Raw genomic sequence first — 57,671 nt, 5'->3', positions numbered from 1 at the left:
ATTTTAGCCCTCAAATATTTTGATCAAAAGATCACAGTATTCGGACGACGTCAATCCGGCTACTTGAGCGAACCGCAAAATTGCATTCTGCGCTACGCTGAATCCATATTAAATCACTGACTTATTTACATCATTTTGAAAAAGACCATGAAGCTCGGAAGCCACATCAACGGCATTATTCCGCGATCAACGTGCGCAAAAGATCCTGCGTATCGCGTATATCCGACACCATGGCTTCGCGGGCACGGCCAGCGTCACGCGATTTCATCGCCGCTACGATACGCCGGTGATTCCGTGTATAAGCCTTGTCGCCTTGTGCCTTCATGCGCGGCTGCACATAGGCCGACAACATGCGCATATACGGTCCATATCGCAACCATAGCGTGTCTATAAGCTGCATGAGAACTTCGGAATGGGAGGCCTTATAGATCAGATAATGAAACTCACGATTGCGGTCGAGCATTGCGTAAACCTGCTCCTCGCCAGCGCAAGCTTCGTGAAGGACGATATTGGCCTCCAGCGCCTCGATTTCCTCCGTAGTGATCGCTTGCGCCGCCAATTCAGTGGCAAGACCCTCCACCGTGGCTCTCGCCTGACAGAGGTCGTCAAGCCTGGCGACGCTGACCGGCGGGACCCGCGCCGAACCATTGCGCGCCACTTCAAGAGCCTTCTCCGCTGCAAGCCGCCGCAATGCTTCGCGCACTGGCATATGGCTGGTATCGAATGTCTGCGACAGCGACGCGATGGTCAGCACCTGACCGGGATCAAAACGACCGATCAGTAGCGCCTCACGCAACTGCAGGTAGACAGCGTCCTGTACGGTCACTCGGCCGGAAACGGGACCAAATCCTTCGTCGAGTGACAACAAACGGACTCCTTGTTTGATTGGCGAACAATACTATGCCGAACTTTTACATGCCCCAGAGGCGAAAACAAGCCAATATATCATTTGATCAAACGCTCAAACCTCGATAAGAAGTCTGCGCCAACGACCCGGAACCTTAACCCGGATCAAGATAGACCAGCACAGGAATGATCAGATGGCACGTTTTGCGCGGCGGATTACGCAAACCTCTCCCAAGAGTTTCGGTATGTTCCAGAAGGCTGCCGCGCTGGCTTCCTCCGGCGTTGACCTCATTCATCTTGAACTCGGCCGCCCCTTCCATGACACGCCTGCGCACATCAAGGACGCCGCAATCAAGGCTTTGCGCGACGGTCACGTGCATTACAGCGACATGCGCGGCGAGACAGAGTTACGCAACGCTCTGCAGAAGAAGCTTGCCGATTACAACAAGATCGATGTGACACCCGATGAAATTCTCATGGTCAACGGTCTTACCCAGGCATCTTTCGTTGCCTTCATGGCTCTTCTCGACGAAGGCGACGAGGCGATTCTGTTGGAACCTTATTATCCGCAGCACATCAACAAGATCGAGATGACCGGAGCTCGCGTCGTGCTGGCCCCTCTTGATCCCAAGGCAAATTTCGGCATTAGCCGCGAGTTGATTGAACCTCTGATTACAGCGCGTACGCGTATGATCGTGCTGGTAAACCCCTCTAACCCGACCGGCCGTGTCTATAGTCGCGCCGAACTGGAAGTTCTGGCTGATCTGGCTATCAAGCATGATCTCGTCATCGTCTCGGACGAAGTCTACGAGCAGATCCTGTTCGATGGTTCTGAACATATCTCAATCGCAGCGCTGCCGGGCATGAAAGAACGCACCATCTCAATGTTCGCCTTCACCAAAGCCTATGCGATGGACGGATGGCGGCTGGGCTATCTTGTCGCCGATGCATCCCTGATGCCAGCCTTCCTCAAGCTAACGGCCAACGAGATCACTCACGTCAACACCTTTATTCAGTATGGCGCTCTGGCAGCTGTCACAGGCCCGGCTGTTATTCTTGACGATATGGTCGCCGACGATCGCCGCAAACGAGACCTCGTTGTGAGCCGCCTCAACCAGATGCCTGGCGTGACATGCGAGAGCCCGGAAGGCACAATCTATGCCTTTCCAGACATTAGCGGCACGGGCCTCACCTCCCAACAGGCTGCCGACATGATCCTTGAGGAAGCCGGCGTTGTTGTTGAGGCTGGTGGCTTTTACGGCAAATCGGGTGACAGCCACTTGCGGGTCTGCTTCGGCTCGGAAAGCTACGAACGGCTCGAACAGGCAATGGATCGGCTCAGCACATTCTTCAACGGCCTCTGACGGGGCCTTTTGCCGACTGGTGGCCTCACCCAGCTGCTCCCAAAGCACCTATCCTTATTAGGTGTGCCTTATTTTCGCACTTCGACTGGCACAGCTCACAATACGATATTTCGATTAATAGAGAGGTATTTTAGATTGCCAGTCAAGATTCCTCACGATCGAGACATAGCCCACCTCGCGGCTTGTCTGTTCCAAAAAAGTGACGGCTGAGGAGAATGGCACTCATCTCCAACAGGATGAGCCAAATGCACAACCAACCAGCTTGTTACTGCCGCATCGTTCAGAAGCAGTGGCAACAAGTGCCTAAGGCCGCAACATCGGCTAATAAATCGAGCTACCCACCACGCAGAGAGTGCGCTCCACCATTATCCCCTGGGATTTCACCGGGCTGACATTGATAGAATATCAGGATCTTTGCGCTACCTGGCCTTCGCGAAATCCGCGAAGGCCAGCAATTTAGCGCTTGAAGTCGATTGGAATTCCCGGCGGTTTGATTTAACTGGAGGGTTCACCGAATAAAACGGATCGCTTCTTGAAGGCACTGGAAATGCTACCAACTCATTCGAGAGGCCATTACGCTTTGGCTACTCGCCCGGAGCGAGTGCTACCTCATGTCGGTCCCAACAATCGCCGAGTTCCTTTGACAGTTTATGCTTCATAATGCGCTGGCTCGGCGTACGCTCGAACTCATCAATCACGGCAATGTAACGTGGATTCTGATAGGGTGCGAGACGGCTCGACAGCCACGCCGAAAGCGTAGCTGGGTCGACTTCGCAACCATATTTCGGCTTGACGAACAGCTTTATGTCCTGCTCGCCAAATTCGGCAGCAACGCCGACAATCGCGCAATCCTCTACCGATGGATGCGCGCCCGCAATATGTTCGACTTCCCATGCGGAAACATTTTCACCTTTACAGCGTACACTGTCGGTCAGGCGACCGTGGAACCAGAGATTGCCGTCTGCGTCGAATGAACCGGAATCGCCGGTATGAAGTGCGCCCTTGCGCAGGGTTTTTTCCGTCGCTTCGGGATTGTGCAAATAACCCTGAAACAAGGCGCCTTCGATAGAAGAACGCACGACGATCTCCCCCTTCTCGCCGTCAGCCACGGGCTGGCCGGTTTCATCAAGAAGCTCAATCGTGAACCATGGCATCGGCTTGCCAACTGCACCGACCGTTCCGTTATCATTACAGGTGGTGATACTGGAAGCCTCGGTCATGCCGTAGCATTCGCGCATCTCGACACCGAAGCGGTCACGGAAAAGCGGCCAGACTTCTTTCGGACAACCGCCGCCCCAAGCGATCCGTACCGGATGATCCCGATCGGAAGCGCTTTCCGGTTGCTTCAGCAATATTTGCAGGATACCGCCCAGATAATGGATATGCGTTGCACCATATTGGCGAACCTGTGCCCAGAAACGGCTGGCGCTGAAACGGTCGACCATCGCCAGTGTGACGTCCTCCAGCGCGGGAAGGACAATGAGTTGTGCGCCGCCGATATGATAAAGCGGCTCCCAGACAAAGAAGACGTCGCCCGGCCGCACCATGGTCAGTTGCCGTACGGCTTCTCCAGCAAGTCGCATCATCCCGTGGGTAACAAGCACGCCCTTTGGCCGTCCGGTTGTGCCGGATGTGTACATGATGGCGAAAAGATCGTTCGCTGTGGGCAGATCACCGGTAAAGCTTGCACTTTCCTGGGCAACGATATCTTGTAGCGATCCTTGACCCGAAGTCAGAATGAAAGCATCTGCCGGTATCTCAGCGCCACTTTCGCGGATGGTTTCCCGTGCATCGGGATCGCAAATGACCACGCCCGCTTCGCAATGCTCCAGAATATAGCGCAGCCCCTCGCCTCGTTGCTGCGCATTGACCGGCACCCAGACTATGCCTACGCGAGCAAGGCCGAACAAGATCGGCAACGAAAGTTCCGAGTTACGCATCATGACCGCAGCACGATCACCGTGCTTCAGCCCACGAGCGTTGAGATGCGCCGCAAGCGCGGCTGACTTCCGCTCTATGGCAGCGAAGCTGATCGGTTCGCCATTGAATAGGGCAAAGTTTTGGTCGGGCTTTTGCGCAGCCTTGGTCAGGAAGCTTCCGAGGAAGCCTTCAAATTTCACAGTCATGGGAGGCACACTCTTTTTGATCAGGAGGAGCGGCGGAGTTTTTCCGCCGCCAGAAGAAGCGTTGTGACGATGAGGAAAACGACGACCGATACAGCGGCAAGCGTCGGATTGAGCTGGAGGATCATGTCGTCCCACATCTGTTTAGGCAAAGTGGTCTTGATGCCGCCACTGACAAAGATCGCAACCGTGAGTTCGTCGAAGGAGGTAATAAAGGCGAAGAGAAACGCCGCCGTCAGACCGCTGCGGATGAGCGGAACGGTCACGAAACGCAGCGCTTGCACCTTGTTCGCACCGAGCGTTGCCGCGGCCTGATCGAGACGCCAGTCATAGCTTTTCAAGACTGCCGCAATCGCAACGAAGGCAAAGGGCAAAGCCAGCACCGTATGGCCGATTACGAGACCCGTATTGGTGGCCACAAGTCCGATCTGGGCGAACAGATAAAACAGGCCGACCGCAATAACTATGCGGGGAACGATCATGGGAGCGAGAAAGAAGGCAAAGATCAGCCCGGCCCAACGTGACCGCGACCGCGCCAATGCCAGCGCTGCAAAGCCACCAATGACCGTCGCGAAGATGGCCGTTGCAAAGGCCACACCGAAGGAGCGCAAGGTCGCAGACAACCAGAGATCGGAGGTGAAATAGGCGCGGAACCAGTCGAGGCTGAAGCCGGGAGGCGGGAATTCCAGAAACTGCGAGCTGGTGAACGCAATCGGAATCACGATCAGCGTCGGCAGCATCAGAAATGCGCAGGACAGAAAGCAATACAGTCCCATCAGACGCTTTGTGACGGCTTGTCCGAGCAACGTACGGACAGCGGTTGCAATGCTGCTTGACGCAAGCGCACAGACTTCCAGAATACGCAAACCGATATTTCGCAGAATACCGGTTTTGCCCTTACGACCGGTGCCCGTATCGCCTGAAAGACTTGAGAGACCGAAAACACGATCATAGACCCAGCACGTGACAAGGGCAGCAACCAGCATCATGGCAGCCAGTGCACCCGCGAAAGCCCAGTTCAGTATTTCCTGCACCTGCACGATGATCAGCTGCGCAAGCATGGTCTGCTGACGTCCGCCTAAAAGGGCTGGAACGATAAAAAAGCCGAGGGAAGAAATGAAGGTTAGAAGCCCGGCTGCTGCTGCCCCCGGCAGGGACAATGGGAAATAGACCAGCCAGAAACTCTTGGCCGAATCCGCCCCCAACGTGCCCGAAGCCTGTGTCAGCCTGCGATCAATCCCGCTCATAACTGGCAGCATGGTCAATACGGCCAGTGGCATCATGGCATGAACCATGCCGATCATGACACCGAACTCGTTATGCAGCATTTCGAGCGGTGAGCCGATGACACCGGAGCCGAGGCCGAGCTGATTGATCGCGCCGGTGCGACCGAGCAGAATAACCCAGGCAAAGCTTTTGACGAGATAGCTCGTCCAGAACGGCACCATGACCAGCAGGATCATGAGACCGCGTTTGCGTTCCGGCAGACGCGACAGCCAGTAGGCGAGTGGATAGCCGAACAGAAGCGAAAACAGCGTGGTCAGAGCAGCGATGCGAAACGTAATCAGCAAAACGAGAAAATAGACATCCGTGTCGAAGATTCGCGTGTAATGCGCCGCCGTCATCGCACCCGTATCGGCATTTTCGAAGCTCAGCCCCATCAGGCGCGCAACGGGCACAAGGAAGAAGATGATCAGGAAGGCGAGCCCCGGCAGAGCAAGCCAGAGCGGACCGAACCGGAAACGGGAACGCGTCGTCGCACCCGCTGGGAAAACTGCAGCTACACTCATGGCGTCACCAGAACGGCGGCTTCAGGCTGCCAGCTCAATGTAACGTTTTCGCCCAGCGCAGGGATAGGCTGTCCCGGCAACACACGCACCGTCAGAAGACGTGCTTCGGCGGCGTCAACCAACACACGCGTTTCGGACCCGGCATAGACCACTTCCGCAACCTGGCCGCTGATACGGTTCACTCCGGTATCTCCGAGCGCCAGATGTTCCGGCCGCACGACGAGAGCCATTTCGCCGCCATCGACCGTGCATGTCTTGTCGAGAAGAAGCTTCGCATTCTTGGTTGCAAGATGCTTGCAACCATCCGTGCCCGCTTCGATATTGCCACGGAAAATATTGGAGATGCCGATAAAGTCTGCTGCGAAAGCGGTTGTCGGGCGGGAGTAGATTTCCTGTGGCGGCGCGATCTGCTCGACCATGGCATGGTTCATCAGACAAATCCGGTCCGAAAGCGCCAGCGCCTCTTCCTGATCGTGCGTCACATAAACAACGGTCGCGCAGGTCTGACGATGCAGCCGCTTGATTTCAAACTGCATATGTTCGCGCAGCTTCTTGTCTAACGCGCCGAGCGGTTCGTCCATGAGAATGATGGAGGGCTGGTAGACAAAGCAGCGCGCCAGCGCCACACGCTGTTGCTGGCCGCCCGAAAGCTCACGTGGAAACCGCGAAGCCAGATGGCCGAGCTGCACCATTTCCAGCGTGCGCTGTACCTGCGCCTTTACATCGGCAGATTTCTGGCCGCGCATCTTCAGCGGAAACGCGATATTTTCTTCGACAGTGAGATGTGGAAACAGCGCATAGTGCTGGAAAACAAGGCCGATGTCGCGCTTATGCACCGGCGTATCGGTTTCGTCCCTGGCATCAATGAAAAGGCGGCCTTCCGTGGGCAAAACAAGGCCGCTGATCATCTGAAGCAGCGTCGTCTTGCCGGATCCTGAAGGTCCAAGAAGTGTAAGAAACTCGCCCTGCTGCACCGCAATAGTCGTCGGTTTAAGCGCGGTGGTTTCACCGTAGCGCTTGGAGAGTCCGTCAACGAGAAGTTTGGGCTGAAGAGCCTGTTCGGGTTTGGCAAGCATGTCGTTCCCTTTTAACCCGGAGTCAGCGGCCATTATGGTCGCTGCTCCACCTTTTGTTTTTGCGTATTGTGTCTTCTGGGAGACCGCGTCGGTCACCTTCAGTTCAGCTTATCCCAGTATCCAGGCATTGAAGCGCTCGGTCATTTCGGAACGATTGGCGCTCCACCAGTCTTCCCTGGCAATGCTCATCTGTTTCAGATTGGCTTCGAAGGTCGGCAGTGACGATGCCCGTTCTGCGGGAATATGCTCATAGGCCTTCAGGTTGGTCGGGCCGTAAGCGAGGAATTCCGTGAACAGCGCCTGTTGCTTCGGATCGGTGCAGAATTTGACAAACTGACGCGCACTGTCGGCACGCGGCGAGCCTTTCGGGATACCCCAGCCTTCAATGGAATAGAGGCCCTGGTTCCAGCCGATTCTCACGGGAGCGCCACCGTCGATGACGGCCTGCGCGCGGGCGTTCCACAAAGCAATCATGTCCACTTCGCCGCTCTGGATGAGCTGGCTCGACTGGGCACCGCCCGTCCACCACACATCCACATGCGGCTTGATTTTTTCAAGACTGGCATAAGCGCGCTCGATATCGAGCGGGTAGAGCTTGTCGAGCGGAACACCGTCAGCGAGCAATGCCTGCTCCAGCGTATCGATCGGGTTCTTGCGCAAAGACCGGCGCCCCGGAAATTTCTCGACGTTCCAGAAATCCGACCAGGATTTCGGCGCGGTGGTATCGTCGAACTTGTCGGTACGATAAGCCATGATCGTCGAATAGACATCGACACCGAGCCAGACATTCGTCAGCGAATCCGGCATCAGGCCGGGAACATCCCCGGCAGCAATATTGATCGGCTCCAACAGATCGCGCTTCTGGAGGATATCGCGCGCCGACAGTGTCAGCGTGCAGACATCCCAGCTATAGGAACCTGTCTCGACCATAGCGCGAAATTGCGCGGTCGGTTCGGCATCGCGCGCCACGTTGATGACCTTGATGCCCGTCGCCTTTTCAAAAGGATCATAAAAGGCTTTGCGATAACCAGGGCTGTAAGGGCCGCCCGGATCAGCAACGGTCAGAGGTTCGGCCGCGAATGCACGACGCGTCAGCATAGCTGGAGCAGCCAGAGCAATCCCGAGCCCGCCTCCGAGCTTCAACAGATTGCGGCGATGAAGTGTAATCGTTTTCCCGTTTTTCATTGTTTTCCCTCCGGCAGGTCATTTAGTTATGCATTAGGACATGCGACTGCCCGCCACAATTTGCGTGGCGGGCAGCGCTGCATCAGGATGCCTTTCGGGCAGCGCGAGCGGCGAGAAACTGCTCCATCATGCGAGCCGGTTCACCTGAGGCATATGCTTCCTTCTGAATGCGCGAGCCGGCGTCCAGACAATCGCGGAAGCCTGCTTCCGTCATTTCGCGGAAACGCTGCTTGTTGAGGCGCATGGCAACCGGCGGCTTGGCACCAAGCTCACGTCCGAGTGCAATTGCTTCATCCAGAACCTTCGACTGGTCCACAATGCGGTTGATGATGCCGATGGCACGGCATTCGTCGGAATCTATCAGGCGACCACTCAGCGTCAGATCTATGGTGCGGGCGAGACCGATAATCTCGCGCATGATCCAGGGGCCCGTCGTGCTGGCGATACCAGAATTGATTTCCGGCTGCCCCATACGAACAGCCGGATGGCCGATGCGGAAGTCACAAAGAAGAGCGACCTGAAAGGCCGAACCCGCAGCGACACCATTAAGTGCAGCAATCAGCGGCTTGGACAACGAACGCATGCGATCATAGAGACGCTCCCATTCGCCAACCCACTCTTTGCCGCGTTCGGCGTCAAAAGTGCGGGTTTCGTTGAGATCCTGACCGGCACTGAACGCGCGATCACCGGCACCCGTCAGGATGATAGCGCGGATATCGGCATCGCTTTCAAACGCATCGAAGGCATCGATGAGCTGACGACGCATGGCACTGTGCCAGGCATTGAGAATATGCGGACGATTAAGGGTGATGATGCCAACTTCGCCGCGACGCTCAGTCAGAATAAAGCGATCCATTATGTTCTCCCTTGGATTATGCGCTTATCGATATATTTTTATTGCATTGCAATAATTATTATGGTATCGTGATTTTGTTATATCACAATGTCAAGCATCTTTTCAGATGCCTTGATAATTCTGCTATTGATGCAAGATGATCTCAGGCGGGTTTTGGATGGTACGGAAAGCGAAAAAGACAGCAAAATCAATCAATGAAAGCGAAAACGGCGATCGCGATCCATTGCTTGTGCAGTCAGTGGAAAAAGCATTCCGTGTCATGCGCGCCTTTGATGGCAGCAGACCGACACTTAGTCTGTCACAGATCGCGGAAGAGACGGGGCTAGACATTTCCGCGGCACAACGTTTTACCTATACGCTGACCAAACTTGGCTACTTGACGAAGAGTAGCGAAACAAAGCGTTTCGAACTGGGCGTAAAGACACTGGACTTCGGCTACCACTACAGCCGCGCCAGCGTGTTGGTGGAGCGCGGCACGCCCTACCTACTACATTTGAGTAAAACTACAGAAGAGACTGTTAATTTGACTGTTCTCGACGGGACCGACATCGTGTTCGTGCAGCGTTTTATGAGCCGTCACGTATTGAATAATGATGTCGTCACCGGCATGCGCCTGCCCGCTTATTGTACGGCACCCGGTATTGCCATTCTCTCAGCACTATCAGAGACGGAAGCGAATGATGTGTTAGATCGTTCGCATTTACATCCCTACACACCACACACCACCTGGAATCGCGAGGAATTGAACGCAAAGCTCAAACAAGCCGCAACCAAAGGCTATGCAACAGCTTTTGAGGAGTATTTCCACGGAGATCTGTCCTTCGCCTCACCCATTCTGGACGCTCGCGGCCATCCCTATGGTGCAATCAATATTGCTGTTTCCCGCAGTCGCTACACGCCGGAGGAAGCGGAAGAAAAATACGCCCCCCTCGTGACAGCTGCGGCTCGATCCATCACTCTTATAACGCAGGTAAGACGTTAAACGGAAATAACGAAGTACAGCAGCAGTGTTTTTTGCGGCTGCGATAGCCAAAGAAGCCTGGACGGTTTGGGGTTAATTTTGTTGTGTGGCAACGCACCAGAAGGTGCTTCGCCTTTCGAAGGCCTGGTGCGATCTCTCACATCCGCATCGAATTGCGCATCAGGGGGACCAAAAATCTAGAACTCTGCTCCTGCTATCTGCTTCGTCGCGAACATGTCAGCAGCGCTCCTCATGAGGAGTAGGCCCTACCACGTCACAATGCCAAGAACATCGCAGTCCCAACATTAGTCTAGATGCGGGCCGCCAAAGCACCCTCAGTCCTCAGAATTTTTAGCTAAATCCGTTTGCCGGAGTTGCCGTCGAACAAATGCATCCGATTCTGATCACCAGCAACGTGCACAATCGCTCCCACTTCCAGTTCACTGTCCCGTGGAAACTCGACCGTTAACATCTTCGGCTGACCTATTTCTAAATAGCCAAATATTTGACTACCCAGTCGCTCCACGACCGCCAATTCGCCCGTAAACCAGGCTTCATCTGTAAGGCACAGCTTTAGATCTTCTGGACGAAGCCCCAGGGTGACATGATTAGGATAAGAAAACGTTTTTCCACCTACCCCAAGCATGATGGATTTTGCATCATATTCGAATATAATGCCTTCATTACTCTCCTTTCTCAACACACCATGAATGGCGTTCATTGTTGGACTGCCGATAAACTGCGCGACGAAGAGGCTGGCAGGATTGCGATAAATATCAAGCGGCTTTCCGATCTGCTCGACATTTCCGCGGTTCATAACCACGATACGGTCGGCCAAGGTCATCGCCTCCACCTGATCATGCGTCACATAGACAGTCGTAGCCTTGATGGTTCTGTGCAGCTTCGCAATTTCCAGCCGCATTTCGACACGCAATGCGGCATCAAGATTTGACAACGGCTCATCGAACAGAAAGGCATTTGGTTGCCTGACGATTGCTCGCCCCATTGCGACACGCTGACGCTGACCGCCTGACAATTGCGCTGGTCGTCGCGCAAGAAACTCCCCAATCTTAAGAGTCTCCGCCACCGCGTTGATACGCGACGACAGGTCATTATCATTCGCGCCCCGCATCTTGAGCCCGAAGGCCATATTCTCTTCGACGCTCATATGGGGATAGAGCGCATAATCCTGGAATACCATCGCGATATTGCGTTCCGATGGCGAAAGGTCGTTGACCACGGTGTCGCCGAATTTCAGTTCGCCGCCGGATATTTCCTCAAGGCCAGCGATCATTCTAAGCAAAGTTGATTTGCCGCAACCGGAGGGACCGACCAAGACAACGAATTCACCGCTCTCAATCTGAATATCCAGATCCTGGATCACCTTATGGGTGCCATAGGATTTCTGGATTCGCTCCAATGCGATGGCAATCATACCCTCTCCTCCCAGAGTTTCCGCTTGACGTCATTTATTAATATTATTATCAATAATGATAATTGAGTTAAAACGCAAGAAGGCGCGATTATCGGCGTGGCTTATTTTTCATCGAAACTCGTTCAAAGCAGACCTCCGAAAGCGGCAGTCGTGTTTGAAGCGCTTAAGCAAGATATAATGCTTGGGTCTCTGCCCGCAGGCTCCAATCTTACGGAATTGGAAATAGCGGCACATTTTCAGTGCAGCCAGGGCCCTGTTCGAGAAGCGCTGCTTCAGCTGCAGGAAGAGGGGCTCGTTCTGCGGCAAGGACACCGAGGCACGCAGGTTTCCCTGTGCACTCCCGACGAAGCCGTGGAGATGTTCCGGCTTCGCAACTCGATAGAATGCAATGGAATTTTGCGTGTCATGGCCCGCCAATCGAAGCATCTGATCGACGATCTTCGGATCATGCTGGATAATATGTTGCAGGCTGCTGAAGAAGAAGACGAATATCGCCTTGCGGCGATCGACCGCGATTTTCACCGGCGCATATTCGAGGAAGCAGATCTTCCAGCTCTCAATCCCATCCTCCACCGCTGCCTGGTGCACAATCACCGCTTCAAGATTTCGCAGAGCCGAAGCGAGCGCGATCTGCGCGGAACGGCACTACGACATTGTTCCATCATCGACGCCATCGAAGTAGGCGACGCTGCCGCGGCTCAATTGGCTATGGGGCACCATATTGCAACGATTGTCGATCTTGGCCCGGCAGTTTTCCCAGATGAGGCGCGCCCATGACAGCCCTTGCTCTCAATCGTGAACTCCAACCGGAAATGCAGGAACTGCTCGAAAAGCTGGCGGTTGAATTGTCGGCGGCTCCAGATCCGATGACGCTGCCTCCTGCGGAAGGCCGTGCGCAAACAGAACAGAACAATAAGCGCTGGAACGTCAATCTTCCCAGAATGCATGATATGCGGTCGATCCGCGTCGCCGCCGACTCGTCCGTTGGCTCGAACGAGACGCCTCTTCTGATCCTCGAACCGGAAACGCGGCGACCGGGGACCATTCTGTTTATTCATGGCGGTGGCTTTGCGTTCTGCAGCCCGAGCACCCACGAACGCTTTGCGCGGGTTCTTGCCGAAAAGACACGAATGACCGTGGCTCTGCCGGATTACAGACTCGCTCCTGAAAATCCCTTCCCTGCTGGCCTTCACGACGTCATCGGCACACTGCGAGCATTGCTGGACGGCGAAATCGACGGATTAGGTGGACCTGTCTACATCGCAGGTGATTCAGCCGGAGCGAACCTTTCACTTGCCGCGATGCTAAACGAGGTTGAAAGCGATAGGCCGCTTCCTCAAGGCGCTCTACTTTTTTATGGCAATTATGCCATGGATTTCGAAACACCGTCCTATCAGGTTTTCAGGAACGGCCCTGGACTGACAACAGATAAAATGAAGCGTTACTGGGGCTGGTACGCGGCTTCGAATGACATCGCGTCCAATCCACTTGCCTGCCCGCTTCAGGCCGACGATACGGTGCTTGGACGTCTTCCGCCGCTCTACCTCACAGCCGCCGGTATAGATCCCCTCTACTCCGATACGGTCTCGCTGCATGAACGTCTTCTGAAGATCGGTCGTAAAGACGAATTCGCTATTAACGAAGGCGTCGTGCACGGCTTCTTGCAATACACAAATGAACTCACGGCAGCCGAAGCAGCGTTGGAGGACGCAGCTCAGGCATTGAGCCGCATGGCCTGATCGGGAAAGGCCACAACATTAAATGGGAGGAATAACATGTTGAAATCTCTGATGCTCAGTGCGGCATTTGCTGCTGCACTGACTGTATCGGCGCAAGCCGCTGAAACCGTCCGTTTCTGGTATCATTTCGACAATCCGGAAAATCCGATGTCGCAACTGATCGCCAAGTTCGAAGAAGCTAATCCCGACATCAAGATCGAAGCTGAGAACATTCCCTGGAATAGCTATTACGACAATCTCTATACTTCGATTGTCGGCGGCAGTGCGCCCGACGCTGCTATGGTCAAGCTGTTCGCACAGCCTCGGCTGACCGAGATGGGCGCGCTGGAACCACTGGGCGAGCGCATCGATAGCTGGGCAGGAAAGAGCGATCTGCTCGACAACCTGCTTGAACTGAACAAAGCAGCGGATGGCACCCAATATTACTTGCCTATTCAGTATGTAGTCCTCTATCTCTATTATCGTGCCGATCTCTTCAAGGAAGCCGGGCTGGAACCGCCTAAAACCTGCGAAGATTTCCGTAATGCTGCGATCAAGTTGACCGATGCTCCCAACCGTTATGGCTTCGGTCTTCGCGGCGGCAAGGGTGGCTGGGATCAATGGGGCGCCTTCGTGTTCTCGCAGGGGGCTGAGTTGAAACCGGGAGGTCTGACGACACCTTCCGCAATCTCTGCCAATCAGTGGATGATTGATCTTCTCCAGAAGGATAAAGTCATTCCTCCGTCCGCGCCAAACGATGGTTTCCAGGAAATCATCGCTGCTTTCAAAAGCGGTAAAACTGCTATGACCATTCATCACATCGGCTCTTCCAAGGATCTTGTCGCCGCCCTTGGAGACAAGGTGTCCGCTGTACCGGTGCCTGAATGCGCTAATAATCGTTGGACTTCCTATGGAGATGAATCTCTCGCGATCTTCTCGTCCTCGACGGTGAAGGACGCCGCATGGAAATGGATCTCCTTCCTTGCAGAAGGCGAGAACAACGTTGCCTTCAATAGCGCCACGGGCCAGATGACCGTTACAAAAAGCGGCTCTAAAGACTGGAAGCTGCATGAACGCCGGTTCGTCGACGCCACGGTCGCTTCGCTGCCATTCGCGCATGTTCTGCCGCAGAATGAAGGTACCTCGGAGTTCGTCAATACGGCATGGCAGACCGCAATGCAGCGGTCGCTGACGGGGCAGATCACATCCGAGCAGATGATGCAGGAACTGGACAAGCTGTTCCAGAACTAGCCCCTATTCGTGGCGACGCTCTTTCGGAAGCGTCGTCACATCGTCTCGTCAAGAGTCTTTTTCGCAAGCCACTCACGATTACGAGCATGGATAGATAGCCTATGTCCGCCGTTCCCTCCTCTGTCAGCGCACCGAAAGCCCTTCGTCGAAGACAGAAAACGCTGCTGCCCTATTGGCTCTTGAGCCCTGCCGTGATCGTCACTTTGGTGATCGTTTTCCTGCCGATGCTTCAGGCCGTCTGGACGAGCTTCTATGACCTCGTGCTGTTCAAGCCGAAAGCCACAGCCTTTGTAGGGATCGGCAACTATATAAAACTGCTTCAAGATCCGGTGTTCTGGGCCGCGTTCTGGAACACATGCATCTGGATCGGCCTGACAGTCCCGCTTCAGATGGGACTGGGCTTGATGACCGCTTTGCTACTCAACAGGGAATTTCCCTGGCGCGGTCTGGCGCGCGCCTTGGTCATCATTCCGTGGGCCCTGCCCAGCGTCGTTATCGCATTGATGTGGCGTTGGATATATGATCCGAATACCGGTGTTCTCAATGAGATACTGCTCAATGTGTCGGTCATAAGCCATGCTGTTCCATGGCTCGCCGATCCAAACATTGCGCTCTTTGCCATCATCGCAACACTGACCTGGCAAGGCTTTCCATTCTTCGCAATCATGATCCTTGCCGGACTACAGGGAATTCCCAAAAGCCAGTATGAGGCGGCGTCTATCGACGGTGCGTCGCCGTGGCGTCAGTTTGTGAATGTAACGCTCCCGGGCATCGCTCCTGTTCTCGCAACGGCAGGTTTGCTGCGCGTCATATGGGTCGCCAATTCGATGGACGTTATCTTCGTCATGACGGGCGGTGGCCCTGGCTATTCGACCTACACGCTGCCTCTCTATGCGTTTGTAAAAGCGCGGCAAAATCTGGATTTTGGATATGGCACCGCAATTGCCGTTACCTTCACACTGCTGCTTGGTGTGATCGTAGTTCTTTATCTTGGCCGCACAATGCGTGAGGTTGAAAAATGAAACGTCAAAGCACCCTCAGGCGTATTTTGACAACCGACTTGCCGGTTGCCTGCATCGTCCTCTTTGCCCTCGCACCATTCGCCTGGATGGTTCTAACGTCGCTGACGCCGACTGACCAGCTGTCTTCTGGCAGCGTATCATTGTCTCCGTCAGGCTGGAGCCTTGATAATTACGAACGCCTTTTCAACAAGGCGCAGTTCTATAAGAATATGCTCGACAGTCTTGTTATCGCTGTCGGCACAGTGGTCCTTGGTCTCGCTGTTTCCGTAACCGCAGCCTATGCGCTATCCCGCTTCCGCTTTATCGGACGCAAACTGTTCATGATGCAGTTTCTGCTGATCAACATGTTTCCCATCGTGTTACTGATCCTTCCACTGTTCGTGCTGATGCGGAAATATGGCATTCTGGACACCTATTTCGGGCTCATTCTGGCAAACGCCACGGTCGCCATCCCGTTCTCGGTCTGGATGCTGACAAGCTATGTAGCAGCCATTCCGAAAAGCCTCGACGAAGCGGCCATGATCGACGGCTGCTCACGGCTTGCGGCTCTCCGGCGTGTGGTCCTGCCTCTCATGATGCCAGGCATCATTTCCACCGGAATATACATCTTCATCACGGCCTGGAACGAGTATCTCTATGCGCTCACGCTTGGGGGGCGCAATGTGCGTCCCGTTACCGTCGCCATTCAGACACTGATTGGCGAATACCAGATTGAATGGGGTTTGCTGGCCGCAGGCGCAGTTGTCGGCGCGATGCCTGCAACGGTTCTTTTTTTACTCGTTCAAAAACGGCTCATCGGCGGCCTCACACAAGGGGCGGTCAAAGGCTGATGCCTTCCATCTCTACGCGTTCTTCATCCAATCGAGGAAAGACCATGAACCCCATCGGGTTGATTTCAATGCAATATGCGCGGCCCTTTACGGCCGAGCACTTCCCCCTGTTCTCTAAGATGCGAGAGCATGGTTTCGATTTCGTCGAATTGCTGGTTCCAGAACCCGGCGAGCTTGATCTGAAAGAGACGCGCAAGGCGCTGGATGATGCCGGGCTTGGTGTCGTTCTCGCGGCACGTGTCAATCTGGAACGCAATATTTCGTCGTCCGAGGCCAAAGGCCGTCAGGGCGGTATCGACTATCTTAAATATACAGTCGATTGTGCTCATGCGCTGGGCGCGCAGGTGGTTGGTGGACCACTAACCGGCAACCCGCTTGTCTTTGCCGGCCGTCCGCCACAGCCTGTTTCGGAAGACGAGCGTTTGCGGCGCAAGGAAAGCTGTGTTGAAGCTCTTAAAACGGCCGGGCAACATGCGGAAGGCAGCAATGTCCTGCTAGCGGTCGAGCCGCTCAACCGCTTTGAAAGCGACGTTCTGTGCACTACACAGCAGGCTATAGAGCTGCTGGATGCAGTCGATCAGCCTGCTGTGAAGCTGATGCTGGATACTTTCCATATGCATATGGAAGAAAGCTCGATACCCGAAGCCATCAAGCTCGCGGGCGAACTGGTTGTTCACTTTCAAGCCAATGAAAATCATCGCGGCTTTCCCGGCACCGGCGCAACAGACTGGGTTGCGATTTGTCGCGCGCTGCATGAAATCGGCTACACCGGGCCCATTTCCTTGGAGCCGTTCCGACGACAGGATGATCGCTTTGGCGTTCCTTTCGCTCAATGGCGTGCTCCGCATGAGGACGAAAGTGATCGCCTCGCCGCCAGTACTGCATTTATGAAAAGCCATCTTCTTCTTACGGAATATCGTCGATGACCCTCAAAATCGGTTGGATAGGTTGCGGTGTGCACGCAACCCAGATGCTGCTGCCACAGCTTGTTCGTTATGATGTCGAGATCGCGGCCCTTTGTGATATAGACGCAGCGCGTCTCACCAATGCCGGAAGACAGTTTGGCGTCCGCACGCTTACCAGCGACGTAGAAACCTTGCTGAATACGCCCGGTCTGGACGCTATCGGCATGGCTGTCGGCCCCGACCAGCATCTGGCATTTGGAAAAGCAGCGCTGGAACGCGGGCTGCCGGTTTTTATGGAAAAACCGCCTTCTGGCTCGGCGGTAGGTGCGCGCGAACTTCTCAAGGCATCGGAAAAAGCCAAAAAGCCGCTCCTATTGGGCTTTATGAAGCGCTATTCCATCGGAAACAAGATTGCCGCGAACATCATCCGATCCGGCCAATTTGGTGACGTACTGGGGCTTACCGGCTATTATATGACAGCTCCCGGCTATTTTGCGGGGAACGTCGACTATACCGGCTTCTTTTTACATCACTGCGTCCACTATATGGACCTCGTTTCCCATCTCGTTTCGCCAGTTCGCAAACTCACTGCCAGGAAGGTAGAAAAGGAACCGGGTAGACTTCTCATTCACACATCGTTCGATTTCGAATGCGGGGCGATCGGCACAATCGCCATGGGGACCATTCAGTCGCGTGGCACACCGGTTGAGCGTATCGAACTTATGGGCGATCATCAACGTATCGAGGTGGACAACGTCATCGACGTGCGATGGAATCGAAACCCGACCTTCAAGATCGATGATCCCAAAGCCACTCTTTCGAGCGATTGTGATACGCTGGCATGGAAACCGAACTTCACGGCGGCCGCCAATGAAGATCCGAAAGGCTATCACGGGTTGCTAGCGGATGTGATTCCGGCGCTGAAAGGTGAGGACACGGCCGCGCCGAACATTGCGGACGGGGTTATAGCCATGGAGCGGTTGGAAGCCATGCGGTCGAGTATTGGCGTCTAGCATAAGTCTTAATTGCTGCGCTTACAGGATTTATAATTTTGATATAAGACACGTCAGCAGCTTTGCTTGCGACGTGTCTGAGGCCGCACATCAAATTGCTGCGGGCCTGTCCTGCCATCTGTTTATCAGACATTAGTTTCTCTGCAACATTAGTACGACCCTAACGCCTTGAACGGATAAGAACCGCCGACCCCTGCCATTGATAGATGTGCTGATTGCCAGTCAAGAATTTGAACATTGCGTGCGCCCTGTCTACCGGAAATCGACCGATCGGCGCACCGTCAGTGTCTGCACCTTGATAATCGCACCCAGCTCCTGCGTCGGGGTGCGTTCCCAACATTCCATCCGCTAGACAAAGATATATGCCGCAAGCATTTGGACCCGCGGCATATTAATTTCCGAGACAGGCGTTACTCAGCAAGTGTGTCGGGCTGGCGATTTTCCCAAGTTGTAAGGCACCCACAAGTGAGCGGATTGCTCGTGATTATTTTTTTTCTGGCGTGATGTCTTCGATTGTTTCCTTGCCTTCGAGCGGCACCATGACAATGTCTTTGCCGTCGACGTTCATCTTCATCAAGTCAACCGAGCGGATTTGGCTATTATCGTAGGTTCGGACATAGTAACGTTTAGCCTTGAGATCTGCCGCTCCCGTCCAGGTCGTATAATCAGACACGACATTGCCGTGCTCGTCTTTTGTACCGTCGCGCGCCGACCCCTTCGGAATATCGAAATTGTTCAAAATGTGGAACGCTTGGAAAATAGCGTCATCACCTGTCTTCGATGGAGGCGCGGCCTGCGTGAACGCAACTGCGCGGACGAAGCGAGAAGGCGGAGTGAAGTCACCTGGCAACCCAAGCATACCATTGCCTTGACCAGTCGGCTCAATGGTCACCGAGCCGAGTTGCATGGGTTTCATGGTAGTCATGGACAGGTTCACATACTGTCGCAGATTGTTCATATGGAAATCGTAACCCGGCGTGTTCGTAATGACACCGAGCGGGGCGTCATATACATTGAGCTTGCCGCCAACATATTCTAATACAATGCCGTTCCCGGAAGCATCTTGCACGATATAGTGTACTTCCGGAGCAAAACCCCAACTTGAGAACGTGACGGACGGCACCACGATCTTGCCGATATTGGCCTTCACCTCATCGACGCTCGCGAAGTTTTCCAGAATGTACGAAGAAACTTCCCATTGTGCGATAGTCTTGTCGGAAACGTCCGGAGTATAGGGCATATAGCCTGCGGAAGTCGGGAAATAGAATGTTCCCGATGACAGGCCTTTCTCATTCACACCGTCGAACAAATAGGGCAAGCCTGCTCCGTTCATTCCCACGGAAGCGTATTTCGCGGTCCATTTAAGGCCGGGTTTACCGTCCGGCGTTGTGCCGGTACGGGCATAACCACGCGGCACCATCATGATATCCGATTTCAGATCCAGGCCAAACTCTAACGTCCGCGCGTGGACGACCGTTCCGTCCTCCGCAACCAACTTGATCCCGGTGCACGCATGTGCGCTTGATGCCAGGCTGCCGATCAAAATTGCGCCAGCCGTGATACTGGACGCAATTTGTTTCAGAATTGATTTTGTCGCCATTCGTGTGAGTCCTCGTCTTATCTCTGGGATAGATTTGTCATCGGGGTGCAAAGGGAGATTAGAATTGCATCGACACACCCAGCACCGGACCGTGCTGGGTAACGTCCCATTTGAAGCCTCCGTCTTCATAGTTTTGATACAGCGCGCGGTAGCCCACGCGGATGATGGAGCTGTGCCCAAGCAATGTAGTGCGGTAACCCAGATAACCTTGTCCGTTTAGGCTCAGCTTCGATCCGGCACCAAAACCGCCGACATCGCCTTCCATGAACAGATTCCAGCGCTCAGTCAGATCGATACTTGCACGAGAGCCGATGAATGGGTCGATCCAGCTCTCTTTTCCGGAAAGCTTGTGACCACCGCCCTCGATTTTTGCTGTCAATTGCGTCCAGCGAAGACCCACGGTCGGTTCGACAGCAAACGTTCTCGGTGTGCCAGACACGGTTTCTCCGCCAAGCGTGGTCTGGAAGAGGCGATAATAGACGCCACTGCCCAATGTCGTCATTGTCACGCCAGTATTAATATCAATCGGATATACGCTCCGACCGGTCCCGATATTAGCGTATTGACCGTTGAGATAGACACCGAACGATCCGTTTGTTAGCTCAGCCTCGCCCATGAAGGCGAATTTGAGATTTTTAAATGTCTCGTTAAAAGGGACATTGACATCTGCGGGAATTCCCAACACTGCGGCGTTACCGGTAAGCGATGTGCCCCACACATAGGGGCTGAGAATGAGCTTCCAATCATTCTCCCCAACCGGGGCGATGGTACGAACCGTTTCTCTGTCGGCCGATATATCGGCAGCGTAGCCGCGACCGCACGCCAAACTAGTAAATGCCGAAACTAAAGCTGCGCTCAATAATAGACGTGGCACCGCGGCGCTGTCATTGATCTTCATTCCATCCCCTCGCTTCTGTCTCGTGCACCATTGGCCCGACCGGCGTGGTGCCGGAAACGCCCATCGCATTATTCAAAGTCTAATTCGGTGGGGAATCAGGCCGCCGGGACCTGTTACGAGACCATCGGTCACCGCATTAATGAACCGACCGATCACAGAACCCAATTACTTCAATATTAACCCCATGATACGGTCGACGCAGCTACGCTTTGTAAATGGAAGTCAACAGCTAAACGTAGATACCAACGATATCATAACGGAGTTACAGCCCCTCCCCAACGACCAGTCCAACCATTTGCCGGGAAATTTCAGCCACCAGCATGGACGAAATTGGCCCAGAATTATTGTTAGTATACGAACATTGCTTATTAATTATAGAATACACTTTCGGCGTGATGTCTCATATTGTTCTCCCTGCGGTCTCATAATTGTATGCAAACCCGCACCGCGTTACTGGGCTGTGCTCTTGTTAGGAGCATCGGTTTTGTTTAAATCGTCGTATATCGGGAGGGGATGTAATTGACGGATGAGGTTTTCATTTCGACAGAAATGGTCGACGCTGACACTCGGATTGATTTCTGGCGGCAGGCTACAAAGCCGATTTTTGATACTACGCCTGTTTCGGAAGGCGGGGTAAACACGCTGGAGGGGACGATACGGTCTCGTGTTCTCGGCCCACTCCAAATCGGGTTATCGTCGTTCAACGCGCAACGTTATAACCGCGACCGTCGCATCATCATTCAGAGTGGTCTCGATCATTATCTTGTTCAGGTTTTTCTCTCGGGTAGCATGAAGGGTGACTTCAACGGAGTTAGCGTCAACGCGAATGTTGGTGACATCTGTATTCTGGATCTCGCATACATATTCAGGAGCGAAGTCGATGCAGGTTCGAGACTGTCACTTGCCATTCCGCGTTGGGAACTCGAAAAGGAAGTGGGTGCACGAAACTTGCACGGAGCCGTTCTAAGGGCGGAGCACCCTCTGACCAGAATGATCACAACCTGTCTCCGCGAGACAGTCTCTTCTAAAACACTTTTCTCCGAAGCACAGGTCACTGCGGTCCAGGAAGCAGTCATTACATTGTTGTCGGCTGCATTGCGAGGTGAAATGCCCGAAGCGACGCGCACTCCGCGGCCGGGTGCCTTATCTCTCCGACAGCGAGTTTTGGCGTTCATAGAACAGAACATCCATTCGAAAGACCTGTCCCCTGAATTCATCCAGCGTCGCTTTAATGTCTCACGTGCCCATCTCTACCGTGCTTTCGCAACCGATGGCGGCGTAGCCAAGGTCTTGCAGGACAGGCGGCTGGACCTAGCATTGTTGAAACTGACCAGAAAAGGTGGTTCATCTGACTCAATTTCCACAATCGCGGCAAGTCTAGGCTTTTCAAGCGGCAATCAGCTTCTGCGGAGCTTCCGTGCGCGTTTCGGTATGACACCAAGTGAAGCCAGAGAGAAGAACGCGGCCCTTTCTCGAAACATGCAGGGGCCGCTTCATCTGCAAACCCACTTTGCCCAAATACTCAGTCATCGGCTTTCAGATCAACAAAGGACAGGATCGGCCCATGAATAAGCGCAAAGCTATTTCCAAGAAAAAGCGCGAGCGGTTTTGTCCCTGAACTATCCAAGCGCCGATCACGAAGTCCTTCAGCTACAGCATGCGCAACCCGATTGAGTTCCGGTGCTTTCTGACGGCTGCACGAAAAGCCGACTGCTTTGGTTCAAACTTCGCGGGCAATTTCCGGCCTTTCTCGGGTGCCGATTAATAACACTCGGGATTATTTCGTCCAAGCATATACCAATTAACATACGTTAGACCGTTTTTAGTTGCCAGAATGCCAGGCTCGCCGTTATTAAAAAGCAATCCCTTTCGAATTTTGGGTATTTTAGATGCAATCATATCCAGGGTTGGGGTAATGACGATGAGTGACGAAGATCTGGATCAGGCCAGTAAGATGCAATTGCCAGCGCATGCCTATTCAGGGGCATATGCATGGCAAACAAGTTTTTACGATACCGAACTCGATCCGCGCGACTGGTTGGCTGCCATCATCGATGGTTCAGATGATGCAATTATCAGCAAGGACCTGAACGGTAACATTAAAACATGGAACAGAGGTGCCCAGCGATTATTCGGTTACGAAGCGGATGAAATCCTGGGAAAGCCTATTACCGTTCTTATTCCTGACGATCGGTTGCACGAGGAACCAGCAATTCTGGCGCAGATACGTGCAGGAAATCGGGTCGATCATTTTGAAACCGTTCGAAAGAAAAAAGACGCGACGCTCCTTGATATATCTCTGACGATCTCTCCGATCCGGGACGCCGGAGGGACAATTATCGGAGCATCCAAAATAGCCCGCGATATCACGGAGCGACGCAAGGCACAGGAGCAACAGCGCCTCCTGATGGGCGAGATGAACCACCGCATCAAAAACCTATTTGCTTTGGCGAATGCGATTGTTTCATTGAGCGAACGGGAAGCAAAAACGGCTGAGCAATTGCGGTTACGGGTCCAGGCCAGGCTTGCATCACTTGCCAGAGCCCATGAACTCACAATGCCCGGATGGGAGGAGGATGTTACGGCCACCATTCCTTTTCATACGCTTCTTCACACAATACTGCAGCCTTATGATAGCGAGAACATTTCGGTGGCAGGAGCGAACCCAGGGGTGTCTGGACGCCAGCTAAGCAATCTTTCATTATTGCTGCATGAGTTCGCGACCAATGCAGCCAAGCACGGGGCGCTCGCTTCGCCGGTGGGGAAGCTTTTTGTTACTATTGAGGAAACGGATACAACCTTCAAAATTCTGTGGTCCGAGACTCTGGCGAATGCAAATGCGGAATCCGAACATGAGGGGTTTGGCACACGGTTGGAAGCCGCTTTATCAGGTGCACTTGAGGCGACTGTGCAACGGAACTGGCTGGAGACAGGACTTCAAATTGAAGTGGAGCTCCCAAAGGCAGCGTTGGATCTCCATTAGATAAGTAGATCAAGCGAACAAAAATGGCCCGCCAATAAGACGGCGGGACACCCAATTGATACTCGACGGATAATAACAGGTTGTCGTCAGCTAAGAGAAACCGAGTGCGATGTGGCCAACGGCGCAACTGATTGCCAGTCAAGAACATGATCGTCCAATTCGGACGACCAGAAGAGGACCGAAGCAGTCAGTCCGGTTTTCGGGGTTGTGGATGAATTTTGGTCATTGGAACGCTGGTTCAAGTCATTTGAGTTTGAGAATACGTGCCTGATGAAGTCGTCGAGTAGCTGGTGCTATAGTGGGTGCAATTTCCTCATCGCCGCCGACCGCAGACGTATGTGCGATCCAGCGATAAAGCTTATCGAATTAAAACCGCGCAGCAATTACGGAGACAGTGCGAGTTTACCGTAACGTACTTCATAATCACACGTTAATGCGCTGATCTCTTCTGCAGGATTTCCTGGAGATTGCGATGAAGTATTCTCGACGTACACTGCTGAAAATGGGTGCAGCAACGTTTGCGCTCACGGCAATGGAAATTTCGGCCTTTGGGAAGGCCGGTGCGCCGGAGCCAGACGAGGCAACGATTGCCAATGCTTATCTGTATCTGCTGGGGCGCGTCCTTGTTATCAGACAGGAGCATGCAGACCGGGCTGGCGAAGGGTTTGAATATAACAAGATCAAGTACAATCCGCTCGGATCCGCCGACTTCGTCAATCCGAATTTCGATGTCGCCTATCTCGAAGCATGGTTTGCGGTCGATGATCGAACCCCTGTCATATTGGAAATCCCTGAAATCAAGGACCGATACTATACCGCGCAGATATTGGATGAGTGGGGCGAGGTGATCGTCAATATCAATGAGCGTACTTTTCCGTCCAAGCCCTCCGGCAAATTCGCTCTGGTTAAGCCTGGATGGCAAGGCAGCCTACCCCAAGACACGAGCCGGATTGAACTGCACTCGAACAAAGCGAAGATGCTCGGACGGGTTGAACTTAAAGGTGATCCAGATGGCGCTTTAAAAAAGCAAAAAGCGTTCAAGATTACGACGCTGGGCAATCCTGTCATTGACGCTCCGCCGTTTATATCGAAATTTGACAATAAAGATCTGATTGGGGCGGAGATTTTTGACGATATTGACGCCAAGATCGGTAGTGCGTTCGATGTCTCGCCAATTGCTGCTCAGATGCAGCAGCAGGCGCGGTTTGTGTCGGACTATGCCGCATCTTCGCCGGAAGCGCGGGCGAAAGTTGACAAGCTTCTTCGCGAAAAAACCATCCCGCAGTTTATTGATTATGCATTCACCAAAAGCGCGCCCTATCGAAATCATTGGGTAGGCGGTGGCAAGACCGGCAATTACGGTGACAATTATCTTCTACGCACAGTGGCAAACTATGCAGGCATCTGGGCCAACACAACAGATGAAGTGATCTATTTCGTTGCAACACGCGACGCCGAGGAAAAGCCGCTCAATGGTTCCAACAGTTATGTCATACACTTTCCAGCAGACAAGTTACCGCAGGAGGTCGTTAATGCTTACTGGTCGGTCATACTCGTCGGCGTGCCTGATTATCGCGTAACACCTAATGATCTTAAGCGATACAATTTCAATAGTTATTCCGCATTGGACAAGGAAGCTGACGGTTCTTTGAAAATTGCCATCGGTCCAAAACCACCAAAGAATATTCCTGAGACCAACTGGCTACCGTCCCCAGATGGAAAGCCATTTTCTCTGACATTTCGGACCTATGTGCCAAAAGATGCCGTCAAAAATGGGGAATGGGCCCCGCCTGCTGTCACGCCTGCCAAATGATTTTACAGGAGTTGAGCAATGAATAGTTCCGCAGGCTTTATTTTGTTATGCTTTGTATCAGCGGCGATCCCGACAGCGGCCAACGCCGAACCTATTGCTTTGTCGCCCTCAATAGCTGCTTCGATGCCGAATGGTCCCGTTCCCGGCACGAAGATTACAGAGGCCTATGCTCGCCTTGTGGCTCGCGACGCTTATTTCTGGGCATGGCCCCTTGTGAACATGGCCAATCGCCGTGCCTCATACCGTGAAATCCCCGAAAAAATGTATGTCGGAGCGGCTCCGATGGCTCCGTTAAATGAACTGACCATGCTCACAGATTACTTCCCGCCGGATGTACGTCTGGTCGCGTGCCCCAATCAGGATGTCGTTTATGGCGGAGGGCTGGTCGCTCTGGACAAATCGCCTGTTGTTATCCAGGTGCCAGATTTTGGTGACCGGTTTTGGGTTTACCAAGTCGTGGATACCAGGACCGATGGGTTTGCTCAGCTCGGCAAGATGTATGGCACAACGCCGGGCTTTTACCTCCTTGTCGGACCCGACTGGCATGGCGAAATCCCTAAGGGAATTACGAAAGTGTTTCGCGCTTCGACCAATACAGGCAACGTCATCCCGCGCGTTTTCATGGACGACACGCAGGAAGACCGAAGCGAAATACAGAATGTTTTGAAGGGGGTCATGATGTATCCTCTGGATCAGTTCGACGGCACCATGAAGTCAACAGACTGGAAGACGCTGAAAAAAGTTAATGGTGCAGAGGGTGCTGACGCCGAAACGCCGTGGGTGGTTCCGGGCAAATTTTTCGATGCTCTTCCTGCTGCGCTCGCCGATGCGCCACCCTTACCCGGTGAGGAAGCCCGATATGCGCAGGTCAAGGCTGTTATCGAAGCAGTCAAGAAAGACCCAGCTTTGCGCGAAGCTGTTGACGATGAGGCATCGAAAGCTGACGCGGAATTGATAACACCGCTGTTTCAGTTCCGTAATTTTGGCATTCAGTTACCCCATCACTGGAGCACAACAAACAATAACGCTTCTTTCGGAACGGATTACTTCACACGCACAGCCATCGCCAAGTCCAATATTTTTGTCAACGCGCCCACAGAAACGAAATACTTTTATCAGGACCTCGACGCTGACGGCAAACGCCTGGATGGATCGCAAGCATATGAAGTTACATTCGCCAAGGACGAGACCCCACCGGTCAACGGGTTCTGGTCGCTGACGCTTTATAACAAGAATCATTTTTTCGCGCCAAATGATCTCAAGCGGTATTCAATTGGCACCAAGAACAAAACGATGAAATATAACCCAGATGGATCGTTGACCATCCACATCCAGCCAAACTCACCTGGGCCGGACAAGGAGGCCAACTGGCTGCCATCTCCTGATAAAGAAGCTTTCTCCCTCTATGTCCGATCTTATTGGCCAAAAGCTGCCATTGTGGAAGGAGCATGGACACCGCCTGCGGTTACAGCCGTCAAATAGATTGAGAAAATTTCTAGAATTGCAATTGAAGACAATGGTAACTGCTTCGCCGATTCAACTCATAAGCTGGCGTCATTCGCCCACGAAGCGGTTACCAGCTAGGCAAAATGTTTGCTGACCGACCGCTGTTGAGTTTCTCGAAGCTGGCAACCAATCTCGCATTTTGGGCGCAAATCGGACATGATATCTGCTGCGCGCGCCCTGGGGACATAATACACCGATCAGCTCCGTCCTCCCAATGCGAGCCGAGAAGCCAGTCCTGCAAAGACAGTCGCAAGAAAATAGTTGGGTAAACGAGCAAACTTCGGAGGGAGCTTTATACCCCGTTTTGCTCGGCCGACGATCAAAATGACGCTTCCGTTCACCGCAAATCCAATAACGTTCAAAATTGTCGCCAGACCCAACATCTGTAATACGATTGATCCGCTCGCCGGTGATGTGAATTGTGGAAACAGCGCAAGTACGAACAGCGCCATTTTTGGATTGAGGAGGTTGGTCGCCAAGCCTTCCGAGAAGATACGAAGCCTCGACATGCTCGCTACCGCCTTTGTTGAGAGACCGGCCAAAGGATCGCCACGCAACGTTTTGATTGCGAGATAAATCAGATAGGCACATCCCGCCCACCGAACTAATTCATAGGCCGCAGGAACGGTCTTTAGGAGTTGAGCCAAACCGAGCGCTGCAGCGATGGCGTGGCAGTAAGTGCCGCTCGCTATGCCGAAATAGGTGAGGAGCCCGGCCATTCGGCTTTGACTTACGCTACGCGAGGTGATGAGCAGCATGTCCGGTCCCGGCGAGGCGGTTAGAACCAGAGCAGCAGAAGCAAACAGCATAATAGTGGACAAATCCGGCATTGTGTTCTCCTAAAAGTGGATGCCGGAATTCCGCTCTGCCACTACAGGATAGGAAAAGCAAGCCTACTGATCGGCCCTTCTTCAGCTTTGTGCGCAATTGGCGCACTTTGATCGAAGCGGCATTGTGCTTAGCGGAAGTCTTTTCAGCGAGCCAATCATGCAGCGCTCTCGTGACCAAACGCCCGCATGATTGTTTCCAGTTCGGCACCGTGCCATGCGGCAAGGCAGCCGAGGAATGGATGCAGTAAATTATGTCACAAAGGGCATGATATCGATGCCGTCACCTGGAAACACCGTGATATGCGGATGGTCCAGAAACAGCTGTGCCGCAGCCTCGGCGGTTTCAGCTTCCACTACAAGATAACCGCAGAACGGGTTTTTGGCCGCTGCTAAGCCCTGCTTCGTCACCCGCGTCGTCTTCCCCACCATACCGCCGCGATCAAGGATGATTGCTGCATTGCGTTCTTCCCATGCCATCCATTGGGCTATGCCCTTGGCATCGACCGCATCCTGCTCGGCTTTTGACAGGCGTCGAAAGGCTGCGAGGTCTTCCGGATTGATCGTATAGACAGCCAGAAATCGGGGCATTGGCGTTCCTCCCTTGGCAATGCACGTTGTCACATTAGCTTTGCTGCGCGGATATTGACACCGCGTCGATCCTGGCCAGGCGATGAGCGTACAGGGTCGCTTTGCATTGAGCTGTCTCCCGATCAAATGACACACCAACGCTGACTGCAGGGTTTCCGGTTCCAGCAAGGGCCGTGAGGACTTCCGCCAATGAGCCAACTTACCTACACGCCGAAATTTCCCCTCCTCTCTTCCGTCCCGACATGGCAAAGCGATAATCTGTTCAAAAGCTAACGTCGTCATTTCGCGCGCCGCGCAGCGTTCTAATCTCTTGGCGGTAATTTTCGCGCCCGCACGAAAATTCAAACCGACCGGCACACGCCACCACATTTCTGGTTCAACAAGGCGTTTCGGGCGGGTCCGACCGGAATTTCAGTAAGCGGAGCAAATTGAGTGGCGAATTTCTGTTTCTGATTCAAAGTCAAGATTCTTGATCCCTGCCCCCACTGCCCAATTCTCAAATGCCGTGCAGGGACCTGCTATTGAGATGCGCTGATTGCCAGTCAAGAACCCGCGCTCATTCAAATCGGACGTCCGGAATAGGGTCCGAGGCGGCCATTCGGCTTTTTTGCTGTGAATTGGAATAGCTGCTGTCAGGGTATAACGCCGTCAGCCCCCGAGTGCAAAAAATCTCGCCTGCGTTTTCAGGCGGGCTTAGGATGTGCAACTGAAGGGTAATGGTCAGTCTCCGCCCTTCCAGCCTGTTTTCTGCGCCAGCCCTGGTACATGCCATCACCATACCTTGAGCCCCGTTTCCCGGGCTTTTATTTCCGGTCAATTCGTTATAAGGTCCTGGCATAAACTTATAACGCTGCTAACAGGTCGCCTTGCTCGTCAAGAAAGCTCAGATCCACTTAACGTTCACGAAACCAGCCTGCTTTTAGCCAGCCCATTTTTTTCCAACGGAGCTTTATAAAGGATAGGCCGTCAATGGCCTTTTGTTTCTTTAAGCACCGCCAACGTCAAAGACAATGTCGCTGGACGACAGGTCCGCGAGCGACACATTCTCTACGAGGATGCCGAAATCATCAGCACCATTGAAGGAGATGTAGACACCGTCTTCCACGTTGTGTGATGCCGCAAGGAAAGCGTCAAAGTCGTCTATACCTGTAACCCCTTGCGCGGTTTCGGAAAACTCGATCTTGTCGCCGCTTGCAGCATCAAAGTCGAGAATACGATCGACGCCTTCGCCAGATGGTGGAATCAGGAACCAGGAGAAGGTATCAGCACCGGGACCGCCAGTGAGCTCATCCGAACCGCCCCCACCATCATTCTGAAGCCTGTCGTTACCTTCGCCACCGAAAAGCCGATCGTCTCCGCTGCCCTCCAACATGCCTTGATCGACGAGCGTATCGTTTCCGCTCCCACCAACAAGCACGTCATTGCCAGAGGATGATGAAAAGAACGCCTCGTTCGCATCGGAACCAAGAAGCTGGTTGTCCTGATCGCCGGCCACATGAGCGGAGATACCTTCAATATTGACGAAGGTGAGCCCAGTCGCGGTCGTCCCGCTCGCCGCATCAAAAACGATCGGGGTCTCCGAATTACCAAACTCGATCGCCAGTATATCGTAGCCGGCGCCACCATCCACGAAACAGTCTCTGGAGGCGTCTATCCAATCGTCCCCGGCGCCGCCCCGGATGACGTCATTGCCTCCAAAACTGGCAAGCCGGTCGTTTCCGTTGCCGCCATCGAGATAGTCGTCACCATCATAACTGTAAAGGACATCAGCCCCATCGCCGCCAAGGAGTATATCGTCCCCGGCGCCATCGTTCAGCGAGTCGCGGCCAGCACCGCCATCCAGAAAGTCGTTGCCGGTTCCACCTACAAGGTAGTCAGCCCCATCGCCACCCACGAGCATATCATCACCACCGCCACCCATTAACCAATCCGCGCCAGGTCCGCCCTGGATCAGGTCATCTCCTTCGGTGGCGGTTACGTCAAACGAGACCATGGAAGCGTTAAAAGGGTTACTGGAGCCGACTTTTCCAGCAGAGGTATCCTCGAACGTGCTTGGGTAGTCGCCGACATTCACTGGCGCAAGTGTCTCAAAGATGCGTGCGGTTTCAACAGGTACGCCAAAGCCAGCCTGCAGGACTTCGATCGAACCAGGTTGATTGGATTCTTCAGTCTGAGGCATCTCCCAGATCCAATCAACAACCGGGCTAAACGGCAGAGCTGTAACGCGATCTGCTTCTGGACGTTCGACCACGTCTGCATCCTCCTAAAGCTAAATAATAATTGCGTAGATATTTCTGATTTTCTTAACAAAGAGGAAAAGTTTCCTTCCGTCAACAGCACATAAATACTATCAAATTATTTATATATTTGAAATATTTTGCGCCCAAGAAGAGTAATTTAATATTGTTCTTTAAACGCCTTTTAGCCACGCCATCGGATACATGATACCTCGGGAGTACATCCCCGAACCGGCCGTGCAAACCCGGCAGGATCGGTAATTTATTCCTCTTCCGGAGGAATGCTGCCGAGGCCGATCTCATTTCCATCGGGGTCATAATAAATGACCTTACGGACCCCTTCAGCTGGCCGCTCCTCGTCGCTAAAATCGATTCCTCGTTTTGAAATCTCCGCGATCATGGTTTCGAGATCGCTGCACATGATGGTCTGAATCGCGCCGCCCGCACGTTTAGGATCGACGATGATATAAATCCAGCGGTATTCCGCTATCAGCCACACCGCTTCCGTATCGTTCGGGTAAAAATTTGGCGAACTGCCAAGGAAGCGCTGATACCATTCGAGAGAGATCCCAAAATTCCTTACAGGAAGCCCGGCAAACATATGTGTTCCTCGCCCGTAAAGTGCGAATTGATCATCTGCCATCGTCGTCTCCGAACAAGAAAGTGAAAATACGCTCTAAAATGGATAAGGTTGTGTCAGAAAGAGGTTTTTAAACGTCAGCCACAAACGCGCATTTTGACTTTGCCAAATGCTGGTTTATTGCACAGCCAACTTTAACCAGCTCACAATAGTGAAGGATGCTGGCACAGAGTTATCGTGCCAACATCCGGACGCGATAGTTATTCAGCTGCTGACGGCGCTTGATTCCGCGGACGCGAAGGAGCCGTCTTTCTTTTAGGCTTTGGCAAAAGGCCTTCTCGCTGGGCCCTCTTTTTTGCATCCTTGCGAGCACGACGGATTGCCTCACCTTTTTCGCGAACACGCTTTTCTGACGGCTTCTCGTAAGCGCGCCGTGCTTTCATTTCACGAAAGACACCCTCGCGCTGTAATTTCTTTTTTAGGACACGGAGTGCTTGTTCAACATTGTTATCGCGTACGAGTACCTGCAATTTCTATCCTACCCTTGTGATGATTTAGTGTGATCACGCTCAAGTCGCGCTGCTCGAAGCCGTTCAGTCTTTGCATCGACTGCAGCCCTTTCCTTTTCCAGAATGGCTTTGGCTGTCTTGTCGGTAACAGCGTTCTTTGTTTCCATTCTAGTGCGAGGCTGCTTGAAGAGCGTTTCTTTGGTGGGCTCTCCCATATTTTACTCCCCTTCTGGCTATTGGTTGCGTATTTGGATCAGAAAAACAGGACCAAAATAAAAAAAGGCCGGGCTAACCCGACCTTCCAATTGCCTCAACAAGCAGTGCCAGTACATCCGTGGTCAAAGATCGGAGACAACATTTCGTCTCTGATTACAGAGCCTGTAGGTTATCGGCGGCCTTCTTGCCCGAGCGGCGATCAGCTACCAGTTCGAAGCTTACTTTCTGGCCTTCGTTGAGCGAGTGCAAACCTGCACGCTCAACAGCCGAAACATGAACAAACACATCAGGAGAACCATCATCAGGCTGAATGAATCCAAAGCCTTTTGTGCTATTAAAGAATTTTACTGTTCCGTTGGTCATATTGAATATCCTTCAAATCGAACGGTTAAATAATGACGAACATAAATTCGTCGTGAGTTTTACGATTTGAAAGAAAAAGAAGGGCTTTTAATTTTGGCCGCGTCGTTCGATGACAAAATCGATCTCTAACATTTATCTCTTCCATGTCTGTTTTACAAGAGCAGAGCCATTTAAAAGACAATAACGGAACAAAACTACCGAGCTGCCATTGCGTTTTAAAGTGATCCGAAAGGGCCGGAAGCGGGCCGCCCAATCCGTCCTGATGTCTCGGAGGCTGTCATCAACCTAGCATCTCGCCCAGCCATCCGATCGCCAGTCAAAATACGTTACTTTCGCTCATCGAAAAACGCGACGAACATCGTTATCCCGGTCCACCGCACAGCAATAAGGAAGCTCAACTTCTCTATGCGGTGAGCGGTATCGTCTCGATCAAACGGATGTCGGAAGCTGCGTTGTGCCGCCAAGCCGGGCCGTTTGGCCATCTGCTAGACCCGAACACGAGACGAGCGGTATCCAAGGACTGCGAGATGAGCGCATGGTGGTAGAGATCACACCCCTTCTTCGGGAATTGATCCTGAGCTTGTCGACATCGCCAAAACGCCGGGAAGCCACCAGAGTACGAATGCAGTCGTCCGGTATAGGAGCCAGGTTCGAAACAGAAGCGGCTGGAAACGTATCATGCTTTGAGCTACCAGAGCAAAATTTCTAACGTTTATTTTTGATGAAAAATCAATAGCAAGAGGAGAAGCGTCGAACCAAGCACGCACAGCCAAAGTCTTCAGTCAGAAGCCGCGGCGTCGCTGATCGTGATAGCTGTAACCGAGCGTCAGCCGTCGCATTGCAGCCTTATTTGCTTTCTCCTTACATAAGGCGCATCGTGATTATCATGACAGCAATTGAAACGGGTGCTGTCATTCAGGCTTCTAATGCCTGGCCCGCAACAAAGGAGGACATAATGTCTTCCATCGCTTTGAATTCCAGAAACATTGCTATGATTTCGCGCCTTCTTAGGGAGGCTCGTCAACCCGGCGACACGCAGGATTTGCGCACTGATGCCGCACGTTATCTCGCACGTCGATTTCAGGAGGGAACACGTGACGAAGGTCACCTGCAGATCGCCCTGAACCAATTCATCGCGAAACATCGAACAATGGCAAAAGCCGTCGATTGTTGGGACGACGAAGGCGGCGCATTCAAAAGCAAAATATAATGGCTCTTCTATTTCCAAATCCTAGCAGAAGATTCGATAGTTTTGAGGTCGGTGTTCGCTTTGTTGTCTACGATGGAATGAGCTCGGTTTCGTTTCTAATCGATAAAACAGCACTGGAAAAAAGTGGCGCCATCGCAGCAACGGAACCATCGCTTCTTGCTGCCTTCGACGCTTCGAGGAAACTGATCTATGCTATTGCCCTTGAAGTTTACGCTCAGGCTCGGCAAACTTCCTACCGGATCACTGCGGATGACTTGAAGTAGCTCCCTTTCGCTAATCTTGAAGTAAAATGCGAGCCTACCTACTGTCGCATTTCGGCCTCAGTTGCTTTGCTAAAATATAAGGCGCATGGTGCAAGCCTCGACAGCTTTTGAAACGGGCGCTGTCGGTTGCGAGTGGAAACTCCAGCCCCAATACAAGGAGGACAAAATGTCTTCCAAAATTCTCAAGCTCTACTTTGGACCTACCGACTTTCGAATGATGCGTGAAATATTGCGACGCGCCGGCTATCGACTTTACGATACCGCAGAAAACCGAGCCGCACACCAGGCCGCAGCAAAACTGCTCATCGCAGAATTCCAATCTGGTTGTTGGCCATCGCGAGCACCGTCGAAGCGTTCTCAGAGTCACGTAACTGAGAATGTGGACGAATCTCGAGTCGTGATTTGACCCACATAGGAATAATCGCGCGCACAAGAAATGATCAATTGCTTGACAACAGAAGGTTTTCAGAATGTCCAAAGGACAAAAACGCAGTAATCGGGAAATTAGAAAGCCAAAACAAGACAAATCCAAAAAGAAAATTGCGTCAACGGAAGTTGTTGCAGGACGCTTCCCTACCCCAGCCAACGACTTAATAAAAACCAAAAGGCATTAATTAGAACTGTATCGCTCTAACAAGCGAGGCGGGGCGATACGGTAATTCCCCAGAAAACGCCTAGCCACCGTTCTTTTAGAACCAAACAGAGGGTGCCGCTTCCCATTTTCTGTTCAATTCTCGCACAAACGCTCGCATACCAGATGTAAAACCCAATGTCTGAACTTCTTTTATTCACCAATTTCAAAAAATTTATGTTATTTTATTGAACGCAACTAATCTGCAAAATCAAATATGGTTTTTCATTAAAATTCGATACTATCGTATAGTAAATATAATTGTTATATTCCAAGCATATAGTGAATGATTGTCTGGAATATCGCAACATCCTTATAAGGATACGATTATGCCAATGTCTACTTTCAACTCCGCTGGTGATCTGTTCTGCGAAGGGAAGAACCTTGGAGCAGTTCACTACAGTATTTCCATACTTAAGGAAGGCGAAAAGACTTTTACAAAAGGCACAATATGGGCGAGCTTGGACATGCTCCGGCAAGCGTGTTCAGGCAAGCTTGTCCAGTTGTCATCAAAAAAAGGCGACGGATTGTTGAGCGTGGATGTACGAAACATCGACATACATGGTAGTGCAGACTTCATTCTTGTGGGAAGGCATACGTTTTAGTCCTGTATGACTGCCTCGTGCTTAATAAACGTAGGAACCGAGCACCCATGCGACCAATCCGATATCGATGCATATGATGAGAAACGCGATCAGATACACGCTCACTTTACGATCCAACGATTTCTCGACTGAAATATGCTCCTCGCCAGATTGATCAGGTTTCATTGAGACGACACCAGCCCTGACAAACCATCACGAGATTGGCCCCTAGATCCCTATTCGGAATCGCCGCGTTAGAGCTCAAATAGCTTTTCAACCACGGTAAAGGCGCCGAGCGCAGGCGTTTGGCTAGAAATCTCACACTGAACGGTTCCCGGATCCTGTTTTCCATCCGCACAATATTCCGGATCGCGGAATCGAGTTTATTGTGATGAAATCCAACCCTTTGCGCTCTCGCCTCAATGCTTGTTGTCGAGGAACTCATATTATCAGCCACCGGCCAATCTCAATCGGAGCTTCTTTCGAGGAGGCCACCGCAAAACTGAGGACTTTTTCGCGACTTTCGGGGCCGTATAGCCGCCTTCATTCTCCCAGGCTTCCAGTTCTCTTTGATTAGATTGTGACAAGCGTTGGGCGCGAACTGCCAGAAGCATGTCCAGCATCTGCACAGGATCTCGACGCCCGTCGCTGAAGATCTCACAAAGGTGTTTGGCAGCTTCCAGGCGCGCTTCTGGATTTTCGCACCCCTCCAGCGAATATCCGGAGCGTTGAAGGAAAGCGCGAAGCGAAGGGAAATCTTCAGGGCCAAAGTAGGATAGGTGTGAAGCAGAAGACATCCTGTGTCCCCTTCATTTTTTGGGGCCGGAGATTATTATCTCCCAACGACAGCGCCCGTTTCGATTGCTGAGGATGATAAATATTGCGCCATTTATAAATAAAACGCAAGCATATATTTATAGCTTAATGCGCTTAAAATTGGTTTATCAAAAAATGATTTATATAATTATAATGCAAAGGAAATCAACGCGTCAATTTATACTTTTGCATCTTCTCGATTTCATGAATGAAACTTTCAGCATACTGTGCTGTATTAACGGCGCTCTGTTCATTGGAGCCCGGAACATGAGAGTCCGTGAACACGGCTTTCAACCGGTCCAGAAACTTGGGTTCGGTTTCGGCTAAATGCCCGATAAGGACCTGAAGTATTTGCTCGTGTGCAAGAACCTTCCGTTCCAGTGCTGTGGTGTCATTAGCCATTGCGTTTACTCCTCGGCAAAGAATGACGCGGCGACCGGGCACGCGAGAAGCCGCCGCAAGAACGCCTGAGAATGTTCGCAAGCTGTGTCCAATCCTTAGATGGCGAGGTCATCTGTTCATGAGCGCTTCTGAGATCGCTGCTGCTGGCCGTCATTTCGTTATCGTGCTGTGAGCGTGCAGAAACAGTTTCCAATGCAATGGAACGGTTAGGTTGTTTATTCATTATCGCCTCCTCATTCGGCTTCCCACCATATTAAAGCGCCTTGGCAAGTTCGTTGCCGCACGCAGTTGCCAGCGCGGTGTTGGGTTGCTGTGCTCCCAACGGTGTTGCCCATCCTGTCTTCTCGATAAGAGTCCGGCGTGAGTAAGCTGGGGCGGCCTTAAACTCAGCCAGGATGTTTGCAACGGCCGGATCGTTTTTGGATTTTTCAAGACAGTAAGGCGTCAGAGCGAGTGCCACCCCGTCAGACATGTTGGATGCAATCAGGCGCTCAGACGTGTCATGCGTGACCCAACCTCCGGCGGAAAACCCGATAGCAATTGCCACAATGGCACCAAACAATGCTCCGCCGAGTGCGGGCTTTAACCATTCAAACCTGTTCATGAAGGTATCCGATCTTCAACGATCGAACGCACATAATTATGCGTTGGATTTTGAGTATAGCACCATCGCAATCAATTTTCGCGCGAATTATGCCTAAACTGTAATTTAAGGTTGTTTTTTGTTATCGCCTTGAATGTTCGTATAGGGCGCGAATTGACAATCGAAGCCATTTGATTGCCAGTCAAGATTCTGGGTCCTGCTACTCACCCGCAGTAATTTAGCTCCGTAACGTCTTATAGAGATATGACCCTATGCCATCGCATTTCTCCCCTTGGCACGGCGACTGGTTCCGAACACCCGAAAAGATTTCCAAGGCTTGGGCGGTGGCGAGACCGACGCCGGGGGATGCGCCGGTCACCAGGGCGACGCCAGAACTGGTTCAATGCATGAGGATCACTTCCGTTGCTTCAGCTTGGAGCGCCACCGCTCGGGTTCTTTGCTCTCAAACGAGCATCGACTGCTGGGCGAAGATTCCCGCCATAGCGCCTTGCCATGATGCCGTGGTGACCGAGGGCAACTGGGGGTTGGTGAGGTCCCCGGCAGCGTAAATGCCCGGAATGCTGGTCTCACGGCGTTCATCGACCTTGAGCACGATGCCAAGAGGCGTGTCGACCGTGATGAGACCCAATGATTCATGCAAGTTTGTGGAAGGCTTGTTACGCGGATGCGCGAACAGGATGTCGACCGCGACATCGGAGCCGGTATCGAGCTTGATCGTCGAATTGTGATCCCCATGACGGGCGATCTCGGTGATCCGCCCATCGACGAGAGGTACCTGGCGGCCCGCCAGATCGGCCCGTATATCGGGCGTGATATCGTGACCATTGCCGAAGATAGTCAACCTGTCGGTCCAATCTTGAAACAGCCTGACCTGGTTCATCGACTGTGGGCCAGACCAGACCAGGCCCCAATGCTGGTCAGCAACTTCGAAGCCATCGCAATAAGGGCATGGGATGATGGACGTGCCCCAACTTTCGGCAAACCCCGGAACAGCAGGCATTTGGTCGACAACGCCATAACTCAGGATCAGGCGGCGCGCACCAAGGGTTTCGCCCTCCGCAGTGAGTACGGAGAAATTGTCAATCGTACCGGAGATGCTTTCGGCGCGGGCATTGGCCAGCCTAATCGCAGGATAACGCGCCAGTTGGCGCCTCGCCTCGGCCAGAATGTCCAACGGCGGCTTGTGATCGTGGCCGAGCATACCGTGCGAACGGCCCGCGAAGCGATTGCGCGGCAGGCCGGTATCAAGAACGGTGACTTGGCGGCGGGCACGGCCGAGCTGCAGCGCAGCAGCGAGACCGGCAAAACTGCCGCCGATGATGATGACGTCATCCATGGTGATAGGCTCCGTGTTGCGGAAAGAGGGGGATGGGTTGGATTGTGCATTGGTCTGGTACGGGGGACGCTGACGCTGGAAAGCGCGGCTTCAGCAATGTTCGTCGTTGCATCACACCCTCGTCTCTCTCTTTGGCTTGCTTATTTCGGAAACTACATGGTATCCTAAATCAAGAATAAAGATACTGTCAAGGACTGTAATTCTCGTGAGCGAAAATATTCAAAGCCGGCGTGGCAGGCCCATCAACGAGGCACTTGGCGAAACAATCGTCGAGGCTGCGTGCGAACTCTTTGTGGAATTGGGTTTTCAGGCGACAACCCTGGACAAGGTCGCCAAACGAGCGAAGATTTCAAAGCTGAGCATCTATCGGCACTTTGAGAACAAGGAAGCGCTGTTTAGCGCGGCTATTGCGGCACGCTGTCATCAATTGTTTGCACCACAGACCTTTCTTGAAGGCGTCGAAGGATCGGCCGAAGAGCAGCTCATGGCAGCGGGATCATCGCTCCTTCGCACACTGCTGAGCCCGGACGTCCGAAATGTCGAGGCTATGGTCATGGCGGAAAAAACAAACCAAAAGTCGTTAAGCAAGCTCTTTTACGAAGCCGGTCCCGCCCATGTCATCGAGCAGATGGAGGCGTTGTTGCGCCAGTTGCACTCGAAGGCGGTTTTGAATGTGCCCGATCCTCTCCAGTCCGCTCGCCTATTCGCTGCTCTTATCAAAGGTTCCGATCTTTTGATGATTGCCCGCTTCGATGAGGCGAGAGCAGAGGACGACAACGAGATCGAATCCTATTGCCGGTCCGCTGTCGCCATGTTCATCGCCGCGCACCGTCACGACAATCAAGGGGCGGATAGCATGGCTAAGATCGGTTCAGAACGAGGATTGTCGTGACAGGTAAAATTGCTTCTCAGGTTGCCGATTGGAAAGGCCAAGGCGGAGAGCGGTGGGTCGCTTATCAGGCCCGGCTTGATGCCATGATGGCAGCGTTTGGCCAGGCGGCGATCGAAGCCGCGGCGCCCGTCGCGGGTGAACGCGTGCTGGACATTGGCTGCGGCGCGGGAGCGTCCAGTCTGGATTTGGCTAATTGCGTCGGCGCCGGGGGCTATGTGCTAGGCGTGGACATATCAGAACCGCTGATCGAGAGAGCGCGCACGCTCGCGCCGCAGGATGCGCCGACCATATTCCAGGTAGCTGACGCCAGCAGCGACGTGTTGCCAGAAAGTGCGTTCGACATCCTGTTCTCGCGTTTCGGAATGATGTTCTTTGACGATCCTGCGGCGGCCTTCACTCATATGCGCGGCGCGCTCCGGCCGGGTGGCCGGGTCACTTTCGTCTGCTGGCGCAGCATGGCCGAGAACGATTGGGTGCGTTTGCCGTTAGGCGCGATCAAGGACATCATCCCGAAGATGACGCCGCCTGGTCCCAAAACACCTGGCCCGTTCTCCTTTGGCGACCAGAGACGTGTGGCGCGTATTCTAGCGGCGGCCGGTTTCATTGATGTCTCTATTGCGCCCTTCGATGCCGCCATCCCATTCGGCAAGGGAGAAACGCGGGATGCAGCTCTCGATGACGCCGTGAACATGACACTCGATGTCGGCCCGCTGGCGCGCGCTCTTGCTGATCAGCCGGATGACATCCGCTCCCGCGCCTCGGCTGCGGTTCGTGCAGCCTTCGGGGGCTGCGCCGGTGAGCGGTCGGTGATGATCAATGGCGCAACATGGATCGTCACCGCGCGCAATCCCGCAAGCTGACTGGGGTTAACAGTCAGCAGACAGAGTATGGTGCGGGTCTCTCGCAAAACCAATGGCGCCACAGCGACATATTAGGTGGGCTGGCATCGCCGATATTGTTGCTCCGTCTTACTTTAGGTATCTACTCGGCGGCCATGGCTCTGGTATTCCGCGGCTCCTCCACAATCGTTTCACGGTGGCTCCCGTACTTTGGAGTCTTGATCCGGAACCACACGGCGTACAGCGCCGGAAGGAAGAGCAGGATCATCACCGTCCCTGCTGCCGTTCCGCCAATCAGCGTATAGGCCATTGATCCCCAGAACACCGAATGCGTTAGGGGGATAAAGGCCAGGACAGCTGCGAGCGCTGTCAGGATGACAGGGCGTGTGCGCTGTACTGTCGCTTCGATGACGGCTTGATAGTCGTCGAGACCAGCCGCCTTGTTCTCCTTGATCTGCTCCGTCAGGATCAACGTGTTGCGCATCAGGATACCTGCCAATCCGATCAAGCCGAGAATGGCGTTGAAGCCGAAAGGTTGATTGAACAGGAGCAATGTCGGCACCACGCCGGCGAGGCCAAGCGGTGCGGTCAACATGACCATCGTCATCGTCGACAGACTGCGAACCTGCAAGATGATCACGATCAACATCGCGGCGATCATTAGCGGGAAGACCTGAAGGAGTGCGGAATTGGCCTTTTGCGACTCCTCGATGTTGCCGCCCATTTCAATACGATACCCGACCGGGAGCGATGCGATCAGCGGCTGGAGAGCCTTCATAACCTGCTGCGACACTTCCGGCGGCTGTGTCGCCTCGCTGATATCGGACCTGATCGTGATGACGGGCGTCCTGTCGCGCCGTTTCAGGATGGGCTCCTCGAACCGAATCTCGGAGTGCCCGATCTGATCAAGCGGTACCTGACGGCCATCTCTGCTCATCAGAGAAAAGTCAGCAAGCCTCGAAGGGTCAAGTCGGTTTTCGCCGGCGCTTCGAGCAACGACAGGCACGTTGCGAATGTTGTCGCGCACCTGCGTGACCGGAATGCCGCTCAGTAGCATTTGCATTTGCTGTGCCACCTCCGATGGAGAAAGGCCGATCAGGTTTAACCGATCCTGATCCGGCATGAAGCGCAACACCGGCGTGCGGTTACCCCAGTCGCGATTGGCTTGGCGGACATCGGGGACTGTCTTCATAATCGCGAGCGCCTTCGCGGAAATCCTGTAAAGCTCGTCTTGATCCGGTCCCATGATCCGAAACTCGATCGGGAATGGCGTATACGGCCCGAACACAAGCTGCGTTACGCGCACGGACGCCTCCGGAACGAGGCCTTCTGATATGGCTGCCCGAAGGCGGTGCTTCAGTTCTTCTCGTGCATGGGCGTCAGGGGTAAGCACGACTATTTTTGCGAAAGAAGGATCAGGCAATTCCGGTGACATGGCAAAGAAGAACCGGGGTGCGCCCTGCCCGACATAGCTGGTGGCGATCTTTGTTTCTGGCTGGTTTTGCAACCAGTCTTCAACTTTCGCCACTGCGGCGGTTGTGCTTTCGATGCTCGTGCCTTCAGGCATGCGAATTTCGACGAGGACCTCAGGCCGGTCCGAAGTCGGGAAGAACTGCTGCTTTACACCTCCCATCCCGACAACCGAGACAGCCATCATGACGCCAACCACCCCGCAGGTCATGAACTTGTGGCGAACCGCAAATTCGATGAGTAAGCGCAGGCGGCGGTAGTTCGGTGTATCGTAGATGGCGTGGTACCCGCCCTCGACCGGTTTTATCTCAGGCAACATCTTCACGCCCATATACGGCGTGAAGATCACAGCAACAAACCAGGAGACGATCAGGGCAAACCCCACGACCCAGAAGATGTTGCCAGCATATTCACCTGCGCTCGATTTGGCGAATCCGACGGGCATAAGTCCGATTATGGTGACGAGTGTCCCCGACAGCATCGGCGCCGCTGTGTGGCTCCAGGCATAAGCGGCCGCCTTGATGCGGTCCATGCCCTCTTCCATCTTCACCACCATCACTTCGATGGCGATAATGGCGTCATCCACGAGAAGCCCAAGTGCAAGGATGAGCGCGCCGAGCGTGATCCGGTCGAAGAAGCGTCCGGTTTCCAACATGATGAGGAAAACCATAGCCAGCGTCAGCGGCACGGCGAGCGCGACGACGATGCCGACGCGCCAGCCGAGTGCGACGAGGCTCACGAACAGCACGACACCAAGAGCCATGGCGAACTTCAGCATGAATTCACCGACCGCCTCGTTGATGTTGACGGCCTGGTCGCTGACCTTGGTGAGTGACATGCCAAGTGGCAAAGTTTGCGCGATTGCGGCGGATCGCGCTTCAAGCGCCTCGCCGAGATCCAGTCCGTTCCACCCTTGTTGCATCACCACGCCCAGCATGATGGCGGGTTCGCCATTGTGGCGAATGAGATAGGTGGCAGGATCTTCGTAACCGCGCCGAACGTCGGCGATGTCCGACAACTTCAGCGTTCGGCCTCCGGCGACGATCGGCGTATCGGCAATGGCCTGGATGCTGTTATAGGCTCCATCGAAACGAATGAAGACTTGCGGCCCACGCGTATCGATCGAGCCGGCCGGCGTGACGGTGTTCTGTCTCTGCAAAGCTGCGGCGATATCCTGCGCCGATATTCCAAGTGTTGCCAGCTTGGCATAGGAAAATTCGACGAAGATCTGTTCGGGACGTTCCCCGAGGATGTTGATTTTCTTGACACCGGGAACATGCAGGAGATCCTGCCGGATAACCTCGGCCTGCCGAACCAAGTCGCGCATCGGCATCCCCTTCGCCTTCAAAGCGTAAAGGCCGAAGCTTACATCGGAATATTCATCATTGACGAACGGACCCATGGCGCCCGGCGGGAGATTTCGGGCTTCGTCTCCAAGCTTCTTTCGCGCTTGATAGAATTCCTCTTCGACAGCCGTGGGCGGTGTGTTGTCCTTCAGCGTGACGGTCAGGAAGGCATATCCCGGTCTCGTGGTGGTCTCGACACGGTCGTACCAGGTAAGTTCCTGGAGCCGCTTCTCAAGTGGCTCAGCGACAAGATCCTGCATCTCGCGTGCAGTGGCGCCCGGCCAGAATGAAGTGACCGTCAGGGTCTTGATGGTGAAGGATGGATCCTCAGCGCGTCCCAGTTTGACGAAGGCATAGACGCCTGCAGCCGCCAACAGAACGATAAAGAATAAGGTAACGGCGCGTTCGCGAACCGCGAGGGCTGAGAGATTGAAGCGCATTATCTTGTCACCTCCTGGCTCGAGGCAATTCTGACGGCTGCGCCGTTTTCCAGAAGATGTGCGCCCAGAGCAACAATCTTCTCTCCAATGCCGATACCCCTAACGATGGCGGTTTCCTCGCCGATCCGTTTAACGTCGACCGGGGTGAACTTCACGGTGGAAGTGGCACCGTTGATAGTCCACACACCTGTCCGGCTACCGTCGTCCACGATGGCACCGACGGGCACGGCGACCTCTGACTGCCTGTTCGCGTCCGATATTTTGATCGTCACTGTCGAGCCAAGCGGAGCAGACGCAGCGGCGCCGTCGAGCACGTAACGTGCCTCGTATGTCCGGGTTTGCGGGTCGGCAGAATCGGAAATCTGTCGCAACCTGGCCTTTCCGCTGAGACTGCTACCTCCATAGATACTGGCCTGCGCCTCAGATCCAATATCCGGCCGCAAGGTTTCAGGCAGCCAGACAACAGCTTCACGCGGCCCGGCCTGCGCCAGTTGGATGACCGTCTGGCCCGCGGCCACGACCTGTCCTGGGTCTGCGAGCGTGTCGACAACCGTTCCGTCCGAATCGGCGAGAAGAACGGTATAGGCAACCGCATTTTCCGCCACCTTGGCGTCCGCTTCAGCCGCAGCAAGCTGTGCTGCGGCCGTATCGAGAGCCGCTTTCGCCTGTTCATAACGCTGCGGAGTGGCAGCCAATCCATTTTTCACAAGTGCCGCATACCGTTTCTCATCCGCCTGGGCCTGGATCAGGACCGCCCGCGCCGCTGTAACGGCATTACGCTTTGCTGTTAGTGCAAGCTGGAGATCGATTTCATCAATCTGCATCAACGGCTGGCCTCTTCTCACCTGCTCGCCCGCATCAACCATCCGCTCGACGATCTTGCCCGGAACCCGGAACCCGAGATTGCTCTGTACCCGCGAAGCGACGGTGCCGGTAAACGAGCGCCCCGCCGTTTCCGTCCATGCCGCTTCTGTCACCTTGACCAGTGGTGGCGCAGTCCTCGGGTCCGCGGCCTCGGCTTCCCTATTAAGCGTTTCGGAAACCAGAAAGAAAGCCGCGGCACCAGCCGCTGCGACCATGCCTGCGAAAGCCAGGACATATTTGCGTTTCATCTTGCGTTCTTTTCTTGAGTAGAGGACACGGCCGAAACCCGCCAATAGGCCTGCGCGTTATTAGATACTATACGGTATCATAATTCATGAATTAGGATACTGTCAAGGACTGTAAATGCCGAGACCAAGGGTAGACAGGGCCGGCCCGGCGGTCCGCCAAGGCTTCGTCAAACGATGATTTACACCGCGTGCGACTTTGCGGAATTGGGTTTTCAGGCAACGACTCCGGACAAAGTCGTCAAACAAGTGGTCGGCCCCCTGAAAAGTGGTCCTTCATGAAGTATGCCTTATGAGCCGCACAACGACATTGAAACGGCGGCTAAGAAACTCGAGATCGCTCTGGATCATTGCCTCGATCATGCCGGTAAGCGAGCAGTCCGACTGCCTTTGCCACGACCAGACGAACCAGAGCTGGCGAACTACTTGGGTCGGCATCGGTCCGCTTATGGCGGGATACTTCAAATAAGAGGAATGCAGCAATGCCGCATCCCGATGCCAAAACGTATTTGCGGTTCATAGCAGGTGGACCTTCTAAACGGACAAATGCGATTGATTTAGATTGCGATTAAAATCTAAGCCTGTTATAGATGTCAAACGAAATCTAAAGGAGACGGCAAATGAGAGTCAGCCGAGCGCAGGCGGAAGCTAATCGCGAGACAGTGATTGATGTCGCAAGCAGGCTTTTCCGAGAACATGGCTTTGATGGCATCGGACTGAAGGACTTAATGAAGGGCGCCGGCCTGACACAGGGGGGCTTTTATAAGCAGTTCGAATCCAAGGATGATCTTGCGGCCAAAGCATCACGCCGCGCCATGGAAGGCGCTACTCGAAGGTGGGCCGACGCTGCTGCGGGCAACGCCGCCCAATTGGAAGCGATTTTGAATCTCTATCTCTCCCTCGACCATCGGGATGAAATCGGAGATGGATGCCCTCTCGTGGCGCTCGGGGCGGACGTTGCACGTCAAAGTCCGGATGTGAAGGCTCCCTTCGAGGATGGCATCCGCGGTCATCTGGCAGTTCTCAATGAACTGCTCACAAGCACACTATCACAAGAAAGAAGCGACAAAGCCATGGCGCTGCTCTCCATCATGGTTGGTGCCGTTACGCTTTCTCGCGTTGTGAACAATAAGGACCTATCCAGACGATTTCTCGATGCTGCAGCTGCCGAAGCGAGACGAATGAGTGGTCTGGCTGGCGCGCCTTCGGAATCAATGGATTGAAGTCGGAGTATTCATCATGCGTCGTATCGTTGTGACAGGAATGGGGGCAATCAGTCCCCTTGCAGCCAATGTGCCGGTAACCTGGTCCCGTTTGCTTGCCGGTCGTTCAGGCGTGAAACGACTATCCGATGACATTGTGGGCGATTTGCCATCGAGGATCGGCGGCGTGGTGCCAACAATATCGGAAGATGCCGAGGCCGGCTTTGATGCCGATCGTATTCTTGCCCCAAAAGATCAGCGCAAAGTAGACCGTTTCATATTGTTCGCCCTTGCAGCCGCTGAAGAGGCACTAAAGCATGCTGGATGGAAACCGGTTTCGGAAACCCAAAAAGAGCGCACTGCTACAATCATAGCATCCGGCATTGGCGGTTTTCCCGCAATTACCGCAGCTGTCAGAACCGTTGACCAAAAAGGCGCCCGTCGTCTTTCACCGTTCACCGTTCCGTCGTTCCTCGTCAATCTGGCCGCAGGTCAGGTGTCTATTCGACATGGTTTTAAAGGGCCAATTGGAGCACCGGTAACCGCCTGTGCGGCTGGCGTTCAAGCAATCGGAGACGCCGCACGCCTCATCAGATCCAACGAAGCCGATATCGCGATATGTGGCGGGACCGAAGCCTGCATCAACGAAGTCAGCCTGGGCGGATTTGCAGCCGCACGATCATTGTCAACGGGTTTCAATGATACTCCGGAAAAAGCCTCTCGTCCGTTCGACACACAACGCGACGGGTTTGTTATGGGCGAAGGTGCAGGCATCCTTGTGATCGAAGCTCTCAGTCACGCCTTGGCGCGCGGTGCCAAGCCGCTGGCCGAGCTTGTGGGTTACGGCACATCTGCCGATGCACATCACATCACTTCAGGGCCCGAAGATGGAAGTGGGGCGCGACGGGCGATGGAGCTTGCCGTATCCCAGGCTGGCATTTCCTATGACGATGTCGCGCATATCAATGCGCACGCGACTTCTACCCAGATCGGAGATCTGGGCGAAATGACGGCCATAAAATCCGTATTTGGGTGCCGGGCCGACTTGGCAGTCAGCGCAACCAAATCGGCGACTGGCCATCTCCTGGGCGCAGCCGGTGGACTGAAAGCGATTTTCACGATCCTTGCTCTGCGTGACCAGATCGCACCACCCACTCTTAATCTGGATGACCCGGATAGTGCCGGTGAAGGTCTCGGGTTCGTGGCGAAAGAAGCCCAGTCGAAAGTCATGGAGTATGCACTTTCCAATGGTTTCGGCTTCGGAGGAGTGAATGCCAGCGTGCTTTTCCGCCGTTGGAACAACGAAATTTGAAACAGAAATCCGGACAGACCGACTTACAGCCGTTAGTCGTGAAACACTGAGGACCGCTCCCATGAATCGCTCAAAACCTGATGTTGCTATTGTCACCGGAGCCTCTTCCGGCATCGGCCTGGCCACGGCAAAAGCATTGCTTAACGCCGGATACCGCGTGTTCGGGACCAGCAGGCGCGCGAATTACGAAAATGTCGACGGCATCACCATGGTGCCTTGCGACGTCACTGACGAGACGTCGGTGGCAAAGCTGGTCGAGACCGTCTTGAAGGAAGCTGGCTCGATTGATGTGCTGGTAAACAATGCTGGCATTGGCCTCCTGGCCGGTGCGGAAGAATCCTCAATCGCTCAGGTGCAAGCCTTGTTTGACGTGAATGTTTTCGGTGTCATCCGTGTTACGAACGCAGTTCTACCGGTGATGCGGCGGCAAAAGTCAGGCCGCATTATAAATTTGAGCTCGGTACTCGGTCTCATCCCCGCGCCCTATAACGCGCTTTATGCCTCAACCAAACATGCGATCGAGGGTTATTCGGAATCTCTCGATCACGAAGTTCGCACATTCGGAATTCGGGTTGTTCTGATCGAGCCTGCCTATACTCGCTCTGCTTTTGAGGAAAACGTACTGAAGCCCGATCAGCCAATCGGTCTGTATGAGCCGATGCGCTTTACGATGTCGGAGCACTTGCGCGTTCAGATCGCCGTCGGAGATACCCCCGAAACGGTAGCTGTTGCAGTCGTCACAGCTGCAACTGCAACCTCTCCCAAGCGCCGCTATACCGCCGGCAAACTCGCAGGAAAAATAAGACTGCTGCGCCGTCTGGTACCTGAAGCAGCATTCGATAAAAGCCTACGTAAACAATCCGGCCTACCGGTCTAGTTGGGCAGTTATCCCCTAACTTAAGGAATCTCTTATGAAAATAGGTATCATTGGCGCTGGCAATATTGGTGCTACCCTCGCAAGGAAGCTCGCAGCTTCCGGCCATGATGTTAAAATCGCAAACTCAAAAGGTCCGGAATCGCTTCGCGCTCTGGCGCACGACATCGGGGCGACAGCCGTCTCGAAGGAGGGGGCGTTCGAAGATGTCGATGTAGTTATCCTGTCGATTCCATTTTCGAGTTATCGTGAGTTAACCTGTTACTTTCTCAAGGTTCCACGGAGCACAATAGTCGTTGACACGTCCAACTATTACCCCTTCCGCGACGGCGTGATTTCAGGCATCGATGGTGGCGTACCAGAGAGCGTCTGGGTCGAGCTGCAACTTGGACTTCCGGTTATCAAGGCCTGGAATGCTGCATTGGCGACCACTCTGGCCGAACGAGGCCGCCCTAAGGGGACAGGCGTACGCATAGCGATACCTGTGTCTGGTGACGGGCCAGCTTCCAAATCGGTCATCATGGGGCTCGTCGAGGAAACTGGTTTCCACGCAGTCGATGCCGGTGTTTTATCGGAATCCTGGCGACAACAACCCGGAACGCCCGCCTATTGCACGGAGCTGACCAAGGACGAATTGGTTCTGGCACTGGAATCGGCTGACAGGCTTAATGCGCCAGTTAATCGAGATCGCCTGATTGTGAGATTCATGCGGTCTCAAGGCGGCATCACACATGATGAAATCGTTAAACTAAATCGAATTGAGACTAAGAGCCTGTTCCAAAAGTCGCCCTGTGTGGCTGCAAATGGCAATTTTCTCCATTCCGGTGCTCACGTACCTTGAGTACGCTCCGCTCCGGTACTCGAAAATCACCATTTTCGCACACACATGCCGCTTTTTGATTCAGGCTCTAAGTAACCGCGCCCGTCGTTTCATTCCCAGATTGCCAGTCAAGAACCCATCTCTACCCAAGGTGTCATCAGCGGATCGTCTGGCCTTGAGATATTTATCAGCCTCCTCTGCAGTCAATCGAATCTGCCGCGTTTATTGCGAGAATTTCTGCCGTTGCCATAGACAAAGTCCAGCCAAGCGTTCCGTGACCGCAGTTGAGAAAGACCCCGTCAATCTTTGAGCGCCCAACGATTGGCTGGCTGTTTGGCGTGACCGGCCTCAATCCAGTCCAGCCGCTGACCTCGCCATTGTAGTCCCCTGCCTTTGGGAAAATTCCCCGCGCCGTTTCGAAGAGAGTTTGAAAACGCTCTTGCCTGAAGCCTTCTTTTCCATATCCAATATCAGCTAACCCTGCGATCCTGAGCCGTTCTCCTATCCTGCAAAAGACAGTCTTGCGTGCCGCGTCGGTAATGCTTGCAGTTGGAGCGTGAGCGGTGGCTGGCACCGTCATGGAATAGCCCTGGACCGGCCAGATGGGGACGTGAATCCCGATTGTTCTGGCAATGAATGCAGTGCTACTTCCAAGGGACAGGACAGCGGCACTACACGGCATCTCGAACTTGTCGGTGACGACCGAACAAATCCGTCCTTTCTTGGCATTGATTGATTTGACCACCGTATTGAACATGAACTTGACGTCAAAGTCGCGTTCAAGCAAGCGCTTCAGCGCCTGGCAGAATAGGAACGAGTCGCCAGATTCGTCATGGGGCGACCACAAGGCGCCCGCGAATGCATGTCCGTAATGTTCGAGCGAAGACTCTCTGGCGATCGACTCATCTACCGAAAGGATCACCTGATCGGCACCGTAACGATTTTTCAGGTCACTAAGCCGGCTGGCTTTCTCTAGGCTCTTGCGACTGGAATAGATGTTTAGCTTACCGGTGGCACGATGGTCGAATTCGATACTGCGAGAGATTTCTCTGAACGCGTCCCTACCGCGCATCGCCAGTTTGAGAACATCGATCGTGTTTCGTTCAAATTTTCCTTGAGTCGAATTGAAAAGAAACCGCATCCCCCATTCGAGGAACCGCGGCGAGAGACTCATTTTGATGCGGAAGGCTGGGTCACGCCCGAGAAAGTACTTGGGTAGGCTTGCCGCCATAGAGGGCGTTGCCATTGCATCCGTATAGAAATAGCTGAGCTGTGAACCGTTGCCGAAACTGGCACCCGCTTCTGCAGGTGCCGCCGCGGCATCAATGACTGTGACTGCGAATCCCTTGCGCGCCAGCGCATAGGCTGTCGTCATTCCGACAATACCCGCGCCCAAAACAGTGATTTCACGCATCGTTCAACCCGCGTCTCGGAGACGGGCGATGACTTCGATCTCAACTGGCACGCCGCGCGGTAACGAGGCGACACCGATTGCGAACCGGGCATGAGCCCCCCGATCGCCAAATACATTTATGAAAAGATCTGAAGCGCCATTGATGACGGCAGCGATCTCTGTGAAGTCAGGGATGCAGTTCACGAAGCCGGACACCTTGGCGATGGCCTCGATGCGCGAAAGATCGCCATCCGCTGCAAGAGAAAGCTGGCTTACGACGTTCAATGCGGCAAGCTTCGCGGCCTCGTAAGCTTCTTCTTTTGCAACCTTATCGCCGACCTTGCCAACATACTTCACCGCCCCATCCTCAAGCGGCAGTTGACCGGACACGTAGATCTGCCCATGATCGACTTTGTAACCGAGCAAATTCCCGGCAGGCTTAACGATGCGGGGCAGACAAAGGGCAAGCGCGTTGAGGCGTTGTTCTGGTGTGCTTGTCATGTTGATCTACCGGATGCTGGAGGAAAACTGGATAGCAGCAGCTATGAAGCCGCGCCAGATCACATCATCGATACAACTGGCGCCGTATTCAGGATGCCATTGGACGCCAATGGCAAACCCGCCTTCCTTAGCCTCAAGCGCCTCTATCACGCTGTCGGAAGCTGCCGCTAGCACGTTGTAGGCGTCGGCGGGCAGCACCGATTGGTGATGAACGCTGTTTACGGCATGCACAGCGCCTGGGGAAATATCTAGGTGCCTCGAGCTTGCCACCACCTCTACATCATGGTGAGTAACCGAGGCCGGCTGTGCCGGTTTGTGCTCGAATGAGCCTTCGACTTCGCTTGGAATGTCTTGTACCAGACAGCCGCCGAGGCAGACGGCAAGCAATTGCATACCGTTGCAGATACCGAGGATGGGCATGCCACGATTGCGCGCGCCCTCAATCAGTGTCTTTTCGAACGCGGTCCGCTCCGGCTTCATAACATATTTTTTGCGCGCAACCTGTCGATAAAGCTGCGGATCGATGTCGAACATGCCGCCAGTAACCAGTACCCCGTCTATTTCCTGGAGGTATAAATTGGCTGGATCGCCAAACGGCAAAATGACAGGGAGTCCTCCAGCGTTCAGAACTGCATCCGCGTAGTTTCTGCGGACCACATATTCGGTCTCAGGGGCCGCGACGTCGTTGATGTCAGGCGTGATGCCGATGATTGGTTTACGTCCCATCTTAGTCCTCACGACAGCCAGGCGAGGGCGACATCTTCGTAGATGTTGACTGCCTTCAGCACATTTTCGACGGAAACGGATTCGTCTGGTTGACCACTAAGTCCAAGTTCGCCGGGCCCAATAATTGCAAATGGGACTGAAAGGCCCTCGAGCAGCACGGTGCCGTCGCTGTAGTAAGAGACGCCTTTGATGGCTGGCGCCTTGCCACGGTGGCGGGCGCAAATGTCCGAGCAGAGACGGACGAAGTCGTCTCCAGGAAGGCTTTCCACCGCCGGCTTGAAGTCGAGAACGCTGATGACGGCGTTTTCTGGAGCGATGGCCTCAATCTCTCGTACGATCCCCTGATGATCGACTCCCGGCGGCAGCCGAATGTCGAAATCGACGATGCAACGATCCGGCGTCAGGTTGACAGCCGAACCACCTTCAATGCGCCCAACCCTGATAGTCGGAGCATCGAGAAGAGGATGAGGCGGGCAGTTGAGCTCCACCTGCTTTAGCCTGCCAAGGAATTCGTAAACGACATCAATCGCGTTAACACCGGCGGCGCCGGAAACGTGTCCCAGTCGGCCCGTAGCCGTAGCGCGAAGCCACAAAGCGGCTTTCTCAACGATGACCACATCGAGATCGCTCGGCTCACCACATAGGAAAGCGCCGATCTCAGCCTTCAGACCCTGCTCAATGAAACGGCGCGCTCCAAGCAGATTGGCGCTCTCGCCCGCCGTAAATGCCAAGATGACGTCGCCCTTTAACTTATCCGCTTTCCTTGCGAGCGAACCTGCAGCGCCGATCATTGAAACGAGCGCGCTTTTCATATCCGTCGCACCCCGTCCATAAAGGCGGCCATCCTCTACAGCACCGGAAAACGGCGATCTTTCCCAGGAAACAGTACCGACTGGTACCGTGTCCATATGTGATGAGAAAACGAAGGCAGGCTTTTCGCCGGAACCACGGATGCGTCCGAGGACATTTGCACGCCCGGGAAGAAATTCATCCAGCTCGGATTCAACGCCGAGCATCAGGAGTTGCTCGTGGACTAGCCTCGCGATCTCCAGCTCTTCACCAGGCGGATCGCAGCTATCAATCGAAACAACCTTTTGCAGAAACTCGATAGGATCAAAAGATGAATGACCAGCTTTGGTCGACTTTAGGATCATTGTATCCATGAATGCACCCTCTTTTATGAGCGCAGAATGGCGGTTTCATTCAACGAGAAGAAGCGCTAATAATTCATCGAATAATCGATGAACTAAATAAATGCGGGCCGTAATGGACACTTCACTCCTTCGCTGTTTTCTCACAGTTTCGGATACCCACAGCTTTTCAGCAGCGGCTGCACGTCTGAACGTCACGCAGTCGACAGTCAGTCATCAAATTGCTCGCTTGGAAGAGCATCTCGGCAAGCAACTGTTTGAGCGGACAACACGAAACTGTCGGATTACCGCCGACGGCCGAGATTTGATTTCTTACGCGACCCGGGTTCTTCGATCTGTCGACGAACTGGAGCAAAATTTCAAACCACAACTGATCAGCGGTACGGTCGTTATAGGTGTCCCGGACGACTATTATCTTTTTGACCCGATCACCGAGGCTTTGCGCGGATTCATGACAGACAAACCGGGCGTCGCTGTTGAAATGAAAGCCGGCCTCGCGGCCAATCATGTCCGCGATTTGCGTGATCGCAATCTAGACCTCGCTCTCGTGCGCGAAGTCGGCGCAAGCAGTGGAGATGTTCTGCGGTCTGAAAGAATTGTCTGGATCGCTGGACATAATTGGATACCACCGTCAGACGGTGTCCTCCAACTCGCAGCGGTGGACGGTGGCTGCGCCTACCGGAAGGCAGCAGTGGCGGCCCTGGATGAGCAGGGACTGCCATGGAAGTGCAAATTCTCCTGCACCAGCCTGGAGGGTGTACTTTCTGTCGTTCGAGCGGGGCTGGCTATCTCCGTTGTTACCGTGGGAGACGCGGACAAGGGCGTGAGGATCATCGACGATCAGACGATCCTTCCCTCCTTGCCGATGACGACCCTCAGCATAAAATACGCCGACAAGGAGCCCAGCCTTGCTTCGAAAGCGCTGGCGCGAACGATGGCATGCGCGCTTGCCCGGATCTGAAGCGGAGCCACTCAGGCGGCTTTACGTGCCATAGAGAAAAGCAGCCGTCGCAATCTGTGTCGCAGATGCGTGAAGTCTTCACGTTCCGTTTGCTCGATTGTTCGCGGGTGTGGAATATCCACATCGATGATTTCGGCAATCCGCCCCGGATGCGGCGAGAAAACCACGATCCGATCAGCGAGCAGCATCGCTTCATCGATATCGTGCGTCACGAAAACCACGCTCTTGCGATCTTGAGCGCAAAGATCGAGTAAAAGCGTCTGCATTTCCACGCGAGTCAGTGCATCCAACGCTCCGAATGGCTCGTCCATCAGAAGGATACGAGGGTCCACCGCCAGTGCTCTAGCGATAGCGACGCGTTGCTGCATACCGCCGGATAGTTGCGAAGGATAGGATTTTGCGAACTTCATAAGTGCAACCCGCTCCAGCATCGTATTGACTTTGGTTCGTCTGGTTGTTCGATCGGCGTTCGCGAGATCGAGGCCAAAGTCAATATTCTCTTCAACGGTGAGCCACGCGAATGATGTGTACGACTGGAAGACCATCCCGACGGAGGGATCACGCCCGTCCACTGGGCGTCCGCCGATTGTAAGAGAGCCGGCCGACGCGCTGCTCAAGCCGGCGAGCATACGCAACAGCGTGGACTTGCCGCAACCTGACGGGCCGAGAAACACAATGAACTCACCCTCCTTGATCGACAGGGATACGTTCTCGAGTGCGGTAACCATTGCTGAACCTTCACCGAAGGTCTTCGTCACCTGACGGATATTGATGATGTCCGACATGATAGCCTTCCTTAGGATCGAGCACGCTGAAGATAGGGGAAGAAGTGGCGACCGGCGAAATTGAATAAGAGATCGCTGATCAGACCGATCATTCCGATAGAGATGATCCCTACAAAGATGGTTGCCGTATCCATGAAACGCGAGGCGTTGAGGATGACGTAGCCCACGCCACTCGACGCTGCTACGATTTCGGCGATGACGATGTAGGTCCAAGCCCATCCGAGTACGATCCGAAGATCGTTGAATATCGCTGGTTTTGCAGCAGGTAAAATGACCTTGAATATCAACTGTACGGGTCTTGCTCCGAGCATGATTGCAGCTTCGATCAATGCTACGGGAACGGTCAAAGTGCTTACCATCACCATCAATGCGAGGGTGAAGAAGGTGCCGACAAAGATGACCGAGAATTTCTGCGTGTCATCGATACCAAGCCAGAGAACGAGAAGCGGAATGAAAGCGGTCGCCGGCATATAGCGGGTGAAAGCAAGGCAGGGTTCAAGAAGCGATCGAAAGAACTGCACCGACCCCATGAGCAGACCGAGCGGAACCGCAATGAGAGCTGCAAGACCAAACCCGATCAGGACTCGGTAAATGCTGACTGCAATGTCCCATAGGAAACCGTTGTCAACATACATTACCCAGGCTGCATCAACGACCTGCGAGGGGCGAGGCAGGAAGAAATCGCTCACCAAACCGGTATCGGTGATCAGAGCCCAGCCAGCAAGGAGAACGAGGAAAAAGCCTATAGACAGTGCCGTAGTGCTTTTTCCAGGCAACGGTTTGCGAATAGCGAAGTATCGCGACCTTCGGTTGTTCACGGTAGGATGGGACCCGAGGGGCCCGACGTTGGAGATCATATGTTGTGATTTTTGCATGATCACCGTTCCATTACTTGGCGAGCGCTGCACCTAGCGGTGCAGCATCCACGACTGTAGCGGCATCGAACTTCTCCTTGAGCAACCCAGTTTGGGTATAGAACTCGATTCCACGCTCGGTCACTGATTTGATCTGGCCGTCAGCACTACCACCCCCGATGTACTGCAAGTTCTGTTCGCGGGAGACGAAGTCAAGTCCGGCCAGAGATGCGTTAAATTCATCATCTTTGATGCCCAGTGACTTCGCCATGATGGCGTTCGATTCTTCGGGCGAGGCCTTCCAGTAATCATAGGCTTCGAAGTACGCCTTTATGAAACTTTTCACGTCGTTCGGGCGTTTTTTGATGACGTCCGAGCGGAAGGCAACCGTGTCAACGATAAGACCTGGCTTGTCCGCTGTACTCGACAGAACATGACCGCCGCGTTCCTTGGCCTTCGAAAGCCAGGGATCCCACGTTGCTGCGGCATCGAGACGACCGGCTGCAAACGCGGCACCGGCATCGCCAGCACGCATGGACTGTATTTTGACGTCTTTTACGTTGACACCGCTATCTGCGAGTACGTTCAGCATGAAAAAGTAGGTGCTGGACCCCTCCTCAGCGCCGAGGGTGCGCCCTTTGAGCTCCGAGACAGTTTTGACATCGGAAGAGGCGATGATCCCCTCACCGCCCTTCGAAAAGTCGACCGCAAGGACCTGTTTGATATCTAGTTTCTTGGCGTTGTAGAAGATAAAGGTATCGACAGTCGTTGCCCATCCATCGAGCCGACCTGTGGCAATAGCGGCCGCGGTCGATGGCTTGTCCTGTACAGTCGTTAATAAGACGTCGACGCCTTGCTCCTTGAAGAAACCTTTCTGCTGCGCCAGATGGAGAAGTCCGTAGCCGACCCAAGTTGTCATTCCGACATTAAGTGGCTTGTTCTCCGCCGCGCTCAATGTCGATGTCAGGCACCCGAGAGCCAACATCGTACTCGCGATGAGGTTGCGCATAATTGTGATCCCCTTTTGAGCTTTTGCTCTTTGGTTGGCGCTTTAACAACCATATGGGACCACACCAGACGCTGGACTTTAAGCGAATGTTAATGATCGATTTATGCGTATCTTCGTTTAATCTCCGCCGGATCGCAGTCTCCTATCGATATCTGAGTCCCTTCCTGCAGTTGATGACTGTCAGCGAGTCCAGGGAGGCAGGGTACCGTAGGGGAAATTCCAATCTCGCACGAAGAGATCTATTTCAGTCTATAGTTGCGTCGGCATTGCGGCTAATACGGTAGAAGACGCGAACGACTGCAATAAAGCGCTTTTCGAACCGACAGGTTTGCGACCTTGATGGTTCCCAAGTCTACGAGTTACAACCAAGGCCTGCGGTCCAGGAAACTCACAGTGCTGCCTGGACTGTCAGTATTCGGTCTGTAGAAAGCTGCTTCTCCACCGGCCAGAGCATTTTTGAGACCCGGTAAACGATTTCTCTGAGCCAGAGCATGACGTTGTATTTCTCTACCCACGGTATCGCAGAGCGTCGATGATGACTTTGAATGCAGGCAGGTTCTGGCGGCGGCTGGGATAGTAGAGAAAGTAGCCATCGAATAAGGGCGACCAATCGTCCAGAACCTGGATCAGTTCGCCGGAAGCGACGTGCTGCTCGACAATGTTGTCAGGCACATAGGCGATGCCGTAACCGCTCACCGCCGCGTCAATCATGGCGTATGAATTGTTAAAGGCGAGTTGCCCCCTGACACGCACCCGCAGTTCCTGACCATCTTTCTCGAACTCCCATGCATAAAGCCCCCCAGCACTTTCATGGCGCATGTTGATGCAGCGGTGCCGGACAAGATCCTGCGGGTGTTCCGGCATCCCATACTGGGTAAGATATTCAGGCGCGGCCACGGCTACCAACCGCCAGTCCGGCCCGATCCTGACCGCAATCATATCCTTCTCGACGCTTTCACCCAGCCGGACGCCTGCATCAAAACCTTCCTCAACTATATTGCGGAAGGTGCTGTCGAGGATCAGTTCTACAGTGATGTCGGGATAATCGCGCAGGACGGGCTTCAGTTTCGGCCAGACCGCGCTTTCCAGTGCGTGATCAGAGAGCGTCAGCCGGATCGAACCCGAAGGTTTGTCGCGAAAGGTCATCAGCGCTGCGATCTCCTCCTCGATTTCGGCCATACGAGGGGTGATTGTATCGAGCAGCCGCTTGCCTGCGGGCGTTGTTGTGACGTTCCGCGTCGTGCGCGTCAGGAGCCGGATGCCCATACCAGCTTCCAACTGCTTGATCGCGTAACTGAGGGTCGATTGCGCAACACCAATCTTCGCCGCTGCTTTGGTGAAACTGCGCTCCTCGGCTACGACCCTGAACCAGGTCAATTGATTGAAATCGGTCTTTTCCATGGGCCCTCGCTTTGTCCATAACCGATAGATTAATCGATAGCATCGATTGATCCAATCAAATTATGACGACTAATCGTTTTATGTCCCACTCGCTATATCTGCATCGAATATGGATGATCAGGAGTATATGGACGATGGTTTCCATTGAGGAAAATGTCGGCAGTCGACCCGCTGCCTGGGGCGCAGTGCTTTCGATGGCGCTCTGCGTTGCAATGCTTATCGCTTCGGAATTTATGCCAGTG

The 57,671-nt window shown here is 53.7% G+C and carries 53 protein-coding genes (1 of these 53 running past the window's edge); 22 read left to right on the top strand and 31 right to left on the bottom strand.

The window, feature by feature from the left end; genetic code table 11:
- A protein-coding gene (locus FHW00_RS16145; protein WP_078337407.1) for an aminotransferase class V-fold PLP-dependent enzyme crosses the window boundary here: on the bottom strand, positions 1-2 show a 2-nt sliver of it. Its footprint begins 1,129 nt before the window's first position; just 2 of its 1,131 coding nucleotides fall inside the window; only part of the start codon is in view: it crosses the left edge, with 2 bases visible at positions 1-2; the stop codon falls past the left edge of the window.
- A gap of 173 nt (positions 3-175) precedes the next feature.
- Positions 176-865: a GntR family transcriptional regulator gene (locus tag FHW00_RS16140; protein ID WP_078337408.1), complete on the bottom strand. Its 690-nt coding sequence runs from the start codon at positions 863-865 to the stop codon at positions 176-178.
- A 175-nt stretch (positions 866-1,040) separates the two neighbouring features.
- Between FHW00_RS16140 and FHW00_RS16135 the strand changes: the two genes are divergently transcribed.
- Positions 1,041-2,210: a pyridoxal phosphate-dependent aminotransferase gene (locus FHW00_RS16135; protein ID WP_078337410.1), complete on the top strand. Its 1,170-nt coding sequence runs from the start codon at positions 1,041-1,043 to the stop codon at positions 2,208-2,210.
- 584 nt (positions 2,211-2,794) lie between these two features.
- Here the strand turns inward: FHW00_RS16135 and FHW00_RS16130 are convergent.
- The 5 genes from FHW00_RS16130 to FHW00_RS16110 all read right to left on the bottom strand — a co-directional run bounded on the left by FHW00_RS16130 (position 2,795) and on the right by FHW00_RS16110 (position 9,240).
- The gene (locus tag FHW00_RS16130) at positions 2,795-4,336 is read right to left on the bottom strand and encodes an AMP-binding protein (protein ID WP_078337411.1); all 1,542 of its coding nucleotides are present in this window, start codon (positions 4,334-4,336) and stop codon (positions 2,795-2,797) included.
- A gap of 20 nt (positions 4,337-4,356) precedes the next feature.
- The gene (locus FHW00_RS16125; protein ID WP_078337413.1) at positions 4,357-6,123 is read right to left on the bottom strand and encodes an ABC transporter permease subunit; all 1,767 of its coding nucleotides are present in this window, start codon (positions 6,121-6,123) and stop codon (positions 4,357-4,359) included.
- A complete protein-coding gene (locus FHW00_RS16120; RefSeq protein ID WP_078337414.1) occupies positions 6,120-7,199 on the bottom strand; it encodes an ABC transporter ATP-binding protein in 1,080 nt (359 codons plus the stop codon). The genes FHW00_RS16125 and FHW00_RS16120 overlap by 4 nt, the downstream gene beginning before the upstream one ends.
- Before the next feature lie 108 nt (positions 7,200-7,307).
- On the bottom strand, positions 7,308-8,384 hold the full coding sequence (locus FHW00_RS16115; RefSeq protein WP_078337415.1) for a polyamine ABC transporter substrate-binding protein: 1,077 nt from the start codon (positions 8,382-8,384) through the stop codon (positions 7,308-7,310).
- Between the two features lie 82 nt (positions 8,385-8,466).
- On the bottom strand, positions 8,467-9,240 hold the full coding sequence (locus FHW00_RS16110; RefSeq protein ID WP_078337416.1) for an enoyl-CoA hydratase/isomerase family protein: 774 nt from the start codon (positions 9,238-9,240) through the stop codon (positions 8,467-8,469).
- A gap of 157 nt (positions 9,241-9,397) precedes the next feature.
- Between FHW00_RS16110 and FHW00_RS16105 the strand changes: the two genes are divergently transcribed.
- Positions 9,398-10,222, top strand: coding sequence for an IclR family transcriptional regulator (locus FHW00_RS16105; RefSeq protein ID WP_078337496.1), 825 nt, complete (start codon positions 9,398-9,400; stop codon positions 10,220-10,222).
- A 334-nt stretch (positions 10,223-10,556) separates the two neighbouring features.
- Here FHW00_RS16105 and FHW00_RS16100 read toward each other — a convergent pair whose 3' ends face one another.
- Complete coding sequence (locus FHW00_RS16100) at positions 10,557-11,636, bottom strand: ABC transporter ATP-binding protein (protein WP_078337417.1); 1,080 nt, start codon at positions 11,634-11,636, stop codon at positions 10,557-10,559.
- 150 nt (positions 11,637-11,786) lie between these two features.
- Between FHW00_RS16100 and FHW00_RS16095 the strand changes: the two genes are divergently transcribed.
- From FHW00_RS16095 to FHW00_RS16065, 7 genes are all read left to right on the top strand, one after another.
- Positions 11,787-12,413: a GntR family transcriptional regulator gene (locus FHW00_RS16095; protein WP_445557879.1), complete on the top strand. Its 627-nt coding sequence runs from the start codon at positions 11,787-11,789 to the stop codon at positions 12,411-12,413.
- Entirely contained in the window at positions 12,410-13,375 is a 966-nt protein-coding gene (locus FHW00_RS16090; RefSeq protein WP_078337420.1) for an alpha/beta hydrolase, read from the top strand. The genes FHW00_RS16095 and FHW00_RS16090 overlap by 4 nt, the downstream gene beginning before the upstream one ends.
- Before the next feature lie 36 nt (positions 13,376-13,411).
- Entirely contained in the window at positions 13,412-14,605 is a 1,194-nt protein-coding gene (locus FHW00_RS16085) for an ABC transporter substrate-binding protein (RefSeq protein WP_078337421.1), read from the top strand.
- A gap of 101 nt (positions 14,606-14,706) precedes the next feature.
- A complete protein-coding gene (locus tag FHW00_RS16080; protein ID WP_078337423.1) occupies positions 14,707-15,627 on the top strand; it encodes a carbohydrate ABC transporter permease in 921 nt (306 codons plus the stop codon).
- Positions 15,624-16,457, top strand: a complete 834-nt coding sequence (locus FHW00_RS16075) for a carbohydrate ABC transporter permease (protein ID WP_078337424.1) — start codon at positions 15,624-15,626, stop codon at positions 16,455-16,457. Before FHW00_RS16080 ends, FHW00_RS16075 begins: the two co-directional genes overlap by 4 nt.
- A gap of 44 nt (positions 16,458-16,501) precedes the next feature.
- Positions 16,502-17,383, top strand: coding sequence for a sugar phosphate isomerase/epimerase family protein (locus FHW00_RS16070; RefSeq protein WP_078337425.1), 882 nt, complete (start codon positions 16,502-16,504; stop codon positions 17,381-17,383).
- Positions 17,380-18,375 (top strand): Gfo/Idh/MocA family protein, encoded by a 996-nt coding sequence (locus tag FHW00_RS16065; protein WP_078337426.1) that lies wholly within the window; start codon positions 17,380-17,382, stop codon positions 18,373-18,375. Before FHW00_RS16070 ends, FHW00_RS16065 begins: the two co-directional genes overlap by 4 nt.
- 484 nt (positions 18,376-18,859) lie before the next feature.
- Here FHW00_RS16065 and FHW00_RS16060 read toward each other — a convergent pair whose 3' ends face one another.
- A complete protein-coding gene (locus FHW00_RS16060; RefSeq protein ID WP_078337427.1) occupies positions 18,860-19,975 on the bottom strand; it encodes a linear amide C-N hydrolase in 1,116 nt (371 codons plus the stop codon).
- Positions 19,976-20,033: 58 nt separating this feature from the next.
- The gene (locus tag FHW00_RS16055) at positions 20,034-20,873 is read right to left on the bottom strand and encodes a hypothetical protein (protein ID WP_445557880.1); all 840 of its coding nucleotides are present in this window, start codon (positions 20,871-20,873) and stop codon (positions 20,034-20,036) included.
- Positions 20,874-21,392: 519 nt separating this feature from the next.
- Between FHW00_RS16055 and FHW00_RS16050 the strand changes: the two genes are divergently transcribed.
- The 4 genes from FHW00_RS16050 (at position 21,393) to FHW00_RS16035 (ending at position 27,151) form a co-directional block, all read left to right on the top strand.
- Entirely contained in the window at positions 21,393-22,445 is a 1,053-nt protein-coding gene (locus FHW00_RS16050) for a helix-turn-helix domain-containing protein (protein ID WP_078337429.1), read from the top strand.
- Positions 22,446-22,794: 349 nt separating this feature from the next.
- Positions 22,795-23,856 (top strand): PAS domain S-box protein, encoded by a 1,062-nt coding sequence (locus FHW00_RS16045; protein ID WP_078337498.1) that lies wholly within the window; start codon positions 22,795-22,797, stop codon positions 23,854-23,856.
- 472 nt (positions 23,857-24,328) lie between these two features.
- Entirely contained in the window at positions 24,329-25,669 is a 1,341-nt protein-coding gene (locus tag FHW00_RS16040; RefSeq protein WP_078337430.1) for a DUF1214 domain-containing protein, read from the top strand.
- A gap of 18 nt (positions 25,670-25,687) precedes the next feature.
- Entirely contained in the window at positions 25,688-27,151 is a 1,464-nt protein-coding gene (locus FHW00_RS16035) for a DUF1254 domain-containing protein (RefSeq protein WP_078337431.1), read from the top strand.
- A 221-nt stretch (positions 27,152-27,372) separates the two neighbouring features.
- On the opposite strand, the gene FHW00_RS16030 is transcribed toward FHW00_RS16035, so the two are convergent.
- From FHW00_RS16030 to FHW00_RS16000, 7 genes are all read right to left on the bottom strand, one after another.
- On the bottom strand, positions 27,373-28,005 hold the full coding sequence (locus FHW00_RS16030) for a LysE family translocator (protein WP_078337433.1): 633 nt from the start codon (positions 28,003-28,005) through the stop codon (positions 27,373-27,375).
- A 249-nt stretch (positions 28,006-28,254) separates the two neighbouring features.
- Positions 28,255-28,593, bottom strand: coding sequence for a hypothetical protein (locus tag FHW00_RS16025; protein WP_078337434.1), 339 nt, complete (start codon positions 28,591-28,593; stop codon positions 28,255-28,257).
- 985 nt (positions 28,594-29,578) lie between these two features.
- A complete protein-coding gene (locus FHW00_RS16020) occupies positions 29,579-30,844 on the bottom strand; it encodes a calcium-binding protein (protein ID WP_078337436.1) in 1,266 nt (421 codons plus the stop codon).
- A gap of 248 nt (positions 30,845-31,092) precedes the next feature.
- Positions 31,093-31,473: a glyoxalase gene (locus tag FHW00_RS16015; RefSeq protein ID WP_078337438.1), complete on the bottom strand. Its 381-nt coding sequence runs from the start codon at positions 31,471-31,473 to the stop codon at positions 31,093-31,095.
- A gap of 197 nt (positions 31,474-31,670) precedes the next feature.
- The gene (gene rpsU / locus FHW00_RS16010) at positions 31,671-31,940 is read right to left on the bottom strand and encodes a 30S ribosomal protein S21 (protein WP_078337440.1); all 270 of its coding nucleotides are present in this window, start codon (positions 31,938-31,940) and stop codon (positions 31,671-31,673) included.
- A gap of 8 nt (positions 31,941-31,948) precedes the next feature.
- Positions 31,949-32,134 carry a hypothetical protein gene (locus tag FHW00_RS16005; RefSeq protein ID WP_078337441.1) on the bottom strand — a complete coding sequence of 62 codons (186 nt, stop codon included), beginning with the start codon at positions 32,132-32,134 and terminating at the stop codon, positions 31,949-31,951.
- 154 nt (positions 32,135-32,288) lie between these two features.
- Positions 32,289-32,498 (bottom strand): cold-shock protein, encoded by a 210-nt coding sequence (locus FHW00_RS16000; RefSeq protein ID WP_078337443.1) that lies wholly within the window; start codon positions 32,496-32,498, stop codon positions 32,289-32,291.
- A 955-nt stretch (positions 32,499-33,453) separates the two neighbouring features.
- Between FHW00_RS16000 and FHW00_RS15995 the strand changes: the two genes are divergently transcribed.
- Together FHW00_RS15995 and FHW00_RS15990 are read left to right on the top strand one after the other, a co-directional pair.
- Entirely contained in the window at positions 33,454-33,708 is a 255-nt protein-coding gene (locus FHW00_RS15995) for a hypothetical protein (RefSeq protein WP_139364338.1), read from the top strand.
- The gene (locus tag FHW00_RS15990) at positions 33,708-33,971 is read left to right on the top strand and encodes a DUF1488 family protein (RefSeq protein WP_078337446.1); all 264 of its coding nucleotides are present in this window, start codon (positions 33,708-33,710) and stop codon (positions 33,969-33,971) included. Before FHW00_RS15995 ends, FHW00_RS15990 begins: the two co-directional genes overlap by 1 nt.
- A 1,664-nt stretch (positions 33,972-35,635) precedes the next feature.
- Here the strand turns inward: FHW00_RS15990 and FHW00_RS15985 are convergent.
- The 4 genes from FHW00_RS15985 to FHW00_RS15970 form a co-directional block, all read right to left on the bottom strand.
- The gene (locus FHW00_RS15985; protein ID WP_139364339.1) at positions 35,636-35,983 is read right to left on the bottom strand and encodes a hypothetical protein; all 348 of its coding nucleotides are present in this window, start codon (positions 35,981-35,983) and stop codon (positions 35,636-35,638) included.
- A 184-nt stretch (positions 35,984-36,167) separates the two neighbouring features.
- A complete protein-coding gene (locus FHW00_RS15980) occupies positions 36,168-36,404 on the bottom strand; it encodes a hypothetical protein (RefSeq protein ID WP_078337448.1) in 237 nt (78 codons plus the stop codon).
- Positions 36,405-36,657: 253 nt separating this feature from the next.
- Complete coding sequence (locus tag FHW00_RS15975) at positions 36,658-37,008, bottom strand: hypothetical protein (RefSeq protein ID WP_078337451.1); 351 nt, start codon at positions 37,006-37,008, stop codon at positions 36,658-36,660.
- 442 nt (positions 37,009-37,450) lie between these two features.
- A complete protein-coding gene (locus tag FHW00_RS15970) occupies positions 37,451-38,344 on the bottom strand; it encodes an NAD(P)/FAD-dependent oxidoreductase (protein ID WP_078337452.1) in 894 nt (297 codons plus the stop codon).
- A 205-nt stretch (positions 38,345-38,549) separates the two neighbouring features.
- Between FHW00_RS15970 and FHW00_RS15965 the strand changes: the two genes are divergently transcribed.
- Entirely contained in the window at positions 38,550-39,236 is a 687-nt protein-coding gene (locus FHW00_RS15965) for a TetR/AcrR family transcriptional regulator (RefSeq protein ID WP_078337453.1), read from the top strand.
- Entirely contained in the window at positions 39,233-40,096 is an 864-nt protein-coding gene (locus tag FHW00_RS15960) for a class I SAM-dependent methyltransferase (RefSeq protein ID WP_078337455.1), read from the top strand. Before FHW00_RS15965 ends, FHW00_RS15960 begins: the two co-directional genes overlap by 4 nt.
- A 121-nt stretch (positions 40,097-40,217) precedes the next feature.
- On the opposite strand, the gene FHW00_RS15955 is transcribed toward FHW00_RS15960, so the two are convergent.
- Both FHW00_RS15955 and FHW00_RS15950 read right to left on the bottom strand, forming a co-directional pair.
- Positions 40,218-43,331, bottom strand: coding sequence for an efflux RND transporter permease subunit (locus FHW00_RS15955; protein ID WP_078337457.1), 3,114 nt, complete (start codon positions 43,329-43,331; stop codon positions 40,218-40,220).
- Positions 43,331-44,443, bottom strand: coding sequence for an efflux RND transporter periplasmic adaptor subunit (locus FHW00_RS15950; RefSeq protein WP_078337458.1), 1,113 nt, complete (start codon positions 44,441-44,443; stop codon positions 43,331-43,333). The genes FHW00_RS15955 and FHW00_RS15950 overlap by 1 nt, the downstream gene beginning before the upstream one ends.
- A 617-nt stretch (positions 44,444-45,060) precedes the next feature.
- On the opposite strand from FHW00_RS15950, the gene FHW00_RS15945 reads away from it, so the two are divergent.
- The 4 genes from FHW00_RS15945 to FHW00_RS15930 all read left to right on the top strand — a co-directional run bounded on the left by FHW00_RS15945 (position 45,061) and on the right by FHW00_RS15930 (position 48,669).
- On the top strand, positions 45,061-45,663 hold the full coding sequence (locus tag FHW00_RS15945; protein ID WP_078337459.1) for a TetR/AcrR family transcriptional regulator: 603 nt from the start codon (positions 45,061-45,063) through the stop codon (positions 45,661-45,663).
- A 16-nt stretch (positions 45,664-45,679) separates the two neighbouring features.
- Positions 45,680-46,954: a beta-ketoacyl-ACP synthase II gene (fabF, locus tag FHW00_RS15940; RefSeq protein WP_078337460.1), complete on the top strand. Its 1,275-nt coding sequence runs from the start codon at positions 45,680-45,682 to the stop codon at positions 46,952-46,954.
- Positions 46,955-47,015: 61 nt separating this feature from the next.
- Entirely contained in the window at positions 47,016-47,831 is an 816-nt protein-coding gene (locus FHW00_RS15935; RefSeq protein WP_078337461.1) for an oxidoreductase, read from the top strand.
- Between the two features lie 34 nt (positions 47,832-47,865).
- Positions 47,866-48,669, top strand: a complete 804-nt coding sequence (locus FHW00_RS15930; protein ID WP_078337462.1) for an NADPH-dependent F420 reductase — start codon at positions 47,866-47,868, stop codon at positions 48,667-48,669.
- A 166-nt stretch (positions 48,670-48,835) separates the two neighbouring features.
- On the opposite strand, the gene FHW00_RS15925 is transcribed toward FHW00_RS15930, so the two are convergent.
- Genes FHW00_RS15925 through FHW00_RS15910 form a run of 4 tightly spaced genes read right to left on the bottom strand, consistent with a single transcriptional unit; the run spans position 48,836 to position 52,431 of the window.
- Positions 48,836-50,062 (bottom strand): FAD-dependent oxidoreductase, encoded by a 1,227-nt coding sequence (locus tag FHW00_RS15925; RefSeq protein ID WP_078337463.1) that lies wholly within the window; start codon positions 50,060-50,062, stop codon positions 48,836-48,838.
- A gap of 3 nt (positions 50,063-50,065) precedes the next feature.
- Positions 50,066-50,542, bottom strand: a complete 477-nt coding sequence (locus tag FHW00_RS15920; RefSeq protein WP_078337464.1) for a RidA family protein — start codon at positions 50,540-50,542, stop codon at positions 50,066-50,068.
- A gap of 6 nt (positions 50,543-50,548) precedes the next feature.
- Positions 50,549-51,268 carry a gamma-glutamyl-gamma-aminobutyrate hydrolase family protein gene (locus FHW00_RS15915; protein WP_078337465.1) on the bottom strand — a complete coding sequence of 240 codons (720 nt, stop codon included), beginning with the start codon at positions 51,266-51,268 and terminating at the stop codon, positions 50,549-50,551.
- A gap of 8 nt (positions 51,269-51,276) precedes the next feature.
- A complete protein-coding gene (locus FHW00_RS15910; protein ID WP_078337466.1) occupies positions 51,277-52,431 on the bottom strand; it encodes a M20 family metallopeptidase in 1,155 nt (384 codons plus the stop codon).
- Between the two features lie 103 nt (positions 52,432-52,534).
- Between FHW00_RS15910 and FHW00_RS15905 the strand changes: the two genes are divergently transcribed.
- Entirely contained in the window at positions 52,535-53,380 is an 846-nt protein-coding gene (locus FHW00_RS15905; RefSeq protein WP_078337499.1) for a LysR family transcriptional regulator, read from the top strand.
- 11 nt (positions 53,381-53,391) lie between these two features.
- Here FHW00_RS15905 and FHW00_RS15900 read toward each other — a convergent pair whose 3' ends face one another.
- From FHW00_RS15900 to FHW00_RS15885, 4 genes are all read right to left on the bottom strand, one after another.
- Positions 53,392-54,165 carry an ABC transporter ATP-binding protein gene (locus FHW00_RS15900; protein WP_078337467.1) on the bottom strand — a complete coding sequence of 258 codons (774 nt, stop codon included), beginning with the start codon at positions 54,163-54,165 and terminating at the stop codon, positions 53,392-53,394.
- Positions 54,166-54,176: 11 nt separating this feature from the next.
- Positions 54,177-55,040 (bottom strand): ABC transporter permease, encoded by an 864-nt coding sequence (locus FHW00_RS15895; protein WP_210189468.1) that lies wholly within the window; start codon positions 55,038-55,040, stop codon positions 54,177-54,179.
- 13 nt (positions 55,041-55,053) lie between these two features.
- Positions 55,054-56,028: an ABC transporter substrate-binding protein gene (locus tag FHW00_RS15890; protein ID WP_078337469.1), complete on the bottom strand. Its 975-nt coding sequence runs from the start codon at positions 56,026-56,028 to the stop codon at positions 55,054-55,056.
- Between the two features lie 507 nt (positions 56,029-56,535).
- On the bottom strand, positions 56,536-57,429 hold the full coding sequence (locus tag FHW00_RS15885; protein ID WP_078341360.1) for a LysR family transcriptional regulator: 894 nt from the start codon (positions 57,427-57,429) through the stop codon (positions 56,536-56,538).
- Between the last annotated feature and the right edge of the window lie 242 nt (positions 57,430-57,671).

The organism is Ochrobactrum sp. P6BSIII, from assembly GCF_014138065.1.
Classification (GTDB): Bacteria; Pseudomonadota; Alphaproteobacteria; order Rhizobiales; family Rhizobiaceae; genus Brucella.
This window is presented reverse-complemented; position numbering and strand designations above follow the sequence as displayed.

Bases quoted from the DNA above. Each gene is read 5' to 3' on its own strand.
- FHW00_RS15925 (WP_078337463.1), bottom strand. From the start codon at position 50,062: ATGCGTGAAATCACTGTTTTGGGCGCGGGTATTGTCGGAATGACGACA.
- FHW00_RS15885 (WP_078341360.1), bottom strand. From the start codon at position 57,429: ATGGAAAAGACCGATTTCAATCAATTGACCTGGTTCAGGGTCGTAGCC.
- FHW00_RS16130 (WP_078337411.1), bottom strand. From the start codon at position 4,336: ATGACTGTGAAATTTGAAGGCTTCCTCGGAAGCTTCCTGACCAAGGCT.
- FHW00_RS15890 (WP_078337469.1), bottom strand. From the start codon at position 56,028: ATGCGCAACCTCATCGCGAGTACGATGTTGGCTCTCGGGTGCCTGACA.
- FHW00_RS15915 (WP_078337465.1), bottom strand. From the start codon at position 51,268: ATGGGACGTAAACCAATCATCGGCATCACGCCTGACATCAACGACGTC.
- FHW00_RS15945 (WP_078337459.1), top strand. From the start codon at position 45,061: ATGAGAGTCAGCCGAGCGCAGGCGGAAGCTAATCGCGAGACAGTGATT.
- FHW00_RS16035 (WP_078337431.1), top strand. From the start codon at position 25,688: ATGAATAGTTCCGCAGGCTTTATTTTGTTATGCTTTGTATCAGCGGCG.
- FHW00_RS16085 (WP_078337421.1), top strand. From the start codon at position 13,412: ATGTTGAAATCTCTGATGCTCAGTGCGGCATTTGCTGCTGCACTGACT.
- FHW00_RS16120 (WP_078337414.1), bottom strand. From the start codon at position 7,199: ATGCTTGCCAAACCCGAACAGGCTCTTCAGCCCAAACTTCTCGTTGAC.
- FHW00_RS15955 (WP_078337457.1), bottom strand. From the start codon at position 43,331: ATGCGCTTCAATCTCTCAGCCCTCGCGGTTCGCGAACGCGCCGTTACC.
- FHW00_RS16070 (WP_078337425.1), top strand. From the start codon at position 16,502: ATGAACCCCATCGGGTTGATTTCAATGCAATATGCGCGGCCCTTTACG.
- FHW00_RS16075 (WP_078337424.1), top strand. From the start codon at position 15,624: ATGAAACGTCAAAGCACCCTCAGGCGTATTTTGACAACCGACTTGCCG.
- FHW00_RS16015 (WP_078337438.1), bottom strand. From the start codon at position 31,473: ATGGCAGATGATCAATTCGCACTTTACGGGCGAGGAACACATATGTTT.
- FHW00_RS16060 (WP_078337427.1), bottom strand. From the start codon at position 19,975: ATGGCGACAAAATCAATTCTGAAACAAATTGCGTCCAGTATCACGGCT.
- FHW00_RS16040 (WP_078337430.1), top strand. From the start codon at position 24,329: ATGAAGTATTCTCGACGTACACTGCTGAAAATGGGTGCAGCAACGTTT.
- FHW00_RS15985 (WP_139364339.1), bottom strand. From the start codon at position 35,983: ATGTCTTCTGCTTCACACCTATCCTACTTTGGCCCTGAAGATTTCCCT.
- FHW00_RS15950 (WP_078337458.1), bottom strand. From the start codon at position 44,443: ATGAAACGCAAATATGTCCTGGCTTTCGCAGGCATGGTCGCAGCGGCT.
- FHW00_RS16030 (WP_078337433.1), bottom strand. From the start codon at position 28,005: ATGCCGGATTTGTCCACTATTATGCTGTTTGCTTCTGCTGCTCTGGTT.
- FHW00_RS15900 (WP_078337467.1), bottom strand. From the start codon at position 54,165: ATGTCGGACATCATCAATATCCGTCAGGTGACGAAGACCTTCGGTGAA.
- FHW00_RS15995 (WP_139364338.1), top strand. From the start codon at position 33,454: ATGTCTTCCATCGCTTTGAATTCCAGAAACATTGCTATGATTTCGCGC.
- FHW00_RS16000 (WP_078337443.1), bottom strand. From the start codon at position 32,498: ATGACCAACGGAACAGTAAAATTCTTTAATAGCACAAAAGGCTTTGGA.
- FHW00_RS15905 (WP_078337499.1), top strand. From the start codon at position 52,535: ATGGACACTTCACTCCTTCGCTGTTTTCTCACAGTTTCGGATACCCAC.
- FHW00_RS15980 (WP_078337448.1), bottom strand. From the start codon at position 36,404: ATGGCTAATGACACCACAGCACTGGAACGGAAGGTTCTTGCACACGAG.
- FHW00_RS16025 (WP_078337434.1), bottom strand. From the start codon at position 28,593: ATGCCCCGATTTCTGGCTGTCTATACGATCAATCCGGAAGACCTCGCA.
- FHW00_RS16100 (WP_078337417.1), bottom strand. From the start codon at position 11,636: ATGATTGCCATCGCATTGGAGCGAATCCAGAAATCCTATGGCACCCAT.
- FHW00_RS15920 (WP_078337464.1), bottom strand. From the start codon at position 50,542: ATGACAAGCACACCAGAACAACGCCTCAACGCGCTTGCCCTTTGTCTG.
- FHW00_RS15935 (WP_078337461.1), top strand. From the start codon at position 47,016: ATGAATCGCTCAAAACCTGATGTTGCTATTGTCACCGGAGCCTCTTCC.
- FHW00_RS16005 (WP_078337441.1), bottom strand. From the start codon at position 32,134: ATGGGAGAGCCCACCAAAGAAACGCTCTTCAAGCAGCCTCGCACTAGA.
- FHW00_RS16045 (WP_078337498.1), top strand. From the start codon at position 22,795: ATGAGTGACGAAGATCTGGATCAGGCCAGTAAGATGCAATTGCCAGCG.
- FHW00_RS15975 (WP_078337451.1), bottom strand. From the start codon at position 37,008: ATGAACAGGTTTGAATGGTTAAAGCCCGCACTCGGCGGAGCATTGTTT.
- FHW00_RS16105 (WP_078337496.1), top strand. From the start codon at position 9,398: ATGGTACGGAAAGCGAAAAAGACAGCAAAATCAATCAATGAAAGCGAA.
- FHW00_RS16135 (WP_078337410.1), top strand. From the start codon at position 1,041: ATGGCACGTTTTGCGCGGCGGATTACGCAAACCTCTCCCAAGAGTTTC.
- FHW00_RS16055 (WP_445557880.1), bottom strand. From the start codon at position 20,873: ATGAAGATCAATGACAGCGCCGCGGTGCCACGTCTATTATTGAGCGCA.
- FHW00_RS16080 (WP_078337423.1), top strand. From the start codon at position 14,707: ATGTCCGCCGTTCCCTCCTCTGTCAGCGCACCGAAAGCCCTTCGTCGA.
- FHW00_RS15930 (WP_078337462.1), top strand. From the start codon at position 47,866: ATGAAAATAGGTATCATTGGCGCTGGCAATATTGGTGCTACCCTCGCA.
- FHW00_RS16125 (WP_078337413.1), bottom strand. From the start codon at position 6,123: ATGAGTGTAGCTGCAGTTTTCCCAGCGGGTGCGACGACGCGTTCCCGT.
- FHW00_RS16065 (WP_078337426.1), top strand. From the start codon at position 17,380: ATGACCCTCAAAATCGGTTGGATAGGTTGCGGTGTGCACGCAACCCAG.
- FHW00_RS15895 (WP_210189468.1), bottom strand. From the start codon at position 55,040: ATGCAAAAATCACAACATATGATCTCCAACGTCGGGCCCCTCGGGTCC.
- FHW00_RS16115 (WP_078337415.1), bottom strand. From the start codon at position 8,384: ATGAAAAACGGGAAAACGATTACACTTCATCGCCGCAATCTGTTGAAG.
- FHW00_RS16110 (WP_078337416.1), bottom strand. From the start codon at position 9,240: ATGGATCGCTTTATTCTGACTGAGCGTCGCGGCGAAGTTGGCATCATC.
- FHW00_RS15910 (WP_078337466.1), bottom strand. From the start codon at position 52,431: ATGGATACAATGATCCTAAAGTCGACCAAAGCTGGTCATTCATCTTTT.
- FHW00_RS15990 (WP_078337446.1), top strand. From the start codon at position 33,708: ATGGCTCTTCTATTTCCAAATCCTAGCAGAAGATTCGATAGTTTTGAG.
- fabF (WP_078337460.1), top strand. From the start codon at position 45,680: ATGCGTCGTATCGTTGTGACAGGAATGGGGGCAATCAGTCCCCTTGCA.
- FHW00_RS16090 (WP_078337420.1), top strand. From the start codon at position 12,410: ATGACAGCCCTTGCTCTCAATCGTGAACTCCAACCGGAAATGCAGGAA.
- FHW00_RS15970 (WP_078337452.1), bottom strand. From the start codon at position 38,344: ATGGATGACGTCATCATCATCGGCGGCAGTTTTGCCGGTCTCGCTGCT.